Source organism: Microbacterium sp. 1.5R (genome assembly GCF_007667425.1).
Classification (GTDB): Bacteria; Actinomycetota; Actinomycetes; order Actinomycetales; family Microbacteriaceae; genus Microbacterium.
In genome coordinates, this window is the sequence record NZ_VDRC01000001.1 from 986,366 (window position 1) to 1,042,886 (window position 56,521).

The 56,521-nt window shown below is 70.9% G+C and carries 53 protein-coding genes (2 of these 53 cut by a window edge); 20 read left to right on the top strand and 33 right to left on the bottom strand.

Going from position 1 to position 56,521, the window contains the following annotated elements:
- Both FSY98_RS04920 and FSY98_RS04925 read left to right on the top strand, forming a co-directional pair.
- On the top strand, positions 1–366 hold the 3' portion of the coding sequence (locus FSY98_RS04920; protein WP_186307545.1) for a hypothetical protein. Its footprint begins 111 nt before the window's first position; 366 of the gene's 477 nt are visible here — the last part of the coding sequence; the start codon falls outside the window, past its left edge; the stop codon is at positions 364–366.
- Positions 363–1,346, top strand: coding sequence for a cation diffusion facilitator family transporter (locus tag FSY98_RS04925; protein ID WP_260857283.1), 984 nt, complete (start codon positions 363–365; stop codon positions 1,344–1,346). The genes FSY98_RS04920 and FSY98_RS04925 overlap by 4 nt, the downstream gene beginning before the upstream one ends.
- On the opposite strand, the gene FSY98_RS04930 is transcribed toward FSY98_RS04925, so the two are convergent.
- Together FSY98_RS04930 and FSY98_RS04935 are read right to left on the bottom strand one after the other, a co-directional pair.
- The gene (locus FSY98_RS04930) at positions 1,343–1,570 is read right to left on the bottom strand and encodes a hypothetical protein (RefSeq protein WP_144874476.1); all 228 of its coding nucleotides are present in this window, start codon (positions 1,568–1,570) and stop codon (positions 1,343–1,345) included. The genes FSY98_RS04925 and FSY98_RS04930 overlap by 4 nt on opposite strands.
- Positions 1,571–1,679: 109 nt before the next feature.
- Positions 1,680–3,017, bottom strand: a complete 1,338-nt coding sequence (locus FSY98_RS04935) for a cytochrome P450 (RefSeq protein ID WP_144874478.1) — start codon at positions 3,015–3,017, stop codon at positions 1,680–1,682.
- 396 nt (positions 3,018–3,413) lie between these two features.
- Between FSY98_RS04935 and FSY98_RS04945 the strand changes: the two genes are divergently transcribed.
- Positions 3,414–3,851: an SRPBCC family protein gene (locus FSY98_RS04945; RefSeq protein WP_144874480.1), complete on the top strand. Its 438-nt coding sequence runs from the start codon at positions 3,414–3,416 to the stop codon at positions 3,849–3,851.
- A 170-nt stretch (positions 3,852–4,021) separates the two neighbouring features.
- Here FSY98_RS04945 and FSY98_RS04950 read toward each other — a convergent pair whose 3' ends face one another.
- Positions 4,022–5,206 (bottom strand): zinc-dependent alcohol dehydrogenase, encoded by a 1,185-nt coding sequence (locus FSY98_RS04950; RefSeq protein WP_144874482.1) that lies wholly within the window; start codon positions 5,204–5,206, stop codon positions 4,022–4,024.
- Positions 5,207–5,552: 346 nt separating this feature from the next.
- Here FSY98_RS04950 and FSY98_RS04955 point away from each other — a divergent pair, with 346 nt between their 5' ends.
- Both FSY98_RS04955 and FSY98_RS04960 read left to right on the top strand, forming a co-directional pair.
- Positions 5,553–7,259 carry an HNH endonuclease signature motif containing protein gene (locus FSY98_RS04955; RefSeq protein ID WP_186307546.1) on the top strand — a complete coding sequence of 569 codons (1,707 nt, stop codon included), beginning with the start codon at positions 5,553–5,555 and terminating at the stop codon, positions 7,257–7,259.
- Positions 7,260–7,406: 147 nt separating this feature from the next.
- On the top strand, positions 7,407–8,714 hold the full coding sequence (locus FSY98_RS04960) for a calcium:proton antiporter (RefSeq protein ID WP_144874486.1): 1,308 nt from the start codon (positions 7,407–7,409) through the stop codon (positions 8,712–8,714).
- A gap of 51 nt (positions 8,715–8,765) precedes the next feature.
- On the opposite strand, the gene FSY98_RS04965 is transcribed toward FSY98_RS04960, so the two are convergent.
- From FSY98_RS04965 to FSY98_RS04995, 7 genes are all read right to left on the bottom strand, one after another.
- Entirely contained in the window at positions 8,766–9,854 is a 1,089-nt protein-coding gene (locus tag FSY98_RS04965) for an alkene reductase (RefSeq protein WP_144874488.1), read from the bottom strand.
- A 38-nt stretch (positions 9,855–9,892) separates the two neighbouring features.
- Positions 9,893–10,474: a MarR family winged helix-turn-helix transcriptional regulator gene (locus FSY98_RS04970; RefSeq protein WP_144874490.1), complete on the bottom strand. Its 582-nt coding sequence runs from the start codon at positions 10,472–10,474 to the stop codon at positions 9,893–9,895.
- Positions 10,475–10,609: 135 nt separating this feature from the next.
- Positions 10,610–11,065, bottom strand: a complete 456-nt coding sequence (locus FSY98_RS04975; protein WP_144874492.1) for a MarR family winged helix-turn-helix transcriptional regulator — start codon at positions 11,063–11,065, stop codon at positions 10,610–10,612.
- A gap of 1 nt (position 11,066) precedes the next feature.
- Entirely contained in the window at positions 11,067–12,722 is a 1,656-nt protein-coding gene (locus FSY98_RS04980) for a DHA2 family efflux MFS transporter permease subunit (protein WP_396652342.1), read from the bottom strand.
- Between the two features lie 191 nt (positions 12,723–12,913).
- Positions 12,914–13,480 (bottom strand): TetR/AcrR family transcriptional regulator, encoded by a 567-nt coding sequence (locus tag FSY98_RS04985; RefSeq protein ID WP_144874494.1) that lies wholly within the window; start codon positions 13,478–13,480, stop codon positions 12,914–12,916.
- Positions 13,473–14,066 carry a sugar O-acetyltransferase gene (locus FSY98_RS04990; RefSeq protein ID WP_144874496.1) on the bottom strand — a complete coding sequence of 198 codons (594 nt, stop codon included), beginning with the start codon at positions 14,064–14,066 and terminating at the stop codon, positions 13,473–13,475. Before FSY98_RS04990 ends, FSY98_RS04985 begins: the two co-directional genes overlap by 8 nt.
- Positions 14,067–14,112: 46 nt before the next feature.
- Positions 14,113–15,453, bottom strand: coding sequence for an MFS transporter (locus FSY98_RS04995; RefSeq protein ID WP_144874498.1), 1,341 nt, complete (start codon positions 15,451–15,453; stop codon positions 14,113–14,115).
- A gap of 118 nt (positions 15,454–15,571) precedes the next feature.
- Between FSY98_RS04995 and FSY98_RS05000 the strand changes: the two genes are divergently transcribed.
- Positions 15,572–15,775: a hypothetical protein gene (locus FSY98_RS05000; protein WP_144874500.1), complete on the top strand. Its 204-nt coding sequence runs from the start codon at positions 15,572–15,574 to the stop codon at positions 15,773–15,775.
- A 46-nt stretch (positions 15,776–15,821) separates the two neighbouring features.
- Here FSY98_RS05000 and FSY98_RS05005 read toward each other — a convergent pair whose 3' ends face one another.
- Positions 15,822–16,769, bottom strand: a complete 948-nt coding sequence (locus FSY98_RS05005; RefSeq protein ID WP_260857285.1) for a DMT family transporter — start codon at positions 16,767–16,769, stop codon at positions 15,822–15,824.
- 33 nt (positions 16,770–16,802) lie between these two features.
- Between FSY98_RS05005 and FSY98_RS05010 the strand changes: the two genes are divergently transcribed.
- Positions 16,803–17,396: a TetR/AcrR family transcriptional regulator gene (locus tag FSY98_RS05010; RefSeq protein WP_144874502.1), complete on the top strand. Its 594-nt coding sequence runs from the start codon at positions 16,803–16,805 to the stop codon at positions 17,394–17,396.
- Between the two features lie 9 nt (positions 17,397–17,405).
- Here the strand turns inward: FSY98_RS05010 and FSY98_RS05015 are convergent, their stop codons facing one another.
- Positions 17,406–17,750 carry an ATP-dependent DNA ligase gene (locus tag FSY98_RS05015; protein ID WP_144874504.1) on the bottom strand — a complete coding sequence of 115 codons (345 nt, stop codon included), beginning with the start codon at positions 17,748–17,750 and terminating at the stop codon, positions 17,406–17,408.
- 278 nt (positions 17,751–18,028) lie between these two features.
- Here FSY98_RS05015 and FSY98_RS05020 point away from each other — a divergent pair, with 278 nt between their 5' ends.
- Positions 18,029–18,730 (top strand): helix-turn-helix transcriptional regulator, encoded by a 702-nt coding sequence (locus FSY98_RS05020; protein WP_144874507.1) that lies wholly within the window; start codon positions 18,029–18,031, stop codon positions 18,728–18,730.
- Positions 18,731–18,746: 16 nt separating this feature from the next.
- Positions 18,747–19,676, top strand: coding sequence for a helix-turn-helix transcriptional regulator (locus FSY98_RS05025; protein ID WP_144874509.1), 930 nt, complete (start codon positions 18,747–18,749; stop codon positions 19,674–19,676).
- A 91-nt stretch (positions 19,677–19,767) separates the two neighbouring features.
- Here the strand turns inward: FSY98_RS05025 and FSY98_RS05030 are convergent, their stop codons facing one another.
- Entirely contained in the window at positions 19,768–22,560 is a 2,793-nt protein-coding gene (locus tag FSY98_RS05030) for an alpha-L-rhamnosidase (protein WP_144874511.1), read from the bottom strand.
- Positions 22,557–26,099, bottom strand: coding sequence for a sugar-binding protein (locus tag FSY98_RS05035; RefSeq protein WP_144874513.1), 3,543 nt, complete (start codon positions 26,097–26,099; stop codon positions 22,557–22,559). Before FSY98_RS05035 ends, FSY98_RS05030 begins: the two co-directional genes overlap by 4 nt.
- A 232-nt stretch (positions 26,100–26,331) precedes the next feature.
- Between FSY98_RS05035 and FSY98_RS05040 the strand changes: the two genes are divergently transcribed.
- The 8 genes from FSY98_RS05040 (at position 26,332) to FSY98_RS05075 (ending at position 35,089) form a co-directional block, all read left to right on the top strand.
- Positions 26,332–27,696, top strand: a complete 1,365-nt coding sequence (locus FSY98_RS05040) for an extracellular solute-binding protein (RefSeq protein ID WP_144874515.1) — start codon at positions 26,332–26,334, stop codon at positions 27,694–27,696.
- A gap of 77 nt (positions 27,697–27,773) precedes the next feature.
- Complete coding sequence (locus tag FSY98_RS05045) at positions 27,774–28,703, top strand: carbohydrate ABC transporter permease (protein WP_144874517.1); 930 nt, start codon at positions 27,774–27,776, stop codon at positions 28,701–28,703.
- Entirely contained in the window at positions 28,703–29,626 is a 924-nt protein-coding gene (locus tag FSY98_RS05050) for a carbohydrate ABC transporter permease (RefSeq protein WP_144874519.1), read from the top strand. The genes FSY98_RS05045 and FSY98_RS05050 overlap by 1 nt, the downstream gene beginning before the upstream one ends.
- Positions 29,623–30,519: an NAD(P)-dependent oxidoreductase gene (locus tag FSY98_RS05055; protein WP_144874521.1), complete on the top strand. Its 897-nt coding sequence runs from the start codon at positions 29,623–29,625 to the stop codon at positions 30,517–30,519. Before FSY98_RS05050 ends, FSY98_RS05055 begins: the two co-directional genes overlap by 4 nt.
- A gap of 16 nt (positions 30,520–30,535) precedes the next feature.
- Positions 30,536–31,804, top strand: a complete 1,269-nt coding sequence (locus tag FSY98_RS05060) for an enolase C-terminal domain-like protein (protein ID WP_260857286.1) — start codon at positions 30,536–30,538, stop codon at positions 31,802–31,804.
- 44 nt (positions 31,805–31,848) lie between these two features.
- On the top strand, positions 31,849–33,138 hold the full coding sequence (locus FSY98_RS05065; protein WP_144874523.1) for a DUF4038 domain-containing protein: 1,290 nt from the start codon (positions 31,849–31,851) through the stop codon (positions 33,136–33,138).
- Positions 33,135–34,034: a hypothetical protein gene (locus FSY98_RS05070; protein ID WP_144874526.1), complete on the top strand. Its 900-nt coding sequence runs from the start codon at positions 33,135–33,137 to the stop codon at positions 34,032–34,034. Before FSY98_RS05065 ends, FSY98_RS05070 begins: the two co-directional genes overlap by 4 nt.
- 35 nt (positions 34,035–34,069) lie before the next feature.
- Positions 34,070–35,089 (top strand): LacI family DNA-binding transcriptional regulator, encoded by a 1,020-nt coding sequence (locus tag FSY98_RS05075; RefSeq protein WP_144874528.1) that lies wholly within the window; start codon positions 34,070–34,072, stop codon positions 35,087–35,089.
- 24 nt (positions 35,090–35,113) lie between these two features.
- Here the strand turns inward: FSY98_RS05075 and FSY98_RS05080 are convergent, their stop codons facing one another.
- The 12 genes from FSY98_RS05080 to FSY98_RS05135 all read right to left on the bottom strand — a co-directional run bounded on the left by FSY98_RS05080 (position 35,114) and on the right by FSY98_RS05135 (position 47,976).
- Complete coding sequence (locus FSY98_RS05080; RefSeq protein WP_144874530.1) at positions 35,114–35,407, bottom strand: hypothetical protein; 294 nt, start codon at positions 35,405–35,407, stop codon at positions 35,114–35,116.
- Positions 35,408–35,715: 308 nt separating this feature from the next.
- Complete coding sequence (locus FSY98_RS16635) at positions 35,716–37,881, bottom strand: N,N-dimethylformamidase beta subunit family domain-containing protein (protein ID WP_186307547.1); 2,166 nt, start codon at positions 37,879–37,881, stop codon at positions 35,716–35,718.
- Positions 37,882–37,924: 43 nt separating this feature from the next.
- The gene (locus FSY98_RS05090) at positions 37,925–38,941 is read right to left on the bottom strand and encodes a substrate-binding domain-containing protein (protein WP_144874532.1); all 1,017 of its coding nucleotides are present in this window, start codon (positions 38,939–38,941) and stop codon (positions 37,925–37,927) included.
- Between the two features lie 146 nt (positions 38,942–39,087).
- Positions 39,088–40,131, bottom strand: coding sequence for an ABC transporter permease (locus tag FSY98_RS05095; RefSeq protein ID WP_144874534.1), 1,044 nt, complete (start codon positions 40,129–40,131; stop codon positions 39,088–39,090).
- Entirely contained in the window at positions 40,128–40,979 is an 852-nt protein-coding gene (locus FSY98_RS05100; RefSeq protein WP_144874536.1) for an ATP-binding cassette domain-containing protein, read from the bottom strand. The genes FSY98_RS05095 and FSY98_RS05100 overlap by 4 nt, the downstream gene beginning before the upstream one ends.
- A 42-nt stretch (positions 40,980–41,021) precedes the next feature.
- Positions 41,022–41,789, bottom strand: a complete 768-nt coding sequence (locus tag FSY98_RS05105) for an SDR family oxidoreductase (RefSeq protein WP_144874538.1) — start codon at positions 41,787–41,789, stop codon at positions 41,022–41,024.
- 30 nt (positions 41,790–41,819) lie between these two features.
- A complete protein-coding gene (locus tag FSY98_RS05110) occupies positions 41,820–42,626 on the bottom strand; it encodes a sugar phosphate isomerase/epimerase family protein (RefSeq protein WP_144874540.1) in 807 nt (268 codons plus the stop codon).
- Positions 42,623–44,122: an L-fuculokinase gene (locus tag FSY98_RS05115; RefSeq protein WP_144874542.1), complete on the bottom strand. Its 1,500-nt coding sequence runs from the start codon at positions 44,120–44,122 to the stop codon at positions 42,623–42,625. Before FSY98_RS05115 ends, FSY98_RS05110 begins: the two co-directional genes overlap by 4 nt.
- Positions 44,119–44,616 (bottom strand): secondary thiamine-phosphate synthase enzyme YjbQ, encoded by a 498-nt coding sequence (locus FSY98_RS05120; protein WP_186307548.1) that lies wholly within the window; start codon positions 44,614–44,616, stop codon positions 44,119–44,121. The genes FSY98_RS05115 and FSY98_RS05120 overlap by 4 nt, the downstream gene beginning before the upstream one ends.
- Positions 44,617–44,666: 50 nt before the next feature.
- Positions 44,667–45,572, bottom strand: a complete 906-nt coding sequence (locus FSY98_RS05125; RefSeq protein ID WP_144874546.1) for a carbohydrate ABC transporter permease — start codon at positions 45,570–45,572, stop codon at positions 44,667–44,669.
- Positions 45,569–46,525, bottom strand: coding sequence for a carbohydrate ABC transporter permease (locus FSY98_RS05130; RefSeq protein ID WP_144874548.1), 957 nt, complete (start codon positions 46,523–46,525; stop codon positions 45,569–45,571). The genes FSY98_RS05125 and FSY98_RS05130 overlap by 4 nt, the downstream gene beginning before the upstream one ends.
- Positions 46,526–46,527: 2 nt before the next feature.
- Positions 46,528–47,976, bottom strand: a complete 1,449-nt coding sequence (locus tag FSY98_RS05135; protein ID WP_144874550.1) for an extracellular solute-binding protein — start codon at positions 47,974–47,976, stop codon at positions 46,528–46,530.
- 183 nt (positions 47,977–48,159) lie between these two features.
- Here FSY98_RS05135 and FSY98_RS05140 point away from each other — a divergent pair, with 183 nt between their 5' ends.
- Both FSY98_RS05140 and FSY98_RS05145 read left to right on the top strand, forming a co-directional pair.
- Positions 48,160–48,945, top strand: coding sequence for a DeoR/GlpR family DNA-binding transcription regulator (locus tag FSY98_RS05140; protein ID WP_144874552.1), 786 nt, complete (start codon positions 48,160–48,162; stop codon positions 48,943–48,945).
- Positions 48,942–49,673 (top strand): triose-phosphate isomerase, encoded by a 732-nt coding sequence (locus FSY98_RS05145; protein WP_144874554.1) that lies wholly within the window; start codon positions 48,942–48,944, stop codon positions 49,671–49,673. The genes FSY98_RS05140 and FSY98_RS05145 overlap by 4 nt, the downstream gene beginning before the upstream one ends.
- Before the next feature lie 13 nt (positions 49,674–49,686).
- Here the strand turns inward: FSY98_RS05145 and FSY98_RS05150 are convergent, their stop codons facing one another.
- On the bottom strand, positions 49,687–50,379 hold the full coding sequence (locus FSY98_RS05150) for an SDR family NAD(P)-dependent oxidoreductase (RefSeq protein ID WP_186307549.1): 693 nt from the start codon (positions 50,377–50,379) through the stop codon (positions 49,687–49,689).
- A gap of 102 nt (positions 50,380–50,481) precedes the next feature.
- Here FSY98_RS05150 and FSY98_RS05155 point away from each other — a divergent pair, with 102 nt between their 5' ends.
- Positions 50,482–51,132 (top strand): TetR/AcrR family transcriptional regulator, encoded by a 651-nt coding sequence (locus tag FSY98_RS05155; RefSeq protein WP_144874558.1) that lies wholly within the window; start codon positions 50,482–50,484, stop codon positions 51,130–51,132.
- Between the two features lie 22 nt (positions 51,133–51,154).
- Here FSY98_RS05155 and FSY98_RS05160 read toward each other — a convergent pair whose 3' ends face one another.
- The 6 genes from FSY98_RS05160 to FSY98_RS05185 all read right to left on the bottom strand — a co-directional run.
- Positions 51,155–52,582: an NAD-dependent succinate-semialdehyde dehydrogenase gene (locus FSY98_RS05160; protein WP_144874560.1), complete on the bottom strand. Its 1,428-nt coding sequence runs from the start codon at positions 52,580–52,582 to the stop codon at positions 51,155–51,157.
- A gap of 17 nt (positions 52,583–52,599) precedes the next feature.
- Positions 52,600–53,835 carry an iron-containing alcohol dehydrogenase gene (locus FSY98_RS05165; protein ID WP_144874562.1) on the bottom strand — a complete coding sequence of 412 codons (1,236 nt, stop codon included), beginning with the start codon at positions 53,833–53,835 and terminating at the stop codon, positions 52,600–52,602.
- Complete coding sequence (locus FSY98_RS05170; protein WP_144874564.1) at positions 53,832–54,590, bottom strand: SDR family NAD(P)-dependent oxidoreductase; 759 nt, start codon at positions 54,588–54,590, stop codon at positions 53,832–53,834. Before FSY98_RS05170 ends, FSY98_RS05165 begins: the two co-directional genes overlap by 4 nt.
- A gap of 118 nt (positions 54,591–54,708) precedes the next feature.
- Positions 54,709–55,485, bottom strand: coding sequence for an HpcH/HpaI aldolase/citrate lyase family protein (locus FSY98_RS05175; protein ID WP_144874566.1), 777 nt, complete (start codon positions 55,483–55,485; stop codon positions 54,709–54,711).
- Between the two features lie 8 nt (positions 55,486–55,493).
- Entirely contained in the window at positions 55,494–56,435 is a 942-nt protein-coding gene (locus FSY98_RS05180; protein ID WP_144874568.1) for a hypothetical protein, read from the bottom strand.
- A gap of 24 nt (positions 56,436–56,459) precedes the next feature.
- Positions 56,460–56,521, bottom strand: partial view of a 3-keto-5-aminohexanoate cleavage protein gene (locus tag FSY98_RS05185; RefSeq protein ID WP_144874570.1) — the 3' end only. Its footprint extends 871 nt past the window's final position; the window shows 62 of its 933 coding nt (coding positions 872–933); its start codon lies off the right edge, out of view; it ends in the stop codon at positions 56,460–56,462.

The following is a 56,521-nucleotide window of genomic DNA, read 5'->3' on the forward strand; positions in this document are numbered from 1 at the left end:
CGCGACGCGGAGCTGCGCGTCGGCTTCTCCCCCGACCCCGGCCTGATCACGGACGACGGCCGCGGGAGTCCCGACGGCAGCCTGCCCGACCTCGTGGACGGCTTCGCCCATACGCTCGACGCCGACGTCGACTGGACGGAGGGCTCGGAGGAGACCCTGGTCGGGATGCTGGAACGCGGCGACCTCGACCTCGTCGTCGGCGGCATGACCGACCAGAGCCCGTGGATCGATCGCGCCGGGATGACACGCGGGTACCCCGGCATCGACGGCGCGGACGGTCGATCGATCGTCATGCTCGTGCCGCTCGGCGAGAACGGGTTCCTCAGCGCGCTCGAGACCTACCTCGACGAGGAGGTGGGATCGTGAAGAGCGTCGACCGCATCGGACGCACCGAGCTGCCGGAGGAGCAGCAGAAGGCGCTGCGCAGCGCGATCCGCTGGGAATGGTTCACGATCGCCTACACCTCGGTGACGATCTCGGTGATCGCCCTGGTCGTCGGCGGCTCGCAGGCCATGCGCACGGCCTGGATCGAGGACATGCTGTCGCTCATCCCCCAGTTCGCATTCCTCATCGCCCTGATCTTCGTGCGGCGGCGTCCGACCGTGAAGCACCCCTACGGACTGCATCGCGCGATGGGCGTCGGGCACCTCGTCGCGGGGGTCGCGCTGCTCGCGGTGGGCGTGAATCTCGCGATCGAGGCCGTCACCGGGCTCGTCGCCGCCGAGCACCCGACCATCGGCACCGTGGACATCTGGGGCCACACGATCTGGCTCGGCTGGTTCATGGTGGCAGTCATGGCCGTGATCATCGTCGGGCCCGTGTTCTTCTACGGACCGGCGAAGGCACGGCTCGCCCCCGTGCTGCACAACAAGCTCCTCTACGCCGACGCCGACATGGCCAAGGCCGACTGGCAGACGACGGTCGCCTCGATCATCGGCGTGCTGGGGGTCGGCGCCGGCCTCTGGTGGCTCGACGGCGCGGCAGCCCTCTTCATCTCGCTCGGCATCGTGTGGGACGGCGTGAAGAACACCAAGACCGCGATCATCGACCTCATGGACCAGCGCGCACGCACGTTCGACAGCGCGCACCCGCATCCGCTCGCCGGCGACATCCTGTCGACCATGCGGTCGCAGCCGTGGGTGACGGACGCCTCGGTGCGGATGCGGGATCAGGGCCAGGTCTTCCACATCGAGGCGTTCGTCGTGCCACGGCGGTCACGCGTCACCGTCGAGCAGACGACCGACCTCGCGGCGCGCATCTCGGACCTCGACTGGAAGGTGCAGGAGGTCGTGATCGTGCCGGTGGCCGAGCTCCCCGCGGGGACGGACACCTCGGGGCGCGATTAGCCGTCGGCGCGGTCGGAGCCGTCGTCACCCGATCCGTCCGAGCCCACCGAGCCCACCGAGCCGTCGGCATCGTCGTCCGAGCCGTCGTTCGGCGTGCCTGCGGCATCCGGGTCGTTCGCCACCGGATCGTCGGAGAGCTGCTCCGGGGTCAGCTCGTGCGGGACCATCGGGGTCTCGTCGTTCGACGAGGTCTCGGCATCCGGGGTGGAGTTCTGGTCGGACATGGTGGCTCCGTTCGTCGAGTGGTTCCCATCGCGCGATGGGTGGCGTCCAGCATCCGTCTCTCCGGCCGATCGCACCCGCCCCTTGACAACCCGCGGCGCGGCGAGCCCTTCAGTGGAACGGGCAGCGGCTGCCCGATGCCGTCGCCGACCGCACCAGCGCACCGGAGCGCGGCTTGGTGGGCAGCCGGCGTCGGTTCACGTCGAGACCGGCGCCGAGGATCAGCAGGCGCGGGTCGCTCAGCGTCGCCACCGCCGCCGCGAGGCCCGAGATCGCGAGCTTCTCACCGGGGCATCGATGGCCGGTCGCGACGTCGGCCCCACCGTGCGGGACGAAGGCGGCGAGCGCCTCGTAATCGTCGCCCACGTCGCGGAACCGCTCCGGATCGAAGCGATCGGGGCGAGCCCAGAACCGATCGTCGGTGTTCGTGCCGAGCAGGTCGAGCACGACCCGCCCGCCCGCGTCGACGTGCTGGCCGTCGATGTCGATGTCGTCGATCGCCCACCCCGGCAGCATCGGCACGAAGGGCGCGGTGCGGCGCACCTCCTGGGCGAACATGACCGACAGCGGGCCGCCGACCAGCGCACCGCGTTCGTCCGTCTCGGCGGCGATGCGCGCGCGCCACTCCGGGCGATCGTGCAGCTCCTTCGCGGCGAAGGCGACGAAGCGTGCGACGGCGATCATCGGACGGATGCTGTTCTGCAGCTCGACTCCGGCGACGCGCGCTGAGAGGAGCGCGCCGTCGCGGTCGCGGTGATGCGCCCACTCGTACAGCGCTGTGCCGGCTTCGGCGCGCAGGGCGCCCGTGCGCACGGCCTCGACGAGTCGCGCGGCGTGCCGGTCGGACCACCAGCGGTTGGCGACCGCCCCGATGTACACGGGCGAATACGGCGATCCGAACCCGTCGACGATCTGCGCGAGGCGTGCCGCCCAGCGGGTCTTCGCCGCCGCGGTGCCGGGGAGCCCCGCCCAGCGCATGATCGCGCGGCCGAAGGCGCCGACCGCCGCGTCGTAGGCGCTGCGGGTGCCGCCATCGAGCCAGGCCTGCCGCTCGGCCTCCCACTCGCGCTCGAGCAGGGGGGCCAGCCGCGCGACCTGCTCGTCTTCGTACGCGACGTCGACGAACGTCGCCTTGCGATGACGATGCGCGGCGCCGTCGAGGCTGTGCACCGAGTCGTGGCCGAAGAGCGATTCCTGCACAACCGAGGGCATGGCGCCGTGGCGCGCGATGCGGTCGGCGTCGTAGAACAGCTCGACGCCCTCGACACCCCGGACGAACACCGCGTCGTCTCCCAGCAGGCGCATCGGCGCGGACCGCGCCCCCGGTCGCACGCGCTGCCAGATGCGCGAGCCGAAGCCGTAGCCATGGGTGAGGAGGGCCGGAGCGTCGTCGCGCGCGAGTTCGCCCGCACGGCGGACCGCTCGAGCGGGAAGGTCGATGAGTGCCATGCTCCGACATTCGCAGAGGGGTGCGGAGGGTTCCAGGGGGAGGCGCGGGCGGCGGTGTTGTGCTAGTCGCGCGCCGTCTGCCGGTTCGTCCGGGTCATCCAGTCCGTGCGAGTCATCTGGTTCGCCTGGGTCATCGCGTCGTCTGAGTCATCTCGTTCGGCTGGGTCATCGCGTTCGGCGGGGTCATCTCGTTCGGCTGAGTCATCGCGGGTGGCTGAGTCATCGCGGGTGGCGCGTCAACCCCCTTGGGTGCCGCGCGCGCCGGCGTCCACCATGCACGGGACCGACGATGCAGGGACCGACCACGCAAGAGGCCGGCACGCGCGGGACCGGCATGCGAAGAGGACCGGCATGCGAAGAGGACCGGCATGCGAAAGACCGACGAGAGGGGATGACATGGCGACGAACGTACGCACGATGAATTGCCGACCGGAGGACGTGTTCGAGGTGCTGCACGACGGGTGGCTCTACCCTGGGTGGGTCGTCGGGGCGTCCCGCATGCGCGACGTCGACGAGGCCTGGCCGCAACCGGGAGCCGTGCTGCACCACTCGGTGGGAGTGTGGCCGGCGCTGCTCGACGACACGACCGTGGTCGAGGAGTGGGATCCGCCCCGGCGGATGGTGATGCGCGCGAAGGGCTGGCCCATCGGCGAAGCGAGGGTCACGATCCGGGCGCGATCGTACGACGGCGGATGCATGGTGCGCATCGACGAGGAGCCGGTGACCGGCCCGGCGACGCTGCTGCCCTCCCTCGTGACGACCCCGATGCTGCGGTGGCGGAACTCGGAGACTCTGCACCGGCTCGCATATCTCGCGGAGGGGCGGGCTCACTGAGACGCTGCCGCTCGCGCGCGCGGAGGGCGCGTCCCGCCTTGCGGGGCGCGCCCTCCGGCGTCGTACTCGTCTCGGCCCGCGCTCACGGCCAGTGCTCTCGGCCGGTGCTCTCAGCCGGGGCTCTCGGCCGGGGGCCGGGCGCTCGCGGCCGGGCGGGCGGGCGGCCGGGCTCAGACCGTCGACGGCCGGAGCACGACCTTGATGCAGCCGTCCTCCTTGCGCTGGAACGTCTCGTAGAGCTCCGGCGCGTCGTCGAGCGGAGCACTGTGGGTCGTGAGATCCATCACGCCGAGCGGGTCGCTGAGCTCTTCGACGAGCGGCAGCAGGTCGTCGATCCACCGCTTCACGTTGCACTGTCCCATGCGCAGGTTGATCTGCTTGTCGAACATCGTCTTCATGGGCATGATGTCGGCGTCACCCGCGTACACCCCGCTCAACGACACTGTCCCTCCCCGGCGCACGGCGTCGATCGACGCGTGCAGGGCGGCGAGCCGGTCGATGCCGGCCTTGTCCATCATCTGCTGGGCGAGTGCGTCCGGCAGCAGACCCACGGCCTTCTGCACGATGCCGACGCCCGGGTTGCCGTGCGCCTCCATGCCGACGGCGTCGACGACGGCATCCGCTCCCCGTCCTTCCGTGAGGTCGCGCAGCTCCGATACGACCTCGTCCGAGAGGTCGAAGGTCTCCACACCGTGGCGGGCCGCCATCTCGCGGCGCTCCGCGACCGGGTCGACCGCGAGCACCCGGTAGCCCCGGTGCACGCCGATGCGCGACACGAACTGCCCGACGGGTCCGAGGCCCATGACGGCCAGCGTGCCGCCCTCGGGGACGTTCGCGTATTCGACCCCCTGCCAGGCGGTCGGCAGGATGTCGCTGAGGAACAGATAGCGATCGTCCGGCAGATCGGACGCCACCTTGATGTGGTTGTAGTCGGCGAGAGGCACGCGCAGGTACTCGGCCTGCCCGCCCGGCACCTGGCCGTACAGCTTGGTGTACCCGAACAGGGCGGCGCCGCTGCCGTACTCGCGCACCTGGGTCGTCTCGCACTGCGACTGCAGACCCTGGCGGCAGAAGAAGCAGTGCCCGCACGAGATGTTGAACGGGATGACGACGCGGTCGCCCACCGACAGGTTCGTGACCTCGCTGCCGACCTCGACGACGACGCCCATCGGCTCGTGTCCCAGCACGTCACCGCGGTCGAGGAACGGCCCGAGCAGCTCGTACAGGTGCAGGTCGGATCCGCAGATCGCCGACGAGGTGATGCGCACGATCGCGTCGGTCGGTCGTTCAATCACGGGGTCGGGGACCTCCTCCACCGACACTTTGCGGGTGCCCTGCCAGGTGAGTGCCTTCATGATGCGTCCTCCTCGTTGGTGGTGTCTCGACGCGCGGTCTGGTTCACCGCGCGCTCCGGACGAACAGCCACCCTCGTCGGCGGACGGGGCGTCGGACAGAGGGTTGACAGCGGTGTGGATGCCGGACACAGCGCCCCGCTTGCCGTCTCCGGCAGGGCGTGGCGGGGTGGGTGGCCGGGGGTTGCGGGGTTGCGGGGTTGCGGGGTTGCGGGGCGCAGCCTCCCATCCGCGCGGCCCTGCGATATACCGGAACGCGAATCGCGAGTACCGGAATATGCCTCTGAACTGGTCCAAAAATGCGTCTCATGGCCGCTCGAATGTCGGTGGTCCCGTGTTGACTGAGGGCATGTCATCCACCGCACGCTCCCTCCTCGATCAGGTCGTCTCCGACCTTGATCGGGTGCTGGCCGACGACGCCCTCGCCGGTCTCTCGGAGCGCGAGCGGATTGATGTGCTCACCACAGCCGGCGCCGCGTTCCGTCGCATCGAAGCGGTGCTCGTAGAGACCGTCGCGACGGGCGATGTCGACCTGCCGCGCACCGCGGGGTGTCGCAGCGAGAACGAGTTGCTGCGACGAGCGCTCCTCGTCGATACGGCCGGGGCGACGCGCCTGGGCAAGGTCGTCGATCTGGTGCGCCGGCACACGAATCTCCTGTCCGGCGAACGTCTGCCCGCTCGCTGGCCGGCTCTGCGCGCCGCACTGCTCGACGGAGCGATCGGCACCGCGGGCATCCTCGCGTCGACGGCACCGCTGGAGAGGGTGAGCGACCGGATCAGCCTTGACGAACGCCTCGGGGCCGACGAGTGTCTGGCCGATGCGTCCAGGGGCGCGCGCGACGACGTGGTTGCAGGTGCCGACGCCGGTGTCGACGCCGGTGCCGACGATGCGGTCCGAGGGTCACGACGCGGCCCGGCGCCGATGCCGGAAGATCTGCGAGTTCTCGCCGAGGCTCTGGCTGGCCTGCTCGATCCTGACGGCGACGAACCGGCAAACGACGCGGCCAGGCGGCGAGGCATCACGGTCGGACGGCTGCGCAACGGGCTGCGTCCCGTCACCGGGGCGCTGACGCCAGACGTCGCCGCACAGCTGGAGTTGATCTTCGACGCCCAGAACAACCCGAAGGGCGACGGTCCACCGCGACTCGGAGTGCGCTTCATGCCGACGGCCGGCGGCGGGTCGGACTCCCGCGACTCGGCTGCAGGCGACTCGTCTGCCTGCGGCTCGGCTGCCGGCGACTTGGCCGGCCCACCTGCGGGCGACTCGGCTATGGGCGACTCGGCTATGGGCGTCTCGGCTGCGGGCGACCCGGGTGCGGGCGGCCCGGCTGGCGGCGATCCCCGCAGTGGCGATCCAGAGGCCGACACGGCGGATCCCGACTCCGCCGACGCCGCAGACTTCGATCCCTTCAACAGCGATCCGCGCGCGGTGATCGATGATCGCACCGCCGCGCAGAAGCGGCACGACGCCCTCGCCGCGGCGCTCGGGATCGCAGCCCGCCACCGCGACGTGCCGACTCTCGGCGGCGCGGCTCCGACGCTCGTCGTCACGGTCGACGCGGGCGACCTCGCCGCCGTGCGCGGCCGGGCGAGCGCGCCGGGGGCATGGGGCCAGCTTCCTCTTGCCATCGCCGCACACGTCGGCTGCTCCGGAACGATTCAGCGCGTGACGATGGACGAGGGTCGGATCGTCGGGATCCACAGCACCGACCGGGTGTTCACGGTGCATCAGCGCAGAGCGATCATCGCGCGCGACAAGGAGTGCCTGATCCCGGGATGCCACGTACCAGCGTCGTGGTGCGAGATCCATCACGTCACCGAGCACGCCCGCGGAGGACCCACCCACACCGACAACGGCGTGCCGCTGTGCTGGTGGCATCACCGCAGTCTGGGCTCGTCCGGGTGGGAGATCCGCATGAATGCGGGCATCCCGGAGGTGCGGGGCCCGGCGTGGTGGGACCCGGAACAGCGGTGGCGAGCGCCACGCCTCAGTCTTCCTCGACGCAGCCCCTCGCGATCGGAGAGAGATTCGGCAGTACTCGCGCGCGCAGGCTGAGACGCACCAGCGTGCACAGGCGTTGTTCCAGTTCCTCGCCTATCCTGGCTCGGTGATGTGAGCGTCGGTGCCTCTGCACTGCGCGGCGTCCGGGACGACCCGGACGTCATCTCGATCGGGGACGGCCCCACTCGAAGGAGCGCGACCATGTCGCACGCCACACCCACCCCGCCCACCGGGCCCGTTGCGCACAGCGAGCGCGCGTCGCGCACCGGGCCCGCTGCCCACAGCGAGCGCGCGCCGCGCACCGCTCCCGTCGCGCACAGCGAGCGCGCGCCGCGCACCGCGCCCGTCGCCCACACGTCGCTCCGCACCCTCGTCGGCCGCTCCGACATCGCGCGGATCGTCCTGGGCTGGGGAGCCTTCGGCGCACTCCTGTTCGCGCACCCGCTGCTCGCCGCACCAGCACCCGCAGCCGTGCTCGTCATCGGGCTCGTGGCGATCGTCGCGGTCATCCTCGCCTGCGCGTTCGGCGTCGTGAAGCAGGCCGAGGCGCTCGCCCACCGCCTCGGCGACCCCTACGGGTCACTCGTGCTGACCCTGTCGATCGTGCTGATCGAGGTGATCCTCATCTCGGCGGTCATGCTCGGACCGGGAGCGCATCAGACGATCGCCCGCGACTCGGTCATGGCCGTCGCGATGATCATCATGAACCTCGTCATCGGGCTCGCGCTGCTGCTCGGCGGCATGCGCCACCGCGGTCTGCAGCACAATCGCACCGGAACATCCGCCTACCTCGCGATGCTCGTGCTGCTCGTGACGCTCGCCTTCGGCCTGCCGGCTCTCATCGGGGCCGACGGCTCGTACACGATCGCGCAGGCGATCCCCGTCGTCATACTCACCCTCGGCGTCTACGCCTTCTTCCTCGCGCGACAGATGGGAGCGCAGGCGTCGGACTTCACCGAGGTCGGCGCGGATACGGAACGCAACGCGTCGAAGCCCGAGACCCGTGCGCACAGCACCCGCTCAGACCCGAGCATCCTCGCGACGCTGCGCAGTCACCGCCTCGAGGTGCTCGTCCGTCTCGCCCTGCTCGTCGTCACCGTGCTGCCGATCGTGCTGCTGTCGCACGACCTGGCCGCGCTGCTCGACGACGGCCTCGGCCGCCTCGGCGCACCGCCGGCACTCGCCGGTCTGCTCATCGCCGCGATCGTCTTCCTGCCCGAGTCGATCACCGCGGTCAGGGCGGCGCTCAGCGCCGAGGCGCAGCGCGTGAACAACCTCTGCCATGGCGCACTCGTCTCGACCGTCGGGCTGACGATCCCCGCGGTCCTCGTCATCGGGATGCTGACGGGCCAGACCGTCGTGCTCGCCGAGTCGCCCGCGAACATGCTCATGCTCGGGGCGACCCTGCTGCTCTCGGTCACCACGTTCTCCGCGAGACGCGTCACCGCGACCCACGGCGCCACGCACCTGATGCTGTTCGCCGCCTACCTGATCGTCCTGTTCAGCTGATCACGTTCTCCCGCCGACCGGCGCGACGAGGCACGTCGCGCCGGCATGTGCTCACGCCTCGGCGCGCACGGCCTCCAGTGCGGGGTAGTCCGTGTAGCCCTCCGCGGTTCGTCCATAGAACAGCGCGGGCCGCGGGTCGTTCAGCTCGGCATCCTGCTTCCACCGCTCGGCGAGATCGGGGTTGGCGATCACCGGTCGGCCGACGGCTACGGCATCCGCCCACCCATCGGCGACCAGGCCATGGGCCTCGTCTCTCGTGGTGGGCTCCGCGAAGCCGGAGTTGATGATCAGCGGAGCGCCGAGCGTCCGGCGGATCCGCTGCACGAGCTCACCGGTCGGCGCGGCGCTGAGGACGTCGACGAACGCGATCCCGAGCGGCGCGAGCCCCTCGGCGACGGCGAGGTACGTGGCGAGCACGTCGTCATCGTCTTCCTCCAGCACGCCCTGGATGTTGTGCTGCGGAGACAGACGGATGCCGACGCGGTCGGCCCCGACCGCCTCGGTCACCGCACGCGTGACCTCGACCGCGAATCGCGCCCTGTTCTCGGGCGATCCGCCATACCGGTCGTCGCGCACATTCGACACCGGCGACAGGAACTCGTGCACGAGGTAGCCGTTCGCTCCGTGCACCTCGACGCCGTCGAGTCCCGCCTCGATCGCATTGCGTGCCGCCTGCGCGAACTGCTCGATCACCTCGGCGATCTCGTCGACCGTCAGGGCGTGCGCGACCGGCATCGCGGCCTTGCCGACGGGCGTGTGCGTCTCGCCGGGTGCGGCGATCGCGCTCGGGCCGACGACTCGCGGCTCACCGGAGATCTCGGGGTGGCCGACTCGTCCGCCGTGCATGAGCTGCATGACGATCGTGCCGCCCTCGGCGTGCACCGCATCGGCGATGCGGCGCCATCCGTCGACCTGCTCGGCTGTGACGATACCCGGCTGCCCCTGGTACGACTTGCCCTCCCTGGCGGGCCAGGTGCCCTCGGTGATGATCAGACCCTGCCCGGCGCGCTGACGGTAGTACTCCGCCATGGTGTCGGTGGGCGTGCCCTCGTCGTCGGCGCGCGTGCGCGTGAGGGGCGCCATGACGACGCGGTTGGACAGCGGGAGGGCGCCGAAGGCGGCTGATTCGAAAAGACTCACGGTGACAGTCAAGACGACCGCAGCGACCCGTATTCCCTTCAGGCTCCCTCGGGCGAGCCGCCGAGGTCGCGGAGCAGGGAGATGACGAGATCGAGATCCCGGTCCGACCAGGCTCGCAGCCGCTCGCCGAGACGGGCCTCGTAGCGCGAGCGGGCGAGCGCGACGCGCTCCTGCGCGAGCGGAGTCGCCACGAGAACGCGAGCACGGCGGTCGTCCGGATCCGGCACGCTCTCGACGAGGCCCAACGCCTCGAGCTGGCGCACGTGCCGGCTGACGGCGGACTTGTCGGTCTGCAGACGCTCGATGATCGCACCGGCAGACGTCGCCCTGCCCGAGGCGATCGACGTCAGCACCTGGTAGCCGAGCGGCTGCAGATCGGGATGGACCGTGATCGCCGCCTCGCGCCAGCTCACCCGGATGCGGGCGAAGAGCCGACCGAGCTCGTGCTCGACACGGTGCACGGCGTCATCCTGCGCAGGGCTGTCGACGGCAGGGTCGTCGACGGGTCCGGCAGCAGGGCGGTCGGCGGCTTCGTCGGCAGGGCTGTCGGCGGGTTTACCAGCAGGGCTGTTCGCGGGTTCGGCGGCTATCTCGTCGGCGGGTTCGTCGGCGGCGCTCATGCCCGCCAGCTTACGGCGGATGCCCCTCTCTTCACCGGGAACACCGGCCCGCGGCGAATACCGGCCCCGGGAACACCCGCCAGTTGACGCGGCAGCCCAGGGCACCCCGCCCCCGGCGCCGGCGCCGTGCGCGTCTCAGACCTCCGACAGCAGCCGGAAGACCTTGGATGCCGCGCGGATCTCGTCCGCCGTCAGCTCCGCCATCACCGCGTCGAGGCGTCGGCTGTGATCACGGCGCAGTTCGGCGAGGGCGGCGCTGGCGGTCGGCGTGGCGGTGAGCACGCGCAGCCGGCCGTCGCGCTCGTCGGGGCGGGACTCGAGGAGTCCGAGCTCCTCCAGCATCCGTACCTGCCTGCTGATGACCGACTTGTCCATCTCGAACCGTTCGGCGAGCTCGTGCGCGCTCGCCGATCCGGCGCGGTCGATGAACGTGAGCAGCTTGTACCCGCCGACCTGCAGGTCGGGGGCGATGCGCGCCGCCGACTCCCTCCACAGCGTCCGAGTCCTCGCGAAGATGAGGTTCAGATGCGCCTGGAGGTCGCCGACGGCGCTCTCGACGTCCGGAGCGGTCGCCGCATCGGTGGGGGCCATGTCAGCGCCCGCGCTCCTGGACCGCGCCCTCGGCGTCGCGCTCACCCTCGCGCTCGAGCACCGTGACCGAGCCGGTCTTCGGTGCCGCCGACTCGACGTCCGCGACGCGGATGGTGCCGGTGGATGCCGACGATCCGACCTCGGCCTGCGCGACCTCGATCGCGGAGTCCTCGGCCTGCTCGCGCAGCTGCTCGGCGGCGTTCTTCGTCGAGAGCGGCTTGTTCCTGATGAACGCGATCGCGATCACGGCGATGACGGCGAGCGGGATGGCGATGATGAAAGCGTCCGCGATGCCGTGGCCGTAGGCGCTCTCGACGATCGAGCGCACGGTCTCCGGCAGCTGTCCCACCTTCGGCACGTCGCCCGAGCCGAGGTGCTGCAGCGCGTCCACCTCGTCCTGGGTGGTCGGGACGAAGCCCTCGAGACCGTCCTTGACGTAGGTGGCGACGTTCGACGACAGCAGCGATCCCATGACCGTGACGCCGATGGTGCCGGCGATCGTCCGGAAGAAGTTCACGTTCGACGAGGCGGCGCCCAGCTGCTGCGGGGCGGTGTCGTTCTGCACGATGAGGGTGAGGTTCTGCATGACCATGCCGAGGCCGGCGCCGAGCACGACCATGTAGGTAGCGACCAGCCCGAAGGGCGTGTCGTAGCGCAGCGTCGCCATCAGGCTGACACCGATCGTGACGAGCACGGAGCCGGTCATCATCCAGCCCTTCCACTTGCCGAAGCGGCTCACGAGCTGGCCGATGATGATCGACGCCCCCATCTGACCGATGATCATCGGGATGGTCATGAGGCCGGACTCGGTGGGCGTGGCGCCACGGGCGAGCTGGAAGTACTGGGCGAGGAACACGGAGGTCGCGAACATCGAGACGCCGATCGCGATCGACGCGACGACCGACAGCGTGAAGGTGCTGTTGCGGAACAGCGACATCGGGACGATGGGCTCCTTGACGAAGAACTCGACCGCGATGAACCCGGCGATCGCGACGCCGGCGGTGACGGCCAGCATGATGCTCGTCGAGGAATCCCACTCGAACTGGCTGCCACCCATCGACACCCAGATCAGCAGGGTCGAGACGCCGACGGCGAGCAGCACGATGCCGAAGTAGTCGATCGACACCTTGGTGTCGCGCTGCGGCTTCGGCAGGTGCAGCGTGAACTGCAGCAGCACGAGGGCGAGGAGGGCGAACGGCACCCCGACGAAGAAGTTGGAGCGCCAGCCCCACACGTCGGTGAGGAGTCCGCCGAGCAGCGGACCGCCGATGGTGCCGAGGGCCATGATGCCGCCGACGACGCCCATATACTTGCCGCGCTCGCGCGGCGAGATGATCAGCGCGACCGCGATCATGACGAGCGACATGAGTCCGCCGACGCCGATGCCCTGCACGACGCGCACCGCGATGAGCATGTTCGTGTCGGTGGAGAAGCCGGCGATCACGGTGCCCACGGTGAAGATGATGAGCGCCAGCTGCACGAGGATCTTGCGGTCGACGAGGTCGGCGAGCTTGCCCCAGATCGGGGTGCTGACGGCGGTCGCCAGGAGGCTGGCGGTGATGACCCAGGTGTACTGCGACTGGGTGCCGCCGAGGTCGGCGATGATGACGGGCATCGAGGTCGACACGACCGTGCCCGAGAGCACGGCGACGAACATGCCGACGACGAGTCCGGAGATCGCGGTGAAGACCTCGCGAGCCGAGCGCGTGGTCTCGGATGAGGGTGAGATGGGGGTTGTCACAGTGGAAGAGCTCCTGCGTAGAAAGTTGATAAGAATCAACGATACGCCGGTAGTTGCAAAACTGCAACTATGGACTCAGATCAACCATCTCCCGGAGCTCGACGGGCTCACGCCGAGGTGATGCGCGCCACGCCGATCACGATCTCCTCGGGATCCCTCTCTTCGTCGTCGAGCGCTCGATGTATCGACAGGCCCCCGATGAGCGCGTCGAGCAGGCGCGCGTCGTCCCGGTCGAAGTGCCGTTCGAGGGCGGCTCGGCTGCGCAGCATCCACGCGGTGGTGAGCGCGCGGTAGGCCGGCTTGCGCGCGGCGAGCGTGAACAGCTCGTGCGACAGCACGAGCTCGCGGGGGTCGCCGTACACGTCCTCGCGGATGATGTCGACCACGGCGGCGCGGGCGGATTCGAGATCGGATGCAGCAGCCATCCGCTCTTCGAACCGGGCGCTGATCGTATGAGAGAACCGCGTGAACGCCTCGTGCAGCAGCTCGTCGATGCCGCTGAAGTGGTACGTCATCGAGCCGAGCGGAACGCCCGCGGCCTCCGCGATGCGGCGATGCGAGGCACCGGCCACCCCCGACTCCGCGATCACATCGAGGCAGGCGTCGATGATGCGGTCACGCCGGTCCGGATCGTTCTTGCGGCCGCTGCGGCTTCCGCTCGCCGCCTCAGTCATCGACGGCGCCGATCGTGCGGACCACTCGCGCCGGGCTGCCGACGGCGACGACGTCGGCCGGGATGTCGCGGGTCACGACCGAGCCCGCACCGATCACGCTGTTGTCGCCGATCGTCACGCCGGGGCACACGATCACTCCCCCGCCGAGCCAGACGTTGTCGCCGATGGAGATCGGCTCTGCAGCCTCGAGCTTGTCGCGGCGCATCTGCGGGTCGATCGGATGCGTCGGCGTCAGCAGCTGCACGCTCGGCCCGATCTGACAGTCGGCGCCGATCGTGATGCGGGCGACGTCGAGGGCGATGAGGTTGAAGTTCACGAACGTCCGCGCTCCGATCGAGATGTTCTCGCCGTAGTCGACGCGCAGCGGCGGGCGGATGGCCACGTCGTCGCCGAGATCCCCGATCAGCGCGCGCAGCCAATCACGCGCGCCGGGGTCTCCGGCGAGCGTCTGCCGATGATAGAGGTCGGCGAGTCGCGCCGCCCGGTCTGCTCGCGCGACGAGTTCGGGGTCGTCGCCGAGGTAGAGGTCGCCGGCCAGCATCCGCTCCCGGTGGCTGCGCGGGTCGCCCGCGAAGAAGTCCGTCATGTGCTGAGCGTATCAGGGTGCGTACGTTCGTACTCAAAGACGGGCCTCAGGTGCGCCGCGGCCGCCCGAGGGGCACCGTCGAACCGAGCACGACCAGCGCGATGGCGCCGAGCGCCGCGATCCCGGCCGGGATCCAGAAGAGGTGGGGCATCCCCAGCCAGGCGGCGCCGACGCTGCCGATGAACCCGCCGAGGGCGGCGTTGATCGCGTAGGCGCTGAGGAAGACGCTGGATGCCGTGCCGACGCGGTCGGGCAGCAGCCGCTGCGCGACGGTGATGCCCAGCACGCCGAACGTCGCGATCACCCCCGCCATGAGCAGCTGCCCGACGATGAGCGGCGCGATGTGCGGCTCGATCCCCGCGGCCGACGCGTACGACACGTGCGCCCCCACCGCCATCACCGCCCCCGCCATCAGCACCCTGGTCACGCCGAAGCGGTCGGCGAGTCGAGCGGCGAGCAGCATGAGCGGCAGCTCGATGAGCGGCTGCAGTCCGATGATCACGCCGCGCACGGCGGCGTCGACCTGCAGGCCCCGGTCCATGTAGAGCGGCAGATAGGCGAGCTTGACGGTCTCGCCGCACATGATGAGCACGTAGATCGCGGTGAAGAAGAGCAGCGGGAGCATCGAACGGCGGCGCGCCGTGCGGACACCCGTCCGCGAGCCGGTCACGTCACCGCGCACATCGCCCTGCGCCTCGAAGGAGTCCTCGCCGAGGGCCTCGTCGGTCTGCGGCATCCGGATCTCCGACTCGCGGACACGACGCGGAGGCACCGCGCGCACGCCGACGAGCGGCAGGATCGAGAGCAGGATGCTGAGGCCGGTGAGGAAAAGCAGCGGCCGGAGCCCGAGCATCGCTCCGAGCACCGCACCCAGCACGGGACCCACGACCCATCCGAACGCCATCGCGGTGCGCATGACGGCGACGACGCCGTTGTCGGCGGGGGTCGGCGAGCGGGTGAGCTCGTCGCGCACGGCCGCCTGCAGCTGCGCCGCACCGGCTCCGGCGCCGCTCAGCAGCAGCATGTTGATGGCGAACGGCATCCACGCCTGCATCGCGGCAGCCATGAGCGCCCAGCCGACGAAACCCGCGACCGCCGAGATGCGGAACACGAGCAGCCGCGAGCCCATGCGGTCGGACAGCGAGCCGACGATGTAGCCGGTGATGGGCGCGATGAGGTTGGTCAGGAAGTAGAGCCCGGCCTGCGAGTCGGTGAGGTGCAGCTCTTCGACGAGGAAGAGCGTGATCTGCGGCGCCGTGATCGACATGCCGATGCCCGAGATCACGAGGCTGAGGAAAGCGCCGCGGAGCAGGCGCGACCGGAGGATGTAGCGGGTCGCCGAGGCGGGGGCCGCGGGGCCCGTGTCAGGAGCGTGCTCAGACGCCACGCGAACCGTCTCTCGATAAGGAAGGGGAAGTTACAAATAGTACCCACCCACTCATCCACACCTCGACCGAGGGCACAACCCCCTGGCCGGATGCGGTCGTCTGACGGAGCCTGGGGGCATGAGCCATCCAGACGACATCGCGCAGCCGCTCGACCATCTGCCGCCGCTCGAGGAGCGCGACAAGGCCGTCGAGATCGACGAGCCGAGCTATCCCACCTCGGAATCCCCGGAGGGGCCGACCCACGCCTCCCCCGACACCGCCGCCGAGCCGGGCAAGCCGAATCGGCACGGCGTCGACAAGCTCCCGCCCACCTCGCGCTGACCCTTCCCTCCCCCCGCGGCACCCCGCGCGGGGAGACGGGGAGCCCTCAGCGGTACCGGCGAAGGCTCGGCGCCGCCGTCCCGGCATCCTCGTCACGGTGCGACCGCGCCTCGACGACCAGAACCGCCGCCACGCCGATGGCGCAGAGCGCGAATCCGGCGATTGTCACGAGCGTCAGCGTCTCGCCGAGCAGCAGCGCGCCGCCGACGGCGGTGGTCGGCGCCATGAGGAACAGCAGCGCCTGCAGAGCGGTGATGCCGACCCGGCGCAGCAGCCACCAGTAGAGACCGTAGGCGGCGAGCGTCGGGAAGAGCGCCGTGAGCACGACGGCGACCCAGAACGAGACGGATGCCGGAGGCACCAGCTGCCCTGCGGCTGCAGCGACGACCAGGAACAGGACGGCCGTCACCGTCACGTGGATCGTGAGCGTGACCAGGACCCCCGTCTGCGTCGCCGACCGCCGCTGCACGAAGGTGCCGACGATCAGGCACGCCATCGCTGCGACCGGCAGCAGGTAGGCGGCGAGCGGCGCCTCGGACGACCCGAACTGCGACTGCACCACGAGCAGCACGCCCACGGCTCCGACGCCGAGCCCTGCCCACTGCGCACCGCGGACCCGCATGCCGAGCAGAGGTCCGACGAGTACGGCGACGATCAGCGGCTGCACCGCGTCGATGAGGGCGACGGTGCCCGTGGCGACGCCGAGGGCGACCGCGCCGTAGACGGCGATGCAGTAGCCGAACTGCGCGAAGAGCCCGATGAGTGACTGGGTGCGGAGGTCGCGGGCCGTCATTCCCCTGCCCGATCGCGTGACCGCCACGACCACGAGCAGCACCGCTGCGAGCGGCACGAACCGCCAGACGAGCAGCGTCAGGGGTGCGACCTCGACCGTCGCGAACGCCGGGATGAGGAAGCCCGAGCTCCAGGTGACGACGAAGACGACCGCCGCGGCGACCGTCACCGTCGAGCGAAGTAAACCGACCTGTATACCCATGCCGACGAGTATACAGATCCGTATACTCGTGTAATGCCCTCTCCCGTGCCCGACCTCGCGCCCCTCACGCCCGGAGCCCGCCGCGTGCTCGACGCCGCCTCGCGGCTCTTCTACGACCGCGGCATCCACGCGGTCGGCGTCGACACCATCGCCGAGGTCGCCGGCGTGACGAAGAAGACCCTGTACGACCGGTTCGGGTCGAAGGAGACACTCGTCGTCTCCTACCTGCAGCACCGCGACGCACGCTGGCGCGACGATCTCGCCGCCCGCCTCGCGGCGGAAGAGCAGCCGGGCATCCCCCGCATCCTCGCGGTGTTCGACCATGCGCTCGCCTGGTCGACCGCGAACAGTCCGAAGGGCTGCAGCGCCGTCAACGCGCGAGCCGAAGTCGGCGGCGACGAGGGCGCTCCCGTGCTCGCCGAGGTCTCGCGCGAGAAGACCTGGCTGCTCGACCTCTTCGCCGAGCTCTGCGAAGAGGGGGGCATCGACGACCCGCGCGGCACGGCGGAGACCCTGATGCTGCTCTACGAGGGCGCGATCGTCACGCTCGGCATGGGCACGTTCGCCGAGCCCTTCACCACGGCCCGCCGCTGCGCGGAGGGAGTGCTGACCGCCCGGACGCGCTGATCGGGCCGCTCAGACGAGCTCGCGGGCACGCGCACCGTTCCCGTGCGTCGGATTGCCGTCGAGCGGCTCGGGGGTGAGGTAGAGCCCCGTCGACTGCGATGCGGTGACGGTGAGGTCGCGGATCCAGTTGCGGTTGACGTCGGGCTTGCGCGATCCGGCGAACTTGAACACCAGATCCGCGTACTGATGGATCCAGACGGTCGTTCGGCCCCCACCCAAGCTGGCGTCCTCCTTCCAGGTGAACGAGAACGGCTCACCGAGTCGGAGTTTCTGGGTGATCGTGATCTGCAGATGCAGGAGTGCGCGGTCCTCGATCTCGACCTTCGGGCCACCCTGGTAGATGAAACGCCCCATGGAGCCCTCCTCGTGTCGGGCATCGCGAGCGATGTCTGCGGCGCCTCTCCACAGGGGTGAGAGGCTCCATCCTGACGCTACGCACCTGTCCGCCGAGCGCAAGACCACTGTCCGTTACGCGCACCGGATCGTCGCGACCGATCGGCCGATCCATCCCCGTCGGTCAGCCACAGGCGCATTCGGTGAAGGCCTTGCGCTCGCCCCGATCCTGCGTGCCGTGAGAGGTGGAGTGTCGGGTCGCGGCAGTCAGGTCGGCGGCCGCGGACGACGGAGTGAGCATGACCGAGGAGACCGAACTCGGGAGGTACGGCGACCGCGCGCGCGCCGCGACCGCCTCGCTGCTGCGCGGCGGTCTTTCCGCGGAGGCGCATGTCGCCGGGCTCCCTGGCCACCTGCTCTGCTTCACGACGACCCGCGGCGACTGCGTGATCGATCTCGCCGGCTCCCTCGGGCTCGACCCGCTGACCCCGGTGTCGCCGGCCGCCGATGACCTCTGGCGTGCATCCGTCGGCGTCTACCGCGCGCACGTGCTCGGATCGGAGCTTGCCGCTCGCAGCGTGCTCAGGCAGGAGGCGACGAGAGCGCTCATCACCGCGACGATGGTCGCCTTCGGCCTGCACGCCACACCATCGCCGATCGCACCGCCCGCCGCATCGGCGCCCGCGGCGATCCGTCGCGCCCAAGCCTTCATGGATGAGAATCTGCACCATTCGCTCACCGTCGGCGACATCTCCGCTGCTGCACGCATCAGCGTCCGCGCGCTGCAGTACGGGTTCGTCGAGGCGTTCGGGATGTCGCCCATGAGCTACCTCCGCTCCGCCCGCCTCGCCGCGGCCTATCGCACTCTGCGCCATGCGGACCCGTTGCAGGAGAGCGTCACCCACGTGGCGCGCCGATGGGGCTTCGGGCACCTCGGCCGCTTCGCCGCCGCCTATACGGACGCCTTCGGTGAGGCGCCTCGCACGACCCTCGCACGGTGACCGACCGGAGAATCCCATGCCCACAGACGTCAGCACGTTCTCGAGCGACGACATCGAGGAGGTCGAGGCACGACTGTGCGAGCAGTACGGCTCGGTCGACATCGGCAGCGCCGACGGTTCTCTGCGCGAGGAGCGGACGTCGACGGACCGCTTCTCGCTGACTCGCGGCAAATATTCCGGCTCCTTCACCGCCACGACCGAGGCGCCGGCCCTGTCGGCCATGGTCGCGCACGGGCACCATCACTGGTCGACGGGCGGCGAGCTCGGAGACAGTCAGGACACGCCGCTGCTCGTGAGACCAGGCGTCGACATCCGAGCGTCCTGGGGCGCCACCGACTTCGTCGTCTTCACCTACGACATCCCGGCGCTGGAGCGGTCAGCGAGGATGCTGTACGGCGACGATCGTCTGACGGTCCGGTTCGCCAGCGGCCTCCCGGCCGATCGCGCGCGCGGCCGGTACTTCCACGACCTCCTCGCCTCCACCGTCACCTACGCGCCGCTGCTGCGCGACAGCGAGCTGCTGCAGACCTCGCTGCACCGGATGATGGCCGCTGCACTCCTGGAATGCTTCGCCCCCTCCGCCGACCCGGCTCGGCGGTCCGACTCCGTCTGCTCTCAGCAGGAGGGGTACCGGCGGGCGCGCGCCTTCATCGACGAGCACGCGTCGGAACCCATCACCGTCGACGACATCGCCGCCGCGGCATCCCTCTCGGTGCGCCAGCTCGACGATGCCGTCCGCTCCTTCTCGTCCGGCGGCGTCGACGCCGCAGCCGAACTGCGCCGCGCGCGGCTGGACGGCGCCCACCGCGACCTGATCCGCGGCGACCCGACGCGCGGCGACACGGTCGGCGCGATCGCCCTGCGCTGGGGGTTCGCGCCGTCGAACTTCGCTCGCGCGTACCGGACGACGCACGGCGCATCTCCGCGGCAGACGCTGAACCGATAGCCCGGACGAGCAGCGCGAAGGAGGGGCGAAGCAGGGCGAAGGAGGCGAAGGAGGGCGACGCCTCATCTGAGAGGTCGCCGCGGGTCTTTCGTCAATCGGTGAGAGCGCGGAGCACGGCATCCACCCGCTCGATCACCGTGGGCGGCGCCGACACGGCGACGAGTTCGGGGCGGAGCGTGCGGCCGGGCACCCAGCGGATGTACGCGTCGAACTCCTCCGCGATCTCCGGGGAATGCTCAGCGAGGATGCGCGACACCAGCCCGCACACACCCGGCGCGTCGGCGAGGGCGGCGAGGTCGGTGTCGACGCCTCCCCCGCGGTCGACGGTGTGCGACGCGGTCTCGAGCACCAGCCACTCGTGGACACCAGGGCCGACCTCGAAGGCCGCACGGTCGGGGAGCTCCACCTCGGCGAGCGCTCCGACGGGGATCAACGCGGTCACCCGGATGCCGTCGGTCGACCGCTCCCAGCCCACGCGCGTCCGGCCGAGCGGTGTCTCCTGCACGACCTCCGCGTGGTCGAGCGCGGCGGGGAACCACGGGCGGATGCGCATCCTCCGGTACCCCGGCGCAGCGGGGGCGAGCCCGCCGATCCGCCGATGCAGCACGTCGGCGACGGCTCCGAAGGCGCAGTGGTTGAGCGACACCATGCCGGACGGATGCAGCGTGCCGTCCAGCCGCACCGCGTCGGGGCGCTCCCAGACGGTGGTCGCGCCCTGCGTCACGGGGTACAGCCACGACGGGCACATCGTCTGGAACAGCAGCCTCTCGGCGGCGAGCTCCTGACCGCTGTCGAGCAGCGCGTCGAGCACGAGAGGCGTGCCGAGGAACCCCGTGGCCAGGCGGTAGCCACCGGCACGGAGCAGGAAGGCGAGGCGGATGCCGAGGGCGCGGCGCAGCTCGGCCGGCGCGAGGTCGAACGCCAGCACCAGCGCATACGCGGTCGGCGCATCCGACATCAGGCGGCCGGCCGGTGTGAGGTACGCGGCTCGGAACGCCGTCATCGCGCGCGCGGCGATCCGGGCGGCCTCTGCAGCGCCTGCGTCGTCGCCGGCATCGCGCAGCGCCTCGGCGGCGAGCCGTGCCGACCGCACCCGGTACGCACCGGCGACGAGTCCGGCATCCGCCCGCGCCTTGTCGGGGCGTGCCGAGGTCGGGTCGAGCCAGTCGCCGTACTGGAATCCGGTCTCCCACAGGCCGTCGTCCGACGCCAGGCGCTCGCACGCCTGCACCCAGTCGCGCATGGCGGGGGCGAGCCTGCGCCTGACCTCCGCATCGCCGTACCGGTCGGCGAGCAGCGCGGGCACGGTCGTGACGGCATCCCCCCATCCGGCCGCCGCGACAGCGCTGAACGCACCCAGCGGATCGGGCACGACGATCGGGACGATGCCGTCGTTCCGACGCTGCTCGAGGGCGAGGTCGTCGAGCCAGGACCCGAACAGCGCATCGACGTCGAAGACCGATGCGGCGGCCGGTGCGAACACCTGGGCGTCGCCCGTCCATCCCAGCCGCTCGTCGCGCTGCGGGCAGTCGGTCGGCACCGAGAGCAGGTTGCCGCGCAGACTCCACACGACGTTCTCGTGCAGGCGGTTCAGCAGCGGATCCGACGACGTGAACCACCCGGTGCGACGCACGTCGGTGCCGATCACGACCGCCCGCACGTCACCCGCGGCCAACGGGTGGGCGAGCCCTGTGACCTCGGCGAACCGGAACCCGTGCACCGCGAACGGCGGCTCGAACTCCCGGGGGCCCGACCCGTCGCCGATGAACCGGTCGGTGGCCGCCGCGGCGCGCAACGGGCGGGTCGCCAGCTCCCCGCCCTCGACGAATTCGGCGTGCCGGAGCGTGACTGCCACCCCCTCGGCGGCATCGATGCGCAGCCGCAGCCGCCCGACGAGGTTCTGTCCGAAGTCGATGAGCGCCGTGCCACTGCGGGCGTCGTGCCGTATCGACACGGGCGTGAGGTGGGCGGTGCGCCGCACCGGCTCGACGTCGAGGACCTCGACCGCGACGTCCGGCGGGAAGGGTGCGACGCGGGCGGGCAGCCATCCCGAGTCGTCGAAGCCGACCTGCATCCATCCCGTCTTCTCGCGGCGGGCATCCCAGTCGTCTCCGGCGTACAGGCCGCTCGCGCTGAGCGGGGGCGCGGGGTCGACCGTCCACCCCTCCACGTCGATCTCCGACGATCGCCCGTCGGCGTGATGCAGCAGCAGCCGCAGCGACACCGCCGGCTGCTCGCCGTAGAAGCGTGCGGCGTTCGGACCGAAGCCGTATCGCTCGGTGAACCAGCCGCCGGCCGCCTGCACGGCGAGCACGACCACCGACCGGCCGGCGAGGAGTGCGGTGACGTCGGTGGCCGTGGCGGCGAGGCGGTCGCGGTACGCGGTCCACCCGGGCGTCAGCACGTGGTCGTCGATGCCGGCGCCGTTCACGAACACCCGGTGCACCCCCTGCGCCGTCGTCATGAGGGTGGCCCCCACCACGTCCGCAGGCACCCGCAGCTCTCGACGGAGGAACAGCGGCGCGGCGGGCCCCGCGGGATCCGGATGCCGCAGCAGCGGCGCCGACCAGGCGTCGGTGACGAAGGCCTCGTCGAATCGCAGCGGGTCGCTCCACTCCGACCACGCGCCGTCGTCGCCCTGCACCCTGACCTCGAGCTCGTGGCCGCCGTATCCGGCGGTCAGGGGCGGGAAGGGCCAGGCGCAGAGCACCGGGTCCGACGCGATCAGGCGCTCCGGGCCGCCGTCGAGCCGCAGTGCTGCGCGCTGGGCCCGCCAGTGCGCCGGCGCCTCCACGATCCAGGAGATCGGGGGCGCCGGCGACGAGGCGACCGCCGCGTCCCGGCGGCGGCCGAGCCGCACGCCGGTGACGCGGACGGTGCTCATGCGATCAGGTCCGGCTCGGTCGGCTCCGCACGGCGGCGTCGGGCGACGAGCAGATACCCGCCCGCCGCGAGCGCGAGGCCGAGCACGACGAGCACGATCGGCAGCGCAGCGCCGGTGCTCGCGAGCGGGTCGCCCTCGCCGGCTCCGGTCGTCACCCCGCTTCCGGTTCCGGTCACGCCCGATCCGGTGCCACCGCCGACTCCTGTCCCCGGCTGGCCGGTCCCCGGCTCACCGGCTCCCGGCTGGCCGGTCCCCGGCTCACCGGTGCCAGGCTCACCCGTCCCGGGCTCGGCCGCGAGCAGGCGTACCGGCAGGAACTCGGCCGAGTCCTTCTCGCCCGCGATGCCGCCGCCCCACGACAGATAGCCGTCGCGTCCGGCGCCGTCGGCCTCGTTGACGATGAGGGCGCTGCCGAGCAGCGCCGACGACGGGTCGACGCCGGTGAGGCGCACCCACGGCACCGCCGCCTCGTACACCGTGGTCTGCGAGTCCTCGTCGCGCACCACCGCCACCTGCGAGCCGGCGACGGTTCCTGCCGCATCGCCCGCGGCGAGCCAGCGGTAGAGCTGCGGGCCGGCGGGGGTCAGCGCCATCCCGAGCTCGTGCCAGGTGGTCGCGGCGCCCGGAGCGCCGGCCGCGACCGTGAACTGCACGGAGTCGCCCTGCCAGATGTCGGCGCCGGCGGCGGGCTGGTCGTGCACGTCGTCGAGCACCTCGATGCTCACGTAGAGGTTGTCCTCGTCCCACGTGTACCAGAGCCGCGCTGACTGGTCGGTCGACGCGGCGAATGCGGAGAGCAGTCCCCCGGTGTCACCCGCCAGCACCACCGGGTCGAGGTCGCCGAGGTCGTCGAGGACGCCGTCGACCGTGATCGTGCGGTGCGCGGCCCCGAGGGCGTCGTCCACGACGAGCGGCGCGACGGCACCGTATGCCGTGAGCTCGCGCCCGCCCTGCAGCGCGGATGCCGTCCACGTCGTGCGCTCCGAGATCCCGTCGAGCGCGATGTCGACGACGAGCGACTCGTGCGCGGCGAGCTCCTGCTGCTCGGCGTGCGTCTCCGCCGTCGTCCCGAGCACCGACGACAGGCTGTCGACGGTCACCGACTCATCCGAGGCGTTCCCCAGGGTGAGCCGCAGCACGGATTCGCCGTCGGCGTCGATCGCCTGCGCGCCGGTCAGGGTGACCGGCTCGCTCACCGTCGTGGTGGCCGTCAGCGACCCGAGCAGCACGCTGCCGCGATACAGCTCGCCCACGACCACGTGCTGGCCGAGTGCCGGGGCGGCGGGCAGCGTGAAGTCCACGGCCCCGACCTGGCCGGCGGCCACGGTCTGCGCGACCTCCTGCCCGTCCGGGAACACGAGACGGTACGCACCCTCCGCGCCCGAGGCGGCGTTGTCGATGCTCCAGTGCGCGGCGATCGGCTGCCCGAGGTATGCCGGGTCGAGCGTCAGCGCGGTGGCCGACGCCGTCACGCCCGTGACGGCGCCCTGCAGATAGACCGGCCCCTGACGTAGGTCCACGACGAGCTCCGACCCGGCGCCGGCCTGCACGACCCGCGAGGAGCCGTACATGTCGGTCACGGTCACGTCGCCCTGCAGCGCCACGGTGACGGCTCTCGGCGACGTCGACCACAGCGCGCGCACCGGACCTGCGGGGGTCTCGAATCCCACGTTCCACAGGTCCGCGATCGAGGTGTCACGGGTCGCGGAGTACGCACCCGCCAGCACGTCGGCGGCCGTCGAGTAGCTGACGAACGCGGGCTTCGGCGTGTACGCACCCAGCGGGTCGTCCGCCGCGTGCAGCAGACCGAAGTTGTCCTCCGTCTCGGACGCGTCGACGCCGTCGTTCACGAGGTCGTAGACGTAGTAGCGCTCGACGTCATGCAGCGCGGCGATGACCGCCGACTCGGCGATGTTCGCCGCCTGGGTCTGCTCGTCGACCGCCCGGGCGTTGGTCCCCGTCGGCCATCCGTGCTCGGTGATCCACAGCGGGATCGACTCGCCGTCGTTGTACTCGCGCACCAGCGCGTCGATGCGGGTCAGCGTCTCGTCGAGCGCCTCCGCTCCCACCGGGTAGCTGTAGGGGTGCAGGACGATGCCGTCGAGGTAGTCGAGCGCGCCGAGACGGAACGTGTCCTCGAGCCAGTCGGTGTTGAGGATCGCCACGGCCGGTCCGATGACGGGCAGATCGGGGTCGACGGCCTTGACCGCCGGCGATGCCGACTTCAGCAGGTTCACGTAGTGCTCGGGTTCGACGTTCGTGTTGCCGCCGAGCCCGAGGTCCCACTCGTTCCAGATCTCGATGCCCGAGGCCATGTCACCGAACTCCGTCGCCATCTCGGCGGCGTAGGCGGAGTACGCGGCCACAGCCTCGGCGCTCACGGGGCCGTTGCCGTCGTCGTAGAGCGGGTTGCCGTATCCGGCGAGAAGCAGCGGGCGGGTGCCGCTGTCACGGGCCTGGTCGAGGAACTCCGCGCGGGCGACCGACCAGTCGTAGACGCCGGGGGTCTTCTCGACCTCGTTCCAGTAGGGCTCGTCGCGGAACTGCGCCACCCCGCCGACGGCGAGCGCCGGCATGGAGGCGAAGTCGCGGTGCTGGCCGTAGTGCGTGACGGCACCGTAGCGACCGTCCGCGGTCTCGGCGACGTCGGTGTCGGCGAGCACGCCGACCGTGGTCTGGGCTCCGCCGATGCGGGCGCCGTCGTCGAGGGCGTCGACCGTGAGGCCGTACCAGCCGCGCGCGAGCGTCCCGAGGTCGAGCGATCCGTCCGCCGGCTCTTCGCCGGAGGCCACCACGCGGCCGTCAGCCGATGTCGTGCGCCACGCGACGGTGTCGGCGGTCGTCTCGTACGGCAGCGCGACGGCATCCCCGGCGGTGAACAGGTTGCCGAAGGCGCCCGCCGACAGCGTGAACCCGGGGGCCGCGTCGGCGGCGGTGATCGTGATGTCGTCGATGAGCACCCGGGCGGTCGTGCTCGCGGCGTCGGGGCGCGCCCACGCGTTGACCACGAAGCCGATCTGCTGCGCCGGCCCGTGCCATTCGCCGTCTGCGGCCCCGCCCCACGCGCCGTGGCTGGGGTCGTCGGTGGGCGAGGCGAGCGTGATCTCCTGCCAGCCGTCGACCTCCGGCACCGGCAGGAACGTCTGGTGCGTCTGTCCGGTGTCGTCGACGAGCTGCACGCCGATCGTGTGCAGGTTCTCGGCGTCGATCCAGAACGAGGCGGAGTCGAGGTCGACCCCGCCGAGCGAGCGGGCGGCCATCTCCCATCCGTCCGCGCCTCGCACCTCGGTGTCGAGGAGCACCTCGACCGACGACGAGCCGGTGTGTCCGCGGTCGGCGGCACGAGGCGTGCTCGGCGACACGGTCGTGCCGTCGAAGGCGCTGGCCGACCACCCGGCGAGGTCCTCGACCGCGATCGTCGTGTCGGCGGCGACGGCCGCCGCCGGCAGCGCCAGCGCGCCCACCACGATGAGCGCGCCGCTCAGGGTCAGCGATCGGCGGCGCATGGTGCGCGACGACCGGGGTGTGCGTGATCTCACTCTGTCTCCTCTTCGAGCCAAGGTCGATAGTATGGGGAAATCGTTTGCCCCACGGCATCCTCGCGACTGTCTCACGGTCTTGTCAAGCGCGGACTCGCGCGCCTTTCCCGGTCGAATCGATGGTTAAGATGGGCTTTGACGAATCGGGCTTCCACCTGGTAGACATCGGTAGAGCAATCGCTTTTCCCTTCCAGCACCACCCGAACAGCCACACCAGAACGAAGGAGTTCACATGACGAAGCGCATCCGCACTGCCGCGGCTCTCGTCGCCATCGGCGGCCTGGCGGTCAGCCTCGCCGCCTGCTCGTCCGACGCCTCACCCGACTCGGGGTCCGACGGTCAGATCACGATCCAGGTCGGCGACCGCCCGTCGTCCGACCGCCCCGAGGACCGCGAGTACTTCGACGAGCGCGTCGCGGCCTTCGAGAAGGCCAACCCGGATGTCGACGTCGAGCCCGTCGAGACCGCCTACGACGCGAGCACCTTCCAGGCGCTGGCCGCCGGCGGGTCGCTCCCCGACGTCCTCAGCGTGCCGCTCACCGAGCCGCAGGGACTCATCAAGCGGGGCCAGGCGGCCGACATCACCGATGCGCTCCGCTCGGAGGATCTGCTCGACTCGCTGAACCCGACCATCCTCGGCCTCGCGTCGGACGACGCCGGCAAGGTCTACGCGGTTCCGACCAACGCGTACTCCTTCGGACTCGTCTACAACCGCTCGCTCTTCACCGCGGCGGGTCTCGACCCCGACGCGCCGCCGACCACGTGGGACGAGGTCCGCGACGCCGCGAAGCAGATCACCGAGAAGACCGGCGCCGCCGGATTCTCGGCGCTGACCACCGCGAACACCGGCGGATGGCAGTTCAGCGGCATCACCTATTCGTTCGGCGGCACCATCGAGAACGAGGACGGCAGCAAGGCGACCTTCGACGACAGCCCCTCGACCGACGCCCTCGAGCTGCTGCACGCCATGCGCTTCGAAGACGGCACCCTGCCCGCCAACACCCTGTACGACATGGACACCCAGGGCCAGGACTTCGCCGCGGGCAAGATCGGCATGATGATCGCCGCGACCGACCGCTACTACGGCGTCGTGCAGAACCTGAAGCTCCCGGCCGAGGACTTCGGCATCGGCGGCATGCCGCAGGACGGCGGCGTCAACGGCACCCTGTCCGGCGGCAGCGTGCAGATCGTCAGCCCCGACGCGTCGGAGGAGGAGAAGGCGGCCGCGGTGAAGTGGATCAAGTTCTTCTACCTCGAGCGCTACTTCGACCAGGACGTCGCGGTGGCTGACGCGAAGGCGTCGAACGAAGCCGGCTCCGTGACGGGCCTGCCCGGACTCGCCGTGGTGAACACCGACGCGTACGACACGTACTTCGAGTGGATCGCCGACTACATCAACGTGCCGTCCGACAACTTCACGCCGTACCTCGAGGCGTCGACCGAGATCCCGATCGTCCCCGAGCCCGTGAACAACGCGCAAGAGGTCTACGGCGCGCTCGACGGCGTGATCCAGGCCGTGCTCACCGACGAGAACGCCGACATCCCGGCGCTGCTCGAGAAGGCGCAGACCGACGTGCAGGGCCGCCTCGGCCGCTGACCGTCAGACCGCCGCACCCCACCACGATCGGGGCGGGACACCGCTCCCGCCCCGATCCCTCCCCTCCCGGAGAACCGATGTTCCAGAACAGCTCCCAGGGCCGTGCCGGCTCCGCGCCGACCGCGACCACCCGTCGCTGGCGCCGCCTGCGCCCTGGCCTCGTCGCCCTCGCGATCGCCGCCCCCGCGATACTCGTCTACCTGTACTTCTCGTGGGGCCCTATCGTCTCGTCGCTCGTGATGAGCGTGCAGACCGTCACCCCCGGTCAGGACGCGCAGTGGGTGGGCATCGAGAACTTCGCCTACGTGCTCTCCGACCCCCAGCTCCCCCAGGCCGCGCTCAACACGCTCTACTACACGCTCCTCGCGATCGTGTTCGGCTTCCCCGTACCGCTCGCCCTCGCCGTGCTCATCGCCGAGCTCCGCGGGCACCGCTGGTACTTCAGCGCCCTCGCCTACCTGCCCGTCATGGTGCCCCCGGTCGTCGCGATCCTGCTCTGGAAGTTCTTCTACGACCCCTCGACCGACGGCGTGTTCAACACGATCCTCGGCGCGATCGGCATCGGACCCGTGCCGTGGCTCACCTCGCCCGCATTCGCGATGCCGTCGATCGTGCTCGAGACCACCTGGGCCGGCGCCGGCACCGCTGTCATCATCTACATCGCCGCGCTCACCAGCATCCCCACCGAGCTGTATGAGGCCGCCGAGCTCGACGGCGCCGGAATCTGGAGCCGCGTCTGGCACGTCGCCCTGCCGCAGATGCGCGGCATCATCGGCACGATGCTGCTGCTGCAGGTCATCGGCACCATGCAGATCTTCACCGAGCCGTTCCTCTTCACCGGCGGCGGACCGCTGGGCTCCACCAAGACGCTGCTCATGACGATCTACGACTACGCCTTCGTGCGGGTCGACTACGGCGCCGCCACCGCGTTGAGCGTGCTGCTCGCCGCCGTGCTCTGCGTCTTCGCCTTCCTCTACGCCCGCCTGACCCGCCGTTGGAGCGCCTGATGAGCACCGTCGCCCGCCCCCGTCGCCTCGCGGACGCCGCTCCGGCGCCCCGCACCAACATCTCCGACTCCGACCGCCGCCGCCCCGTGGTGCGCGTGACGCTCGCGATCGTGCAGACGCTCGTGCTCGTCGCCCTGCTCGTGGCCGGACTCGGACCGCTCGTGTGGCTCGCCCTCGCCGCGGTGTCGCCGACGCAGGACCTCATCCGCGAACCGTTCGCGTTCTTCACGAGCGGCGTCGTGCAGTGGGAGAACATCGGCATCGCGTGGGAGCGCGGCCGGATCGGTCACTACCTGCTCAACACCGCCGTGCTCGCCCTCGGCGCGACCGTCGCCACCCTCATCGTGTCGACCACGGCCGCGTTCGTCATCACGGTGCTGCGGCCGAAGTGGGGCAAGCTGCTCTCCGGAGCCATCCTCGCCACGCTGTTCGTCCCGGGCATCGTCGCGCTCGTGCCGCTGTACCTCACGGTGCAGAAGCTGCCCGTGCTGGGGGTGTCGCTGCTGAACACCCCCTGGGCGATCTGGCTCCCCGCCGCGGCCACCGCGTTCAACGTGCTCATCATCGCCCGCTTCCTCGAGTCGATCCCCGCCGATCTCTACGACGCCGCGCGCATCGACGGCGCCGGCGCCCTCCGCATCCTGTGGAGCATCGTGCTGCCGCTGTCGAAGCCGATCCTCGGGGTCGTCGCGCTGCTGTCGGTGGTGGCCTCCTGGAAGGACTACCTCTGGCCGCTGCTCGTGCTCCCCGACCCCGATCTGCAGCCCGTCTCGGTGGCGCTGCCGCGTCTCGCTGCACAGACCGAGCTGAGCGTGCAGATGGCGGCGCTGTTCCTGTCGCTCATCATCCCCGTCGTGCTGTTCCTCGTGTTCCAGCGGCAGTTCCTGCGCGGCGCGAGCATGGCCGGAGGGGTGAAGGGATGACCCGCGTCCTCGTCACCGGCGCCGACGGCGAGATCGGCCGGGCCGCGAGCGCCGAGCTCCTCCGCGCCGGATATGACGTCACGGCCCTCTCGCTCTCGTACGGCTCCGACCACCCGGCCGACCGCGTGCTCGTCGGCGACACGACCTCGGTCGACGACGTCGCCGCAGCGCTCGATGGGGTGGATGCCGTGGCGCACTTCGCCGCGATCCCGCACCCGACCCTCGGCACCCCGTACGAGGTGTTCCGGGTCAACACCGACTCGACGTTCAACGTGCTGGAGCAGGCGGGCAGCCGCGGCATCCGTCGTGCCGTGATCGCGAGCAGCATCAACGCGCTCGGCTACCCGAACAACCCGCATCGCGCGTTCCCGCCCTCGTTCCCGCTGCGCGAGGACACGCCGACCGACGTCGCCGACGCGTACTCGCTGTCGAAGGGGCTCGACGAGCACACAGCCCGCTACGCGCATCGCCGCTACGGCATCGACGTCGTCGCACTGCGATTCCCGCTCGTCAAGTGGCCGGAGGTGCTGCGGCGCGCGGCGGCCGAGGTGGCAGCCGATCCGGCGTCGATGGCCCGCGAGGGCTGGGCGTACCTGACCATGGCTGATGCCGCTCGGGCGGTGCGCGTGGCGATCGAGGCGACGACCAGCGGCGTCCTCGTCGCGGGGCTCAGCGCCGACGACACCCTGCTCGGTGGGGCGACGAGCGCACTGCTCGCGCGGTACGCCCCCGGCATCCCCACGGACTCCCCCGTGGACGGGTCCTCCCCGCTCGTGGATGCGAGCGTCGCCGCGACCGTGCTCGGCTTCCGGCCGGCCGAGTCGATCCACGACGGCACCGCGAGCGGCCCGCTGACCTCACCGACCCACTCCCCCACGAGGAACACCCAGTGACCACGAGGAACACCCAGTGACCGACGCCCCCCTGCCTCCCGCCACCTTCGCCCAACCGTGGGCGGCTCGCGACGACGTGCGCATCACCGACGTGCAGGCCGTCGTCACGGCGCCCGAGGGCATCCCGCTCGTCGTCGTGAAGGTGCTCACCAGCGACGACGGGCTGTACGGCCTCGGCTGCGCCACGTTCACGCAGCGCTGGCAGGCGGTGGTCGCCTACCTCGACCACATCCGTCCGCTGCTGGTCGGCCGCTATCCCGGCGACATCGAGGACCTCACGCGGCTCATCCGGTTCTCGGCGTACTGGCGCGAGGGGCCTGTGGGCAACAACGCCCTCTCCGGTGTCGACATGGCGCTGTGGGATATCGCGGGCAAGCGCGCGGGCATGCCCGTGTACGAGCTGCTCGGCGGCCGGGTCCGCGCGGCGGCCGAGGTGTACCTGCACGCGGAGGGCGCGGATGCCGACGCCACGGCCGCGCACGCGGAGGAGCTGCGAGCGGCGGGTCTGCGGCATATCCGCGTGCAGACCGGTCAGCTGGGGATCGGTCACTACGGGGCGCCGCCGGCCCCCGGCCTGTACGACTGGGCGCGGAACCCGCAGGGATGGCGCGTCTCGGAGTACCTGCGCCGCACGCCAGAGCTCTTCGCCCGGATGCGCGAGCTGCTCGGCGAAGACGTCGAGCTGCTGCACGACGTGCACTCCCGCCTCTCGCCGCGGCAGGCCATCGCGCTGCTGCGCGACCTCGAGCCGTATCGCCCGTTCTTCATCGAGGACGTGCTCGCCCCCGAGCACTGGGACCGCCTCCCCGAGGTGGCGGCCGTCTCGTCGGTGCCGCTGGCCGTCGGCGAGCTGGCGACGTCGTTCACCGACGCCGCTCGGCTCGTCCGGACCCACGCCGTCGACTATCTGCGCGCGCACATCTCGGACGTCGGCGGGCTCAGCGCCGCTCGGCGACTGGCCGTGCTCGCCGACATCGAGGGGGTCCGCACCGCGTGGCACTCGCCCGGCGACGCCTCGCCCTTCGCGGTGGCCGCGGCGGTCGCACTCGACGTCTCGTCCCCCGCCTTCGGCGTGCAGGAGGGCCACGTGTACAACGCGGCGAGTCACGAGGTCTTCCCGGGCATGCTCGACATCGAGAACGGCTGGCTGACCCCCAGCGACGCACCCGGCTGGGGCGTCGACCTCGACGAGCGCGCCGCCGCGCGCTACCCCGCCGGCCTCTCGGGGCACGACGGCTGGGCGGCCGGCGTCCGCTCCACCGACGGCGCCCTCATCGCCCCCTGACCATCCCCGCGCCTTCCCCGCTCACCCCTCTCGAAAGCATCCGCATGCCCACGTGGTCTCTCGCGCCTTCCCGGCGCTCCCTGCTCCGCGACGGAGCCCCCGCCTTCCTCCTCGCCGACACGACGTGGGCGGCCTTCAGCGGCCCCACCGACGAGGAATGGACCGACTACCTCGTCCGGCGCCGTCGCCAGGGGTTCACCGGTCTGCTCATCAGCGTGCTGCCGATCGAGCACGACCGCTCCGAGGGCGGGCTCTCGCCCTACGTCGTGCGCGACGGTCGCCTCGACCTCGACGGCGGCGACGCGGAGTACTGGCCGCGAGCGGAGCGGATGCTGGACGAGGCCGTCGCGTACGGCTTCACACCCCTGCTCGTGCTGCTGTGGAACAACTTCGTGCCGGCGACGTGGGGCGCAGGGCTCACCCCCGAGCTCGTGCTCGACGAGCAGCAGACCCTCGACCACGTGCGAGGCTCCGTCGAGCGCTTCGGCCGGTTCGACCCGATCTGGATCGTGTCGGGCGACGACGACCTGGATTCGGAGACGGCGCTCGACCGCTATTCGCTCGCGGCGGCCGAGGTGCGCCGCCTCGCCCCCGACGCGCTCGTCACATGGCACAGCACGCCCACCGCCCGGATGCCGGAGGCCATCGCCGACGGCGAGCTGCTCGATCTGCACGGGCTCCAGCCGGGGCACAACCAGGACTGGGACACGCTGCCGCGCGACCTCGTGCGCCACTACGCGGCACTGTCGGTGCCACGGCCGATCGTGAACCTCGAGCCCTGCTACGAGGGACTCGGCCGCTTCGCCGGTCGGGCGCGGCACTCGCGCGCCGATGTGCGACGGGCGAGCTGGACCGGCGTCGTCGCCGGGGCGGCCGCCGGGCTCGGGTACGGCGCGCACGGCGTGTGGAGCTGGCACCGTCGCGGCACCGGGTTCACCGCCGAGAACGTGCACGGTCTGCCGTTCCCGTTCTCCGTCGCGATGGAGTTCCCCGGCGCCGACGACGTCGGGTTCCTGCGCCGGATCGTCGAAGACGAGGGGCTGCTCGACCTCGACGAGGCCGCCGCGCTGCTCGTCGACGAGCCGTCCGGCGCGGTCGTGGGGCGGACGAGCGACCGCGTCGCCGTCTACGCGCCCGACGCCTTCGCACTCACCCTGCGACTGGACCCCGCCGCGGTCGAGGAGGTGCGCGTGTACGACCTCGACGCCCGGCGGCCGGACGCCGCGCAGTGGACGCCGATCGCGCACGACGGCGTCTCCGGCATCCGCCTGGAGCAGACCGAGTTCACCGGCGACGCGCTGTTCGTGATCGACCTCGATGCGGGGACGCGGTGACGACCGACGACGTGGTGACGACCGACGACGTGGTGACGACCGACGACGTGGTGACGACCGATGACGCGGTGGTCGCCGCGCACGGCATCCGCGTGGCGGTGGCGAGAGCCGGCGGGGCGATCTCGTCGATCGAGGCGCACGGCGTCGAGCTGCTCGCCCGCACCCCCTGGGCCGACGAGGGGCTCGGCGGAGTCGACGACGCATGGCGGATGCCGTCGAGCAGCGCCGAATGGCACCGGCGGTATCCGGGCGGCTGGCATCTGCTGACCCCGGCGGCGGGCGACCCTGCACCCGAGGCGGCGGTCGACCAGCCGTTCCACGGCGAGGCGGCCTGGCGTTCGTGGCGCGTCCGCGTCGATGGAGACGCCGCGATCGTCACCGAGGTGCTGCTCCGCACGGCACCGCTGCGGATCACCCGCACGGTCTCGGTCGCGCAGGAGCACGTGTTCGTCGACACCGTGGTGCGCAACGAGAGCGCCACCGCCCAGAGGATCGTCTGGGTCGAGCATCCGGCGCTCGCCGGCGCCCTGTTCGATGACGCCGATGTCGAGCTCGACGACGGGGCGGACGCGCCGATCGCGGTCGACATCGTCGCGGCGCCCGGGTCGCGGTTCGCCGATCTCGCCACGGCTTCCGGACGGGTCGCGATCAGGTCGGCGTCGACCGGGCTCGACGTGACGATGACGTGGGATGCCGCTCTGCTCCCCCGCGTGTACGTCTGGCAGGAGCGCCGCGGATCCGAGGGGTTCCCGTGGTGGGGCGCGGTCGACGCAGTGGGCATCGAGCCTGCGTCCGACCCGTACGGCACGGCGACCCTCGGCTCCGGGTCGGTGACGGTGCCCGGTCGCGGCGAGCGCCGCACCCGCCTGACGTGGGAGATCCGGCCACGCGGGTGAGCGTCACGGCGCCGGATCGCTACAATCGTTCTGCGATGTCAAAGAAAGCGATTTCCCTCAAGGACGTGGCCGCCATCGCGGGAGTCTCCGTCTCGACCGCGTCGAAGGTGCTGCGGGGCGGGGGCAAGGCGTCCGACGCCACTCGCGAGCGCATCCTCGAAGCGGCCGCGCGCCTGGACTACGAGCCCAACGCGCTCGGCCAGTTCCTCGCGCAGGGGCGCAGCGCCACGATCGGCGTGCTGACCCTGAACGCACCCGGCGCGTTCACGATGCCGGTGCTCACCGCCGCGACGACGGCGCTGGGTGCGCGCGATCTGTCGGTGCTCGTGGCGGACTCACGGCTCGACCGTGCCGTCGTCGCCGCGACGGTGCGCAAGTTCCGGGCGCGCAAGGTCGACGGATTGCTGGTCGTCGGCGACGGCAGCGGCACCGCGATGCGCTCGGTGACCGCCGGGTTCACGGTGCCGGTGGTCTACGCCTACGGGTTCTCCGACGACCCGGACGACGTGTCGTTCGTGCACAACGGTCAGATCGCCGGCGAGCTCGCGGGACGCCACCTGCTCGGCCTCGGACGACGCCGGATCGCCCACATCGGCGCCTCGCTCGACGACCATTCGGCCAAGGAACGCGCCGAGGGGCTGACTGCGGTGCTCGCGGCGGAGGGTCTCGAACTCGTCGGCGGCGCCGGGTTCCACGGCGACTGGTCGCGGTCGTGGGGCCGCCGGGCCGCCGAGGAGCTGGTCGCATCGGGGCTCGAGTTCGACGCGGTGTTCTGCGGCAACGACACGATCGCGATGGCGGCGTCCGAGGTGTTCCGCCAGGCGGGGCTCCGCATCCCCGCCGACGTCGCCGTCGTCGGATTCGACAACCTCGCCGGGCTCATGGACCAGCACGACCGCACGCTCACGACGATCGACCCGCTGCTCGGCTCGGTGGGCGAGCGCGCGGCCCAGTACCTCGCCGACGCCATCGAGGGCGACACCTACGAGCCGGGAGTGCACCGGGTCGACGGCATCCTCATCGAGGGCGAGTCGTCGGTCGGCCCGCGTTCCTGAGCGGCACGACGCAGGAACGCGCGGTCACTCCAGCTCGTCGAGGACCAGCTCGCCGCGGGCGTTGAGCCGGCCCATCATCCGCTCGACACGCCGGGGGTCGACCTTCGGCGCCGGGCTCTCGTCGAACTCCATCACCATGGGGATGCTCGGATGGATCCACGCCGACATCGCACCCACCCGGCGGCTCCCGCCGGGCCACGTCATCATGAAGCTCTCCTGGCGACGCAGTTTGGTCGAGATCACGATCTTCACGTGCGCCAGGAGATCGTCGTCGATCTCGATCGCAGGGCGCGAACTGTTGTACTCGAGCTTTCCCATGATCGAACAGTACCGCGCGGTGCGCGGCCTCGCGGGCGTGGCCGCGCTGGCGCGCCGGAGCCCTCCGTAGCACCGCGTCGGAGGCGCTATATAGGTTGAATATCTGTTCAATCGTCAGATTGCAACCCTTTTGCGGGAATGAGTCAGCCGGATAGCGTCGGAAGTGGTCGTGAATCTCCGACCACGGGCCGGCGGAGTCCCCAGCGATGCCGGTCCGCGTCCCCGGCGCGGTTCCCCAGACCCGCCGGGGACACAAGCGTGCGGCGAGATCGCCGACCTGTCACGACGGCGTCAAGGGCCCGGGGCTGTCACCGCGCCGAGGGGCGACGCAGCAGCTCGGCGAGCACGTTTCCGATGACGGTGGAGATGTTGTTCTCATAGCGGTGGTGCGACAGCGCTCCGGTGAAGCAGATGGATCCGACGCTGAACGCGGCGCCACCGCCTGGCCTCTCGAGCCAGGTCATGTCGGAGCGCACGTCGGCGCACTCCGAGCCGCCGAGCCCGGCGCGGGAGGCCATCACGTCTTCGCCGGCGAGCAGATAGAAGTCGCTGTGCCCCGTGGAGGACGCGAGCACGACTGTCTCCCGCGGGCTGCCGCGGTCGGGATCGAAGCGGTCGATCTCATCGCCGGAGGAGCCGTTCATGATGAGACCGAAGTCGCCGATGATCTCGTCCGTCACTCCCTCGAACACGAAGGCGAGCTCGCGAGGAAGGTCGGTGGACCGACGGAATCCGGGCGCGCGGGAATCCCACCCCTGCGCTGTCATGCCGATGCCCGTGAGCGCATTGGGCCAGCGGCCCCGCTGACGCCACATCCCGCCCGCCTCACCGGTGGTGCTGTGGAATCCCTGCCCCGGCGCCCCTTCCGATGGGCGGGTGCCGACCGGGCCGCGACGGATCTCGAGCAGGTGCGGCCGCTCGGCATCCTGACTCGTGACCCAGTAGAAGCCGTTGCCGCCGAGGTACATCAGGGAGCCCCCCTGCTCGGCGTGCGCGTCGAACGCATCGAGCATCCGCGCACTCACGTACTCCGGGTGGCTGCCGGTGATGACGACGGCGTAGTCGGCGAGCAGTGGCGCCCCGTCGCGGTGCAGGTCGTGGTCGGTGATGACGTCGAACCCGTACCCCTTCTCCATGAGCCAGTCGACGAGGTAGAGGTCGGCGCTGAGATGGCGAGGGGCGTCCTGCAGCCAGGCGCGGTAGTCGGGCCGCAGGTTGGGGATCGGACGCAGATGCGTCGAGTACGAGCAGGTGCTGCCGTCCGAGTGCACGTCGTACATGCTTAGTCCCCACTCGGGATGCTGGGCGAGCTCGATGTCGCGATGCCCGGGGTGGATCGGGTGGTCGCTCATCTGATCGCCCTCGAAGTCGAGCCGGGTGACCATGCGCTCGTTCGCGTAGGCGATGTAGGTGAAGGTGGGCAGCAGCACGGCGATGCGCGCGCGGGGCGCGCCGTCGCCGGGGCGGACGACGAACGGGACGTGGTCGACGACACCGTCGGCGCGGAGCTCCACCGCGTACACCCCGGACTCGAGGTCGTGCGGCACCGCGAAGGTGAGGCTGGGCGGCCATCCCGCGTCGTCGAGATCGTCGTCGTGGAAGTGGATCGCCCCGTACTGGTCGGGGACCTTGGTGAAATCGACCTCCTCGTGCACCCAGAGGGCACCGGTCGCGGCGCGGAGCGGGGCGTTCAGCACCAGGCCGTGCCGCTCGTGCCCCGAGACGTCGATGCTGCGAGCGCTGCCGATCTCCCTCTCGAACCGCCAGTCCGCGATGAAGACCCTCGACCCGTCGGCGTCGGTGCGGTGGATGCGCGGATTCTCGATCTTGCCGTTGAACACACGATCGGGCGTCCACTGCCCGCCCCGCAGGCCGCAGTCGACCGCGGCGATCACGGCCGACTCGACGATCACCGAGGAGACGACGGCCTCGGCAGTGGATTCCGACCAGACCTCGCGCCGACGTCGCAGCTCGGTGCAGCGCAGCACCGCCCTGTCGTCGCGGGAGAGATGCACCTCGATGCGGTACCAGCTCTCGGCGCGCCAGGCCACGACGAGGGTCGACACCGTGGTGTCGCCCGCCCGCAGGGCGAGGGCGCCGGTCGGGTCGATGAGGAGGGAGAGACCGGCCGAGCCGTCGGCCGTGAGCAGGGAGACGATGCCCTGCTCACGGCCTGCCGCGGGCGTCGTCGGCTGGACGAGCACCGAGACGTCGAGGCCGCCCGACGCCTGCACCCCGATGCTGGGCACCACGACGCACGACCCCAGGTGCACGTCGCGCTCGACACCGGCCACCGTCTGCCTCTCGAACGACTCGACGGGCAGGATGCGGCGGCCCGGCCCCTCGGGGTTGTCATCGCCGTGGCGCAGCCGCACCAGGCCGACCTCCACCTCGGGAGCGCTCGCGCTGACCATCAGGTCGACCACCTCCCCCGGTGTCGCGGAGAGGGTGGAGAGGTATCCGGTGAGGGTCATGATGGCGTCCTGGGGAGGGGTCGGCGGGTCGGGCGGATCGGGCTCAGTTGCACTCGGTCTTGTACCAGAGCTTCTGCCCCTCGGGGCTGTCGACGTCCTCGCTCGTGAGGATCTCGACGGGCGCGTCGACGGTCTTCTCGACCTCGTCGCCGTTCAGCTGGTTCGCGATCTGCTCGATCGCCAGCTCGCCCATCGCGTAGGGCTGCTGTGCGACGGTGGCCTGCAGCACACCCTCCTGCAGCAGCTCGACGTTGGCCGCTCCGGCATCCCAGCTCACCATCTTCACGTCGCCGACCACGCCCGCGTTGCGCAGCGCCACGGCCGCACCCGTCGAGTTGAGGTAGTTCGTCGTGTAGATGGCCTTGAGGTCGGGGTACTTCACGAGCGTCGACGCCGCGTTCGCCTGGATGACGTCGGCGGAGATCTCGGGGTACGAGATCGAGACGACTTCGATGTCGGGGTAGTCCTTCAGCGCATCCTCGAAGCCCTTGATGCGGGCCTGGGTGATCGGGTTGGTCGCGAGCGAGCCGATCGCGGCTATCTGTCCCTCTCCGCCGATCAGGTCGGCCAGGTAGGCGGTGATCTCCTTGGCACCCTCGTAGTGGTTGGAGGCCACGAACGAGTCGTAGAGGTTCTCGTCGTCGAGCTGCGCGTCGACGTCGATGACGGTCACGCCGTCTTCCCGTGCGGTCTGGATCGGGATGCCACCGGCTACCGGGTCCGCCGGGGTGTAGATGAGAGCGTCCGGAGCACTCGTGAGGACGTTCTGGACGATGGTGGTGAGCTGCGCCTGGTTCTGGTTCTGCGGTGCCTGCAGCTCGCCCACCTCCATGCCCAGCTTCTTGCCCGCGGCCTGCGCGCCGCAGGCGACCTGCACGTAGTAGGGGTCTCCGGACTGCGGACCGGCGATGGCGATGGAGGCACCAGTGACGGCGTCGCCGCCGTCACCCCCGGCCTCCGGGTCGTCGGAGGAACAGGCGGCGAGAGGTACGACGAACAGCGCAGTGGCCGCCAGCGCGAGCATCACGCGACGGGGACGACGGAAGGAGGTGGCGTTCATGAGGGACTCCGGTTTCGGGACGAAGGCGTGCGAAAGGAAGGTGTCGTGCGGGTGTGCTTCGGGTGTCGTGCGGGCGTGCTTCGGATGTCGTGCGGGCGTGCTTCGGGTGTCGTGCGGGCGTGCTTCGGGTGTCGTGCGGGTGTGCGTCAGCGCGAGGCGGAGCTCGAACGGCGCAGGCTGCGCAGCCGACGGAGGCGGTCGAGGTACAGCGCCCCGATCAGCACGGCGCCGGTGACGACCTGCTGCCAGAAGCTCTGCAGACCGGCGATGACGAGACCGCTCGCGAGGACGACGGGGATGGCGTTTCCGAGCGCCGTGCCGGCGATCGTTCCGACACCGCCGAACAGGCTCGCGCCGCCGAGGATGGCGGCCGTGGCCGCGGTGAGCGCATCGAGGGAGTGGCCCGAGATGTTGGTCGTGCCGTACACCGAGAGCGAGAGCCAGCCGGCGAGACCCGCGAGCAGTCCGGAGAGTCCGTAGATCACCGCGAGGTGTCTACGGACCGGGATGCCGGCGCGCACCGCGGCCTCCTTGTTCGAGCCGATCGCATAGGTGTGGCGCCCGAAGACCGTCGCCTGCAGGGCGATGGCGGCGATGATCGCGACGATCGCCGCGATGACGACGACCCAGGGGATGCCGACGAGACGACCGACGCCGAACTGCGACATGGCGGCGGGCATCCCGCTGAGGTCCTGCCCGCCGGTGAAAACCTGGGCGAGACCGAGCGCGGCGCCGAACATGCCGAGCGTCACGATGATCGGGTTCAGGTCGGCGTAGGCGACGAGCAGACCGTTGATCCAGCCGAGCAGCAGACCGCTCGCGATCGCGACGGCGAGGCCCAGCAGGGCGGTGCCCCAGCCGTCTCCGCCGACGCGTTGCATCACGATCATGCTGACGACGCCCGAGAAGACGAGCACGGATCCGACGGACAGATCGAAGCCCGCCGTGATGATGACGTAGGTCACCCCGACCGCGAGGATCAGCATGATGGAGCCGGCGAGGAACATGTTGCGCACGTTCGCCGCGCCGAGGAACGGCTGGCCGTTGATGATGGCGAAGATCACGATCAGCAGGATCAGCGCGCACGTCACGACGAACAGCGGATGCTGCCACGCGCGGTCGATGCGTTCGCGCCAGGTGGGCGCGTCGGGTGCCGCGACGGGGGCGCCCAGGGTGTCGAGCGAGGTCATCGTTCTCCTCCGGTGTCGGTGCTGTCGATGCTGTCGATGGACGGTGCGGCCGAGGCGCCGCCACCCGTCATCGTCGAGACGAGCAGTTCGAGGCTCGCTTCCTGGCGGGTGTAGCTGGCGACGCGCTGGCCGAGGCGCAGCACCTCGATGCGATCGGCGACGCTGAGCACGTCGGACATGTTGTGGCTGATGAGCACGACCGCGAGACCGCGGTCGGCGACGCGCCGCACCATGTCGAGCACGCCCTTGGTCTGGACGACCCCCAGCGCCGCGGTCGGCTCGTCGAGCAGCACGACCGTGCGCGCCCAGCTCACGGCCCGCGCCACGGCCACGCCCTGACGCTGACCACCCGACATGTCGCTGACCGAACCGCGGCGCGGGTCGGCCGTGACACCGAGCTGTGCGAACTCGCGCTGCGCCGTGGCCGCCATGGAGCGGTTGTCGAGGAACCCGAGCGCGCCGAGGATCCCCTTCCGCCGGGTCTCTCGACCGAGGAACATGTTGGCCACCGGCCCCATGTCGGGCGCGAGGGCGAGGTCCTGCCACACGGTCTCGATCCCGGCGGCCTGCGCGTCGGTCGGACCCGATGCGCGGAACGGCGCGCCGCCGACGAAGACCTGCCCGTCGTCGGGGGTCAGGGCACCCGAGAGCACCTTGACGAGGGTCGACTTGCCGGCGCCGTTATCGCCGATGAGGGCGGTGACCTCGCCGGGGCGGCAGTCGAAGTCGGCCCCGCGCAGGGCATGGACGTGTCCGTACGAGACGCGGATGCCGCGGGTGCTCAGGGCGGTGTCGCCGGGGGGCGTGAGAGTCGCCCCGCCGGCGCTGCTGCGGAGATCGGAGTTCATCGGGGGTGCTTCCTTCCTGGCCGTGGGGGGGGACGGCCGGGGTCAGACGGCGGTGTAGCCGCCGTCGATGGTGACCTGCTGGGCGGTCATGTAGCTGGAGACGTCCGAGGCGAGGAAGACCACGAGCCCCGCCACGTCTTCGGGTGTCGCCATGCGACCCTGCGGGATCAGCGAGATCCACTCGGCCTCGAGCGAGGGCTCGCGCTCGATGATCTGCTTCGTGAGGTCTGTGAGGACATAACCCGGTGCGATCGAGTTCACCCGGATGCCGGATGCCGCCCACTCCACCGCCAGTGACTTCGCGAGGTGCGCGACGGCGGCCTTGGACGAGTTGTACGAGGCCGCCCACTGCGGCACGTTCACGATCGAGCCCGACATGGAGGAGATGAGCACGGCGCTGCCGGTCTCCCCCGCCTCGAGCAGCGTGCGGCCGAACGCCTGCGCAGAGAAGAAGGTGCCGGTGAGGTTCACGTCGATGACCTTGCGCCACTGGTCGGCGGTGACGTCGATGGAGTCCCCGTTGATCTCGATCCCCGCCGCGGTCAGCAGCACCCGGGGCACGCCCAGCTGTGCGGTGACGTGCGCGAAGGCCGCGGCCGTGGCATCCTGATCCGTCACGTCGAGCCGGTGGCCGAGGGCCCGCACTCCGAAGTCCTCGGCGATCTGCGCGGCGGTCTGCTCGACCGTGTCGAGCAGGTCGAACAGGGCGATGTCGGTGCCCTCCGCGGCGAGGGCGCGTGCGACGGCGAGGCCGATGCCGCGGCCGCCTCCGGTGATGACGGCGATGCGTCCGGCGAGGTCGATGTTCATGGTGTCTCCTTCAGGTGGAACGGGGAAGTCTCAGGCGCCGATGAGCTCGCGCAGGCGCGCGGCGGTCTGCGGCAGGGTGCGGGCGGGGTCGCCCTCGGTCGAGCACTCGAGGTTGACCGCGCCCCGGTAGCCGATGTCGGCGAGTGCGCCGAAGATGGCCGTCCAGTCGAGTGCTCCGCTGCCGGGCAGCAGGCGGTTGCTGTCGCCGAGGTGCACGTGCGTCACCTCGTCGCCGGCGACGCGCAGCGCGTCGGGGATGGAGGCCTCTTCGATGGACATGTGGAACGTGTCGGGCAGCAGACCGGCGTTCGGGTGCGCGACCTCGGCGAGCACGGCGAGGTTGTCGGCGACCGAGTTGAGGTAGCGGCTCTCGTAGCGGTTCAGCGGCTCGAGGAGCACGGCGCCCTCCGACCCTGCGACGCGGTCGAGCAGCTCGCGGTAGAAGGCGACGAAACCGTCGTGCTGCGCGGCCGAGAGCTGCTGGTACGGCTCGAACAGCGGCATCGGGTTCTGCGGGCCGTACTGGTACTCGATCTCGGTGACGAGCCCCAGCTCGGCGCAGACGTCGGCGGTCTCCCGGTACATGTCGCGGCACTGTCGGCGCAGGTCGGCGTCGTCCGACATCGCGTGCCCGTAGATGTCGCCGACGAGGACGAACTCGACCGGACGGACGCCGGTGCGAGACTCGAGCTCGCCGAGCTCCTGCCGCACCTGCGGGGTCCACAGCTCGACCGGCTGGAAGACCGCGATGGCGTCGTAGCCCCAGTCGCGCAGCAGCTCTGCCTGAGCGGTGAGGCTGTCGCCGGGGATCATGGGGGTGGAGCAGCAGAGGATCATCTGTCCTTCTCTCGGAGGGGTGTCGGCGCCGCCTGCGGGTACAGGCGCGCGAGGGCGGTGTCGAAGCGGGAGTAGCGGCGGGCGCGCGCGGGGTCGGCGCGCGGGTGGAAGACGTGCTCGGCCGGCGTGTCCAGACCTCCCAGATCGTCGATCGAGCCGAGCGCTCCGGCATCGACGAGCGCGAGGATCGCCGCGCCTCGGCAGGCGACCTCCTGCTGGGCGGGCACGCGCAACGGGATGCCGGTCGCATCGGCCTTCAGCTGGTTCCAGAACGCGGATGCCGTGCCGCCGCCGGCGCTGACGATCTCGTCCACCGCGATGCCGGAGCGGCGCAGGTCGTCGATGTTCCGGCGCAGCAGGTGGGCGACGCCCTCCATCACGGCGTACGCCAGGTCGACCCGGTCGTGCCGCAGCTGCAGATCGACGAACGCGCCCCGCGCCTCCGCGTTGAAGTCCGGCGGGTTGACCCCTGTGAGGTACGGCAGGAACACGGGCGCATCACGGTGGTCGCGCTCGCGCAGCTCGCGCTCCAGCTCGTCGTAGGAGATGCCTCCGGCGATGCCCTCGCGGAACCATTCCACGACGACACCGCCGCTGTCGGCGCAGCCGAACAGCACGGTCTCGCCCGGGCGGAGGCCGGGGTGGAACGAGACCCTGCTCGTCGGGTCGACGGCGCCGCCCTGGGCGAGCACCGACAGGGCGAGCACGGTGCCCGCCGACGCGCTGACGGCGCCGGCCGCATACGAGGACTGCCCGAGCATGGCGCAGAAGTGGTCGAGCGCCCCCGCGTTCACCGCATAGGAGCGTGCGGGCGGGAGCTGCGCGGCCACCGCCTCGAGGACCGGTCCGACGGCAGAGCCGGCGGGCACGACCTCGGGCAGCTGATCGCGACGGATGCCGCAGAAGTCGACCATCTCGTCCCAGTACCGTCGCCCTGGCACGTCGTAGAAGTAGGTGAATCCGCGCGTGGTCTCCTCGCCCACGGCCCGTCCGGTGAGCTGCAGCAGCACGAAGTCCTTGATCATCAGCACGTGCTGCGCCGCGGCCAGGACGTCGGGCCGATGCGCGGCGTACCAGCGGAGCTTGGTGGCGGGCCACGTCGCGACCGCCTCGGGCTGGCCCGTCACCGCGAAGGCGGCGTCGGTTCCGAAGTGCGCCGCGATCTCGTCGGCCTCCACCGTCGACCGCTCGTCCATCCACGAGATCCCGGGCGCGAGCGGCCGTCCGTCGGCGTCGGCCAGCACGAGCGATTCGGCCTGACCCGTGACGACGATGCGGGCGTCGTCGTCGGCGCCGACCGCTGCGACGTCCGCACACTGCGCGATGAGGCGCAGCACCGCGTCGGTGACCCCGTCGGGGGCGAACTCGACGACCGCGCCGTCGCGCCGGTACCGCATCGGCTCGGATGCGGAGGCGAGTTCTCGGGCGCGCTCGTCGAACAGCACGACCTTGATGTTGGTCGTGCCCAGATCGACGGCGTAGATCAGCATGCTCATTCGCCCAGTATCGTCAGCACCACCGTGCGCTCCCGCGCGCGGACCGCGTCGAGATCACCGAAGTACACGCGGCCGAACTCGCCGAGGACGGGGGCGCCGTCGCGCACCGGCACGGACTCGGAGCGGCCGATGATCGACGACATGATGTGCCCGTCGGTGTTGAGCCCCCACGACGGGTGCTCGCCGCGCAGCTCGGCCGCGTTCTTGATGTGGATGGGTCCGGGGTGCAGGTACTGGCCCTCGTGCCGAGCGGGCGGCACGATCTTCGCGAAGACGTTCAGGGTGTCCTGCAGCAGCAGCTGGGTGCCGTAGTAGGTCACATCCTCCGACTCCTCCTGGATGAGGATGCAGCAGCTGGTGTGCGGGGTGAAGGCGAGCACGACCCCCTCGGCGACTCCGGATTCGGCGACGAACCGGGTGACCTCGTCGGTGACGTCGAAGAAGTCCTGCCGGGCGGGGGTGGAGAGGGTGAACGAGTGCGAGAGCGCGACCATCGGAGAATTCCTTGCTGAGGCGGGGAGGGCGGAGGACGAGTACGGGGTGTTCATTCGGCCGACACCGCCCCGCCGGTCATGCCGGCGACGATGTGCTTCTGCACGATGAACGCGATGATGAGGACCGGCAGGATCGTGACGGTGCCCACCGCGGCCACCTGACCCCACGAGGTGCCGATCGGAGTGATGAGGCCGGGGATGGCCACCGGCAGGGTCTCGGTGTTGCGCCCGGTCAGCACGAGGGCGAACAGGAATTCGTTCCATGAGTTGATGAGGCAGAAGATCGCGGTCGAGGCGAGACCCGGCTTGACGATCGGCACGATCACGCGGAGGAACGTCCCCCACTCCCCGCACCCGTCGAGCCGTGCCGCTTCGTCGAGAGAGATCGGCACCGCGAGGAAGAATCCGCGCATCATCCACACCGTGAACGGCAGGGCGAACGTCAGGTGGGCGGCGACGAGCGCGAAGTAGGAGTCGCGCACCCCGAGGCTCGAGGCGAGGACGAAGAGCGGAACGGCGAGAACCATCGCGGGCAGCAGTCGGGCCGCGAGCAGGGCCATCATGAACGTCTCGCCCTTGCGCGCCCTGCTCAGGCTGTACGCGGCGGGGACGCCGACGACGAGGGCGATGACGGTCGACACCGCGCCGACGACGGCCGAGTTCATCAGGTTGTCGGTGAAGCCCTTGTCGAGGAAGGCCTGGCGGTAGTTCTCGAGAGTGGGGGCGAAGAAGATGGTCGGCGCCGAGGAGAAGATGTCGACGCGGTCCTTGAAGGAGGTCAGCACCAGCCAGATGATCGGCGACAGGTAGACGAGGATCAGCGCCGCGGCCACCAGGCCGAGCACGGTCTGCAGCACGCGTGCGCGCGAGCTGCGAGCGTGCAGCGGGGTCTCGAGCGGGCTCCCCGAGCCGCGGGTGACGATGGCGCGCGTGTTCACGACGGTCGAGGTGCTCATGCGTCGGCTCCCTTGCGGTTCAGGTAGCGGAAGAGGATGGCCGCGAGCGTGGCGACGACCGCGAAGGTGGCGACGCCCAGCGCCGCTCCGTAGCTCATGTCGAACGCGGCGAAGCTGACCCGGTACTGGAAGATGTCGTTCACGGTGGTCGCCGACCCAGGGCCGCCGCCCGTGAGGATGTAGACCTGGTCGAACTGGCGGATGGCCTCGGTCGCGCGGAACAGCACGGCGACGATGAGCACCGGCCGCACCATCGGCAGCATGACGTGCCAGTAGAGCTGGAAGGTGTTGCAGCCGTCGAGCTGGGCGGCCTGTATCTGCGCCTGGGGCGCGGCGGCGAGGCCGGCGAGCACCATCAGCGCGATGAAGGGCGTCCATTCCCAGACGTCCATCACGACGAGTGCGGCGAATGCGCCGCCGGCCGAGTCGAGCACGCCGCCGTCGCCGACCAGCCCGAGCGTCCGCAGGAATCCGGTCATGTAGCCGAACTGGGGGTTGAGTCCGAAGCTGAACATGAGTCCCACGACCAGCGGGGTGGCGATCATGGGCAGCAGCAGCGCCGACGTGACGATGCGCCTCGTGCGGATGAGACGGGAGAGCACGACCCCGATGACGGTGCCGAGAAGGGTCTCGATGCCGACCGCGAGCACGACGTAGGCGATCGTGACGAGGATCGCGCGGCCGAACTGCGCGTCGCCGAACATGCGCACGTAGTTGTCGAGTCCGATGAACCGTCCGTCGGCCTCGCGGTCGACCGGACTGTACGACTGGAAGCTCAGCACCACGCTGTACACCAGTGGGAAGGCGAGGACCACGGCGAGGATGATGAGGCTCGGCGCCTGCATGCCGAAGCGCGTCCAGAACACGCGGCGGCGTGCCTGCGAGCGCAGCGCCTCCCGCGGTGCTCCCCCCGCCGACGGTGATGTCGGCGGGGCCTCGATGAGGGTCGACATGGTCAGAACTCCTGCAGCGGCAGCTTGTCGCCGAGGATGCCCTCGATCTCGGTCTGCGCGCCGTTCAGCGCCTTCTCCGCCGTCTCGTCTCCGACGAGGGCCGTCGAGACCTGCAGGGCGAGCTGGTCGAGCATCTGCGGCCACTCGGCGTTGCGGGGTCGGGCGAGTGCGTTCTCGAGGCTGCTCAGCTGCTGCGGCCAGGAGGGCAGGGCGGCGACGAGATCGGTGTCCTCGAACGCTGCGCGGGTGGCCGGCACGCCACCCATCTCGCCGATCTGCTTCTGCACCGGCGCGGAGAGCGCCCAGGCGATGAAGAGGTAGGCGGCATCGGCATCCACCGCTTGCGTGCTGATCGTGTAGGTCCATGCGCCGTGCAGCGCGTGGTGCTCGTCGCCCTCGGCGGCGACGGGGATGTCGCCGTAGCCCATCTTGCCGACGACCGCCGACTGCGACTCGTCCTCCATCGCGCCCGCCGTGTCTCCCCAGGAGATCGCCTGCGCGGCGAGGCCCTGCTGCAGGTTGGCGGTGACCTCGTCCCACGTCGCAGACGTGAACCCCGGGGGCGCGAACTCGCCGAGCGACTTCATGTAGTCGAGGCTCTCGACCGAGGCCGCGCTGTCGATGACCAGCTCGCCGTTCTCGTCGACGACCCCGCCGCCGAACGCGTCGGCGTAGTTCATCCACTCGAAGACCGAGGCCTCGTGGCGCTTTCCGGCCAGCGTGACGCCGTACATCGGCTGGGTCAGGGTCTCCCCCGCGAGAGTCTCCCCGGCATCGCGGGTGAAGAACTCGGCGATGTCGCGGTACTGCTCCCAGGTCTCGGCCGGGGCGAGCTCGTAGCCGTACTCGGCGGCGAACGCGGCCTTCTCATCGGCGTTCTCGAACAGGTCGGCGCGGTAGATCATCATCGTGACCGCGCTGTTCGACGGCATCCCGTAGCTCTTGCCGTCCCACTCCGCCGCGGTCTGCCAGAGGCCGGGGATGATGTCGTCGGGGTCGTAGTCGTCGCCGACGCGGTCGGCGTTGGCGTCGATCAGCGGTGTGATCTCTTCGAGGTAGTCGCTGCCGGCGTACGCGCCGAGGTAGTCGTACGGGATGGAGACGACGTCGTAGTCGCCCTGCGCGGTCGAGAAGTCGAGGGTGACGCTCTGCACGAGCTGCGCGAAGGGCGCCGTCTCGATGTTCACCTCGATGCCGGTCTTCGCGGTGAACTCGGGAGCGAGCTCCGCGAGAATGTCCGAGTTCAGCGTCGCCTCGGCGAGAACGTTGAGCTCGGTGCCGGCGAACTCCTGTGACCACCCGTCTGCCGCGTCGGGGTCGACGGCGGCGCCCCCTCCGCCGCTGCACCCGGCGAAGGCGAGAGCGGCGGCTGCGGTCAGGCCGATGGTACCGAGCGTGCGAACGGTGCGCGTACGGCGGCCGATCGAATCAGTGCGTGAGAAGAGGTACATCAGTGTCCTTCCGATCCCCAACGGGTGTGAACGTCTTTCACGTCAATGTAATTGGTTCACACCAGTGCCGCAATAGCCGGGTGAAAGATTGTGAATCTGTTACAGATCGGAAACATGCTGTGATAGATTCTCGTCGCGGACGGCCCCCAGGCCGATCGCGTAAAGAAAGGCCACACTGTGGGAATGAGCGCGACGACTCCTCAGCGCAGACGCGCCGAGATCGAGAGTCTGATGGGTGACCACGCCGAGGTCGACATCCAGAGCCTCGCTGTGCACTTCGGTGTCTCCGAGATGACCATCCGCCGCGACCTGGGCGTGCTGGAGGAGGACGGCGTGGTCCGCCGGCTCGTCGGAGGTCGCGCCCTGCTGCTCGACGCGAAGAGCCGGGAGCCCGCTCTCTCGACCCGCGCGACCGCCGAGTACGAGACGAAGTCCCACATCGGACGCGCTGTCGCCGAGCTTCTCTCCGACGACGAGGTCGTCTTCATCGACGGCGGCAGCACCGCCCTCGCCGCAGCGCATTCCCTGCGCGGGACGGGGCGCACGCTCACGGTCCTGACGAGAAGCCTCCTCGTCGCCGAGGAGCTGGCCGAGGAGCCGGGCATCGAGATCTTCCTGCTCGGCGGACGGCTGAAGTCGTCGGAGCGGCTCACGACGAGCTCCACCATGGCGGACGACCTGCGCCACTACAACGTCGACACCTACGTGATGGGCATCAGCGGCGTGCACCCGACGCGCGGCCTCACCGACTACGACCCCGACGAGAGCGCCGGCAAGCGCCTGGCGATCGAGCGGGCCGACAGGGTCGTCCTCGTGGCAGACCACTCCAAGCTCGGGCGGGTGCTCATGTCGCGGGTGGCGGGGGTGGAGGACGTCAGCGTGCTGGTGACCGACGCGAGCGCCGACGACGGCGTGCTGAACTCGATGCCCTCGTCGCTCTCCGTCGTGCTCGCGGAGCCGCAGTCGTGACGGCCGTCGTGGCGGACGCGCGGACCGCGCGACCGCACCGCCTCCTCGCGCCGCCGTTCTTCGAGATCGGCCCGAAGAACCTCCTGCGCCTTCCGGCGACCATCGACCTGGCGATCGCAGCGGGCGAGGCGGGTGTGCGCCATGGCGTCTCGGTGATCCTCACGGTGCCGACCGCGCATATCTCAGCCGTCCGCGCGGCGGCGCCCGATGTCTTCGTGTTCGCGCAGGAGATGCAGGCGGACCCGCTGGGGCCCAGCGTCGGCCGCACGCTCGCCGAGATGCTCGCGGATGCCGAGGCGCACGGCGTCATGCTGAACCACGACAGCAACCCCACCGCTCCGGGCACTCTGCCCCTGCTCATCGAGCGCGCACAGGAGAACGGCCTGATGACGATGGTGTGCGCGGGATCCGATGCCGAAGTCAGGGACCTGCTGCCCCTCTCCCCCACGGTCGTGCTCTACGAACCGCCGGAGCTCATCGGAGGCGACGGCGGCGGCGACCGCCCGTGGATCGAGGCGGTCACGCGCGACGCCGGGCTGTCGGCCCCCGACGTGCTGATGATGCACGCGGGCGGTGTCGCGCACCCCCGCGACGCCGAGCAGATCATGCGCGCGGGTGCGCACGGCACCGGAGTGACGTCGGCCGTGGTGCGCAGCGAATCGCCACGGCAGGCGGCTGCGGACTTCATCGCCTCTACGCGCGCCGGGTTCGACGCCGCGCGGTCCTGACCGCCGGCCGGTCCTAGCGCTCCTCGACGACGACGGCATGGGTCTCGTCGCGCGCGACCGACATGCCCCAGAGCCTGTCGGCGACGTCGGCCGGGTCGATGGCCGTCGGGCCCGCGTGCGGGGACCCCAGGACCGAGCCATTGATGACCACCTCGCCCACGTAGACGCCATCGGGACGCAGTCGTGCGCTGAGCAGGCCGACGAGTTTCGTCTTCGCCGAGCACTCGAGCGCCACCCCATCGCCGCCGAAGGAGACGGCGAACGCATCGATGTCGTCGTCGTGCTGCCCCAGTGCCCCGTTGACGACGAGCACGGAGCCGGACGCGCGGCGCAGATCGTCGAGCGACTCCTGCACTGCAGTCAACAGGCCCGCCACACCGATGTCGAAGACGTGGACGATCGCGGCCGGATCGGCACCGAGCACGTCCGGCACCTCGATGGGGCGATACGCCGTGAGGGCGACCGCCGAGATCGCGCCGAGCTCGGCGCGGATGCCGGCGATGGTCGCGCGGACGGAGGCGGGATCGCCGGCATCCCCGACGAAGGACCTCGCAGAGATCCCAGCCGCGGCGAGCGCGGCCACCCCCCGATCGAGACGAGCGGCATCCCTCCCGACGAGGGCGATCGACCATCCTCCGACGCCGAAGCGACGGGCGAGTGCGTGGCCGTTACCCGGGCCGTATCCGATGACGACGAGCAGGGACATGGGTTCCTCCTGGGATCGAGGCATCCTTCGGCGGATGCGCTCCTCCGACCATACACTAACCGGAACCGGATGTTCCGTATCCGTTTCTGTTAGGCTCGATGCATGCCCCTCGATGCTCCGTCCACTCGCCGACCTCGCGCTGATGCCGAGCGCAACCGCCGCCGCATCCTCGACGCCGCCTCGACGGTGTTCGCCGAACGCGGCCCTTCCGCGACCCTGAGCGACGTCGCCGCGCAGGCCGGCGTCGGCATCGGCACGATCTACCGCAAGTTCCCCGACAAGGTCGCGCTGCTCGATGCGCTCTTCGACGACAAGATCGGCGCCGTCATGACGGTCGTCGACGATGCCGCCGCCCTCTCCGATCCCGGAGACGCGTTCCGCTCGTACCTCTTCGGGATGATCGCGCTGCACGCGCAGGACCGCAGCCTCGCCACCGTGCTGTTCGGGCCCGACCGGTTCGACCGATTCCCCGCCGAGATCAGCGACCGACTGGCCGGCGTCGCCGACGCGCTCATCGATGCCGCCGTCGCCGCCGATGAGCTGCGCCCCGGCTTCACCCGTCAGGACACGATCGCGCTCGGCGTCATGATCAGCACGCTCGCAATGGCCTATCGGGAGATCGAGCCGGATCTGTGGCGGCGCTACGCCGCACTGGTCGTCGACGGCACCCGCCCGTCCATCGCGACGGCGGCCCTCGACCCGCGACCGCTCGAATTCCGCGCGATGGCGGAGTCTCTGAGCCGCATCCTCTGACCGGCGCGACCCCGCCGGTCGATCAGGGGGCGATGCCGATGTACTTCTCCTCCAGGTACTCCAGGATGCCCTCGCTCGACCCCTCGCGCCCGAGTCCCGACTGCTTCACCCCGCCGAAGGGCGCCGCGGGGTCGGACAGCACTCCCCTGTTCACGCCGACCATCCCGGCCTCCAGCCGCAGCGCGGTGCGCAGCGCCAGCGCCTCCTCGCCGAACACGTAGGCGATCAGTCCGTAGATCGTGTCGTTGGCCATCCTGACCATCTCGTCGACGTCGTCGACGCGCACGACGGCGGCCACCGGGCCGAAGATCTCCGTACGGGTCAGCGACGACCCGTGCGCGACGTCGACGACCAGCGTGGGCGGATAGAAGGCGCCGGCGGTCGACGCGGTGCCGCCCCGCACGACGCGCGCGCCCTCCGCCTCCGCAGCGACCACGAGGTCGGCGACCTTGTCGCGCTCCGTGGTCGAGACGAGCGCGCCGAGCGTGTTCTCGCGGTCGAGGCCAGGCCCCCACCGCACCTCGCCGAGTGCCGCGTCGAGCGCGGCGACGAATTCGTCGTGCACCGAGGAGTGGACGTAGAAGCGGTTGGCCGCGGTGCACGCCGATCCGCCGTTGCGCATCTTGGCGAGCATGGCGCCGGCGACGGCCTCCTCGACATCCGCCCCGGGCAGCACGAGGAAGGGGGCGTTGCCACCGAGCTCCATCGAGGTCGAGACGACGGTGTCGGCAGCCTCGTGCAGGAGCACCCGCCCGACCTCGGTGGACCCCGTGAACGACATCTTGCGCACGGCGGGGTGCTGCATCATGTGGGCGACGGCCGGTCCGGTCGGAGCGGGCGTGACGAGGTTGACCACGCCGTCGGGCACCCCGGCACGGGCGAGTACATCGACGACGTAGGCCGCGGTGAGCGGGGTCTCGCTGGCGGGCTTGAGGATCGTCGTGCACCCGGCCGCGAGCGCCGGAGCGAGCTTGCGGGTGGCCATCGCCGCGGGGAAGTTCCACGGGGTGACGAGCAGCGACACTCCGATGGGCTCCCGCGTGACGATGATGCGCTTGTCTCCGTTCGGCGACAGGCGGAAGTCGCCGGGGATGCGCACGGCCTCCTCGGCGAACCACCGGAAGAACTCTGTCGCGTATCCCGCCTCGGCCGCGGCATCCGGCCAGGACTTGCCGTTCTCGCGCACCATGAGCTCGGTCAGCGTCTCCTTCTCCTCGGTGAGGATGTCGAAGGCTCGACGGAGGATCTCCGAGCGCTCGCGGGGCGACGTCGCCGCCCACGCGGGGAGCGCCGCCTCCGCAGCCTCGACCGCGGCGGTGCAGTCGTCGATCGTGGCGATCGCGAACTCGGCGATGGTCGACCCGTCGGAGGGGTCGATGACGGGGAACGTGGCGCCGTCGCCGCCGGAGCGCCAGACGCCGTCGATGAACAGCTCGGAACGGTGGGTCATTTCTCTTCCTCTTCGGATCAGTCCAGGCGCGAGCGGTCGCCGTCGAACGCGGCGTCCAGGATGCGCATCAGCAGGTCGGGGGTGGCCGCCACGCTCGCGAGGGCCGTCAGCCGGGTGACCCCGGCCGCGAGTTCCGCCACCTGCGGCAACTGGGAGCGGGTGAGGCCGAGCTCGGCCAGCGAGGGCGCCAGCCCGATCTCGGCGCAGATCTCGGCGAGGCGGTCGATCGCGGCCTGCGCGTCGTCGGTCGGCGACCCGGTCGCGACGCCCAGCGCGACCGCCATCTCGGCCAGCTGCGGCTGCGTCTCGGCACGACAGGCCTGCAGCACGTACGGCAGCATGAGGCCGGTGCCCAGCCCGTGCGGGGTATGCGTCATCGCGCCGATCGGATACTGCAGCGCGTGCGACAGGTGCGTGCCGCCCGACCCGAAGGCGAGTCCGCCGAGCAGGCTGCCCCAGGCCATCTGCTCGCGCGCATCGAGGTCGTCGCCGAGCGCGACCGCGCGCGGAAGCGCTGTGCCCATCGCGCGCAGGCCGTCGAGCGCCAGCAGGGCGCTCAGGCGGTTGCGGCCGACGAAGATCGGCAGTCGCTCCGACCACTCCGGGTCGCGCGCGACGGCCGTGAACGACTCGGCGCAGTGCACGATCGCGTCGATGCCCGAATGCGCCGTCACGTGCGCGGGGGCGCCGACGGTGAGGTCGGGGTCGACGATCGCCACCCGCGGGACGAGCCGCGCGTCGGAGACCCCGACCTTCAGCGCACGGTCGGGATCGGAGACCACGGCGACCGGAGTCGCCTCGGAGCCCGTTCCCGCCGTCGTGGGCACGGCGACGATCGGCAGCACCGGCCCTCGGACCCTGTTCTCGCCGTAATAGTCGGAGAGCGGGCCCGGCTGCGACAGCAGCAGCGCGACGAGCTTGCCGAGGTCGAGCGCCGACCCGCCGCCCCAGGCCACCACGACGTCCGGATGCCACGCGCGCGCCGCATCCGCGGCGGCGACCACCTCGGCCACGGGCAGCTCCGGCACCACCTCGCTGTGCACGCGGACGGCGACGCCCGACGAGTCGAGGGCATCGAGCGCCTCCGCGAAGCTCTCCGAGCGGGCGAGGAACGGATCGACGACCATCAGGGCGCGGCTGCCGAGCTCGGCGACCGCTGCGGCGAGGGAGCGACGCGCACCCCGGCCGAAGTGCACGGCATCCGGCGCGCGCATCACCGCGTGCGACAGCGTCTGCGACGATGGTCCGCTCATGCGGTCATCCCTCCCTCGACGGGCAGCACCGCGCCGGTCGTGTGGCTCGCGCGGTCGCTGAGCAGCCAGGCGGCGGCGTTCGCGACCTCGGCACCGGTACCGATCTTGCCCAGCGGCATCGCCGCGAGACGCCTGTCCATCGCCTGCGGATCCGCCGCCAGCATCGCGTCGATCATCGCCGAGCGAGTCGGACCAGGCGCGACGGCGTTCACCCTGATGCCGAGGGGGCCGTTGTCGTGCGCGGCGCTGCGGGTGAGGCCGTTCACCGCGTGCTTGGTCGCCTGGTAGACACCGAGGCCGCTGCTGCCCTTGGCGCCGCCCACGCTCGAAGTGTTGACGATCGCGCCGAAGCCCTGGGCCCGCATGACCCGCAGCTCTTCGCGGAGGCACAGCCACATGCCCTTCACGTTCACCGCCATGACGTGGTCGAAGTCCTCTTCCGTCACCTCGTGCAGCAGACCGACCTGCCCAAGGCCCGCATTGTTGAAGGCGCCGTCGAGACGTCCGAACGCCGCGACGGTCTCGTCGACCATGCGCGCGACGTCGCCGGCAGAGGTCACGTCGCCGACGACGACGCGCACCTCACGGTCAGCGGAGCGCAGCTCCTCGGCGATCTCGTCGAGCGCGGCGCCCGAGCGGGCCGCGAGCACCAGGCGCGCTCCCTCGTCGGCGAACACGCGCGCGGCCTCGCGGCCGATGCCCGTGCTGGCCCCGATCAGGAGCACCGCCTTGTCGTGCAGCAGTGATGCGGTCATCGGATCCTCTTCTCGCGGCGGCGGACGGGCGTCGCAGCACCACGCGGACGCGCGGGTGCGGTGTGCGTACGGAGTCGGCGGGGCGCTGCCTCCATGATGTCGACCGGAGCGGGCGGTGTCACCGGCGCACCGTCCGTCCCGCGTCGACGGCGGCGCGGGCGGCCGCGCCGAGCAGGCTCGCGTCGTTGCTCATCATCGTGAAGTCGAAACCGACCCGGACGGATGCCTCGACCGACGACGCCGTGGCACCGCCGGCGTTCCCGATCGGCACCCCCACGGCGTGCGAGGCGGCCACGGCATCGGCGATGAGGCGCTGCACCTCCGGGTCGCTCTCAGCCCTGCCGATTCCGGTGGAGAGATCCGCAGCCCCGACGAGGAGGGCATCGACGCCGTCGACCGCGGCGATCGCCGCCGCGGCGGATGCCGCCTCCGCGCTCTCGATCTGCGGGATGAGGACGACCTCCTCGTCGCCGTAGCGCAGGTACTCCTCGCGCGAGAGCGCCCCCCACGCCCCCGCGCGACTCGTCGACCCCACGCCGCGCGTCCCCCGCGGCGCGAATCGCACGGCCGCCGCAGCCGCCTGCGCCTGAGCCACGGTGTCGACGTGCGGCAGCATGATTCCCTCGGCTCCCGCGTCCAGCACGCGCTGCACGATCCCGCCGTCGAGCGACGGCACCCGGACGATCGGGGCGACGCCCGTGAGCAGGGCGACGCCGATGTGACGGTGCACGGTCTCCATGCTCATCGCCGAGTGCTCGAGATCGATCACCGCGAAGTCGAAACCGGCCAGGGCTACGAGCTCCATGCTCTCCACCGCGGGCAGCTTCACCCAGGTGCCGAGCGGCACGGCATCGGCGCGCCGCAACGCGGCGCGGAAGAGGCTGCGCCTCGGCATCCCTCCCATCAGAGCCCCTCCGGCACGCCGACGCCCGGCCGGGCGGGGTAGTCGGCGGCGTTGAGCACCCACCCCGAGGCCGAGAAGTCGACGCGCGGCGGCGAGAAGATGTCGATGAGCTGCTGGTGCGGCCCCACGCCCTGCGTGGTGTGCACGGTCGGCGGCGGGATGACGCAGATCGACGGGGTGGCGATCTCGCGGCTCTCGTCCGGTCGCCACTGCGTCGAATCCGGACCCCACGGGTAGCGGATGTGGTGCACGAACCGCCCCTGAACGGCGAGGGAGATCTGCTCGAAGTCGTCGTGGAAGTGCGGCGACAGCTTCAGCGGGTCGCGCGGCTGCGGCTCCTCGGCGAGGAAGTTGACCATGAGGTTCGTGGTGCGGAAGATGCGGCCGAACCGCCCCGGTGCGATCGGGGTCTCGGCGAGCGGGTACACGCGCAGACGGAACCCGTCGACGGGGTCGGGCCATTCGCCGAGCGGTGCGGCGCGCGGATCGGGCTCGTCGTACGCGTCGGCGTTCAGCGCCGCGGCGCGCAGATCGTCGGCGACGACGGAGAAGAGCCGGATGAGGATGCCGTCCTCTACGACCTCGATCGACGACTCTCCCGGTGGCACGACCACGAAGGCCTCCTCCGCGACGTCCTGCGTCTCGGCGCCGGCCCGCACGCGGATCGGCGCGCTGCCCGAATACTGCAGCACCGCGTACTCGTCGGGCTGATCGGCGCGGGTGAACGTGTCACCCGCCACGGCGACCGTGTAGGCCACCACGAGTGTGGCGCTGCGGGCGAGCCAGGTCCGGCTCCCGGCCGGGGTCTGCTCGGTCGGCTCGAGCGCGAGGAACTCGATCCACTGCGACGGCTTGATGGGCGTGGACGGGTCGACCTCGACGGCGGGGGCCGCCGCCTGCAGGGTCGAGCGGATGTCGTCTGAGGCGTACTGCGTGGGCATGTCTGCTCCTGGGAATGCGGTCGGTCAGAGCGTGACGCCGGCTCGGCCCTTGAGACCGAGCATGCGACGCGCGTCGTCGGGGGTGG

Bases quoted from the DNA above. Each gene is read 5' to 3' on its own strand.
- FSY98_RS05115 (WP_144874542.1), bottom strand. From the start codon at position 44,122: ATGAGCATGCTGATCTACGCCGTCGATCTGGGCACGACCAACATCAAG.
- FSY98_RS05130 (WP_144874548.1), bottom strand. From the start codon at position 46,525: ATGTCGACCCTCATCGAGGCCCCGCCGACATCACCGTCGGCGGGGGGA.
- FSY98_RS05080 (WP_144874530.1), bottom strand. From the start codon at position 35,407: ATGGGAAAGCTCGAGTACAACAGTTCGCGCCCTGCGATCGAGATCGAC.
- FSY98_RS05055 (WP_144874521.1), top strand. From the start codon at position 29,623: ATGACCCGCGTCCTCGTCACCGGCGCCGACGGCGAGATCGGCCGGGCC.
- FSY98_RS05050 (WP_144874519.1), top strand. From the start codon at position 28,703: ATGAGCACCGTCGCCCGCCCCCGTCGCCTCGCGGACGCCGCTCCGGCG.
- FSY98_RS04945 (WP_144874480.1), top strand. From the start codon at position 3,414: ATGGCGACGAACGTACGCACGATGAATTGCCGACCGGAGGACGTGTTC.
- FSY98_RS05150 (WP_186307549.1), bottom strand. From the start codon at position 50,379: ATGTCCCTGCTCGTCGTCATCGGATACGGCCCGGGTAACGGCCACGCA.
- FSY98_RS04955 (WP_186307546.1), top strand. From the start codon at position 5,553: ATGTCATCCACCGCACGCTCCCTCCTCGATCAGGTCGTCTCCGACCTT.
- FSY98_RS04930 (WP_144874476.1), bottom strand. From the start codon at position 1,570: ATGTCCGACCAGAACTCCACCCCGGATGCCGAGACCTCGTCGAACGAC.
- FSY98_RS05140 (WP_144874552.1), top strand. From the start codon at position 48,160: ATGAGCGCGACGACTCCTCAGCGCAGACGCGCCGAGATCGAGAGTCTG.
- FSY98_RS04935 (WP_144874478.1), bottom strand. From the start codon at position 3,017: ATGGCACTCATCGACCTTCCCGCTCGAGCGGTCCGCCGTGCGGGCGAA.
- FSY98_RS05155 (WP_144874558.1), top strand. From the start codon at position 50,482: ATGCCCCTCGATGCTCCGTCCACTCGCCGACCTCGCGCTGATGCCGAG.
- FSY98_RS05180 (WP_144874568.1), bottom strand. From the start codon at position 56,435: ATGCCCACGCAGTACGCCTCAGACGACATCCGCTCGACCCTGCAGGCG.
- FSY98_RS04975 (WP_144874492.1), bottom strand. From the start codon at position 11,065: ATGGCCCCCACCGATGCGGCGACCGCTCCGGACGTCGAGAGCGCCGTC.
- FSY98_RS04970 (WP_144874490.1), bottom strand. From the start codon at position 10,474: ATGAGCGCCGCCGACGAACCCGCCGACGAGATAGCCGCCGAACCCGCG.
- FSY98_RS04980 (WP_396652342.1), bottom strand. From the start codon at position 12,722: ATGTTCGTCGCCGTGCTCTCGGGCACGGTCGTGTCGACCTCGATGCCC.
- FSY98_RS05125 (WP_144874546.1), bottom strand. From the start codon at position 45,572: ATGAGCACCTCGACCGTCGTGAACACGCGCGCCATCGTCACCCGCGGC.
- FSY98_RS05005 (WP_260857285.1), bottom strand. From the start codon at position 16,769: ATGGGTATACAGGTCGGTTTACTTCGCTCGACGGTGACGGTCGCCGCG.
- FSY98_RS05090 (WP_144874532.1), bottom strand. From the start codon at position 38,941: ATGAACGCCACCTCCTTCCGTCGTCCCCGTCGCGTGATGCTCGCGCTG.
- FSY98_RS05100 (WP_144874536.1), bottom strand. From the start codon at position 40,979: ATGAACTCCGATCTCCGCAGCAGCGCCGGCGGGGCGACTCTCACGCCC.
- FSY98_RS05065 (WP_144874523.1), top strand. From the start codon at position 31,849: ATGCCCACGTGGTCTCTCGCGCCTTCCCGGCGCTCCCTGCTCCGCGAC.
- FSY98_RS05010 (WP_144874502.1), top strand. From the start codon at position 16,803: ATGCCCTCTCCCGTGCCCGACCTCGCGCCCCTCACGCCCGGAGCCCGC.
- FSY98_RS04985 (WP_144874494.1), bottom strand. From the start codon at position 13,480: ATGACTGAGGCGGCGAGCGGAAGCCGCAGCGGCCGCAAGAACGATCCG.
- FSY98_RS05020 (WP_144874507.1), top strand. From the start codon at position 18,029: ATGACCGAGGAGACCGAACTCGGGAGGTACGGCGACCGCGCGCGCGCC.
- FSY98_RS05095 (WP_144874534.1), bottom strand. From the start codon at position 40,131: ATGACCTCGCTCGACACCCTGGGCGCCCCCGTCGCGGCACCCGACGCG.
- FSY98_RS05045 (WP_144874517.1), top strand. From the start codon at position 27,774: ATGTTCCAGAACAGCTCCCAGGGCCGTGCCGGCTCCGCGCCGACCGCG.
- FSY98_RS05105 (WP_144874538.1), bottom strand. From the start codon at position 41,789: ATGAACATCGACCTCGCCGGACGCATCGCCGTCATCACCGGAGGCGGC.
- FSY98_RS05175 (WP_144874566.1), bottom strand. From the start codon at position 55,485: ATGCCGAGGCGCAGCCTCTTCCGCGCCGCGTTGCGGCGCGCCGATGCC.
- FSY98_RS04950 (WP_144874482.1), bottom strand. From the start codon at position 5,206: ATGAAGGCACTCACCTGGCAGGGCACCCGCAAAGTGTCGGTGGAGGAG.
- FSY98_RS05165 (WP_144874562.1), bottom strand. From the start codon at position 53,835: ATGAGCGGACCATCGTCGCAGACGCTGTCGCACGCGGTGATGCGCGCG.
- FSY98_RS16635 (WP_186307547.1), bottom strand. From the start codon at position 37,881: ATGACCCTCACCGGATACCTCTCCACCCTCTCCGCGACACCGGGGGAG.
- FSY98_RS05135 (WP_144874550.1), bottom strand. From the start codon at position 47,976: ATGTACCTCTTCTCACGCACTGATTCGATCGGCCGCCGTACGCGCACC.
- FSY98_RS05120 (WP_186307548.1), bottom strand. From the start codon at position 44,616: ATGGTCGCGCTCTCGCACTCGTTCACCCTCTCCACCCCCGCCCGGCAG.
- FSY98_RS05170 (WP_144874564.1), bottom strand. From the start codon at position 54,590: ATGACCGCATCACTGCTGCACGACAAGGCGGTGCTCCTGATCGGGGCC.
- FSY98_RS05030 (WP_144874511.1), bottom strand. From the start codon at position 22,560: ATGAGCACCGTCCGCGTCACCGGCGTGCGGCTCGGCCGCCGCCGGGAC.
- FSY98_RS04960 (WP_144874486.1), top strand. From the start codon at position 7,407: ATGTCGCACGCCACACCCACCCCGCCCACCGGGCCCGTTGCGCACAGC.
- FSY98_RS05000 (WP_144874500.1), top strand. From the start codon at position 15,572: ATGAGCCATCCAGACGACATCGCGCAGCCGCTCGACCATCTGCCGCCG.
- FSY98_RS05015 (WP_144874504.1), bottom strand. From the start codon at position 17,750: ATGGGGCGTTTCATCTACCAGGGTGGCCCGAAGGTCGAGATCGAGGAC.
- FSY98_RS05040 (WP_144874515.1), top strand. From the start codon at position 26,332: ATGACGAAGCGCATCCGCACTGCCGCGGCTCTCGTCGCCATCGGCGGC.
- FSY98_RS05025 (WP_144874509.1), top strand. From the start codon at position 18,747: ATGCCCACAGACGTCAGCACGTTCTCGAGCGACGACATCGAGGAGGTC.
- FSY98_RS05160 (WP_144874560.1), bottom strand. From the start codon at position 52,582: ATGACCCACCGTTCCGAGCTGTTCATCGACGGCGTCTGGCGCTCCGGC.
- FSY98_RS04990 (WP_144874496.1), bottom strand. From the start codon at position 14,066: ATGACGGACTTCTTCGCGGGCGACCCGCGCAGCCACCGGGAGCGGATG.
- FSY98_RS05075 (WP_144874528.1), top strand. From the start codon at position 34,070: ATGTCAAAGAAAGCGATTTCCCTCAAGGACGTGGCCGCCATCGCGGGA.
- FSY98_RS05110 (WP_144874540.1), bottom strand. From the start codon at position 42,626: ATGATCCTCTGCTGCTCCACCCCCATGATCCCCGGCGACAGCCTCACC.